46 protein-coding genes are annotated in these 57,671 nt (G+C 65.2%); 18 read left to right on the plus strand and 28 right to left on the minus strand.

The features are described from left to right. The first annotated feature begins 259 nt into the window (after positions 1-259). A complete protein-coding gene (locus J8I26_RS10855; RefSeq protein ID WP_209607023.1) occupies positions 260-916 on the plus strand; it encodes a DsbA family oxidoreductase in 657 nt (218 codons plus the stop codon). Between the two features lie 87 nt (positions 917-1,003). Here J8I26_RS10855 and J8I26_RS10860 read toward each other — a convergent pair whose 3' ends face one another. The 11 genes from J8I26_RS10860 to J8I26_RS10910 form a co-directional block, all read right to left on the minus strand. After that, a complete protein-coding gene (locus J8I26_RS10860; protein ID WP_209607025.1) occupies positions 1,004-2,296 on the minus strand; it encodes an MFS transporter in 1,293 nt (430 codons plus the stop codon). Positions 2,297-2,364: 68 nt separating this feature from the next. Beyond that, positions 2,365-2,802, minus strand: a complete 438-nt coding sequence (locus tag J8I26_RS10865) for a MarR family transcriptional regulator (protein ID WP_209607027.1) — start codon at positions 2,800-2,802, stop codon at positions 2,365-2,367. A gap of 265 nt (positions 2,803-3,067) precedes the next feature. Further along, positions 3,068-4,090, minus strand: coding sequence for a PQQ-dependent sugar dehydrogenase (locus J8I26_RS10870; protein WP_209607029.1), 1,023 nt, complete (start codon positions 4,088-4,090; stop codon positions 3,068-3,070). A gap of 94 nt (positions 4,091-4,184) precedes the next feature. Then, positions 4,185-5,726: an SEL1-like repeat protein gene (locus J8I26_RS10875; RefSeq protein WP_209607031.1), complete on the minus strand. Its 1,542-nt coding sequence runs from the start codon at positions 5,724-5,726 to the stop codon at positions 4,185-4,187. A gap of 654 nt (positions 5,727-6,380) precedes the next feature. Further along, positions 6,381-7,574 carry a porin gene (locus tag J8I26_RS10880; protein WP_209607033.1) on the minus strand — a complete coding sequence of 398 codons (1,194 nt, stop codon included), beginning with the start codon at positions 7,572-7,574 and terminating at the stop codon, positions 6,381-6,383. 324 nt (positions 7,575-7,898) lie between these two features. Next, complete coding sequence (locus J8I26_RS10885; RefSeq protein WP_209607035.1) at positions 7,899-9,233, minus strand: MFS transporter; 1,335 nt, start codon at positions 9,231-9,233, stop codon at positions 7,899-7,901. A 70-nt stretch (positions 9,234-9,303) separates the two neighbouring features. Next, on the minus strand, positions 9,304-10,248 hold the full coding sequence (locus J8I26_RS10890) for a hydroxyacid dehydrogenase (protein WP_209607037.1): 945 nt from the start codon (positions 10,246-10,248) through the stop codon (positions 9,304-9,306). Next, the gene (locus J8I26_RS10895) at positions 10,245-10,934 is read right to left on the minus strand and encodes an RraA family protein (RefSeq protein WP_209607039.1); all 690 of its coding nucleotides are present in this window, start codon (positions 10,932-10,934) and stop codon (positions 10,245-10,247) included. The genes J8I26_RS10890 and J8I26_RS10895 overlap by 4 nt, the downstream gene beginning before the upstream one ends. A gap of 45 nt (positions 10,935-10,979) precedes the next feature. Beyond that, a complete protein-coding gene (locus J8I26_RS10900; protein WP_209607041.1) occupies positions 10,980-11,900 on the minus strand; it encodes an SMP-30/gluconolactonase/LRE family protein in 921 nt (306 codons plus the stop codon). A gap of 20 nt (positions 11,901-11,920) precedes the next feature. Then, a complete protein-coding gene (locus J8I26_RS10905; RefSeq protein ID WP_209607373.1) occupies positions 11,921-13,246 on the minus strand; it encodes an MFS transporter in 1,326 nt (441 codons plus the stop codon). A 34-nt stretch (positions 13,247-13,280) separates the two neighbouring features. After that, complete coding sequence (locus J8I26_RS10910; RefSeq protein ID WP_209607043.1) at positions 13,281-14,231, minus strand: amidohydrolase family protein; 951 nt, start codon at positions 14,229-14,231, stop codon at positions 13,281-13,283. 126 nt (positions 14,232-14,357) lie between these two features. Between J8I26_RS10910 and J8I26_RS10915 the strand changes: the two genes are divergently transcribed. Continuing rightward, on the plus strand, positions 14,358-15,239 hold the full coding sequence (locus tag J8I26_RS10915; RefSeq protein ID WP_209607045.1) for a LysR family transcriptional regulator: 882 nt from the start codon (positions 14,358-14,360) through the stop codon (positions 15,237-15,239). Positions 15,240-15,279: 40 nt separating this feature from the next. Then, positions 15,280-16,191 (plus strand): LysR family transcriptional regulator, encoded by a 912-nt coding sequence (locus tag J8I26_RS10920; RefSeq protein ID WP_209607047.1) that lies wholly within the window; start codon positions 15,280-15,282, stop codon positions 16,189-16,191. Positions 16,192-16,203: 12 nt separating this feature from the next. Here J8I26_RS10920 and J8I26_RS10925 read toward each other — a convergent pair whose 3' ends face one another. Then, complete coding sequence (locus tag J8I26_RS10925) at positions 16,204-16,728, minus strand: SRPBCC domain-containing protein (protein WP_209607049.1); 525 nt, start codon at positions 16,726-16,728, stop codon at positions 16,204-16,206. A 231-nt stretch (positions 16,729-16,959) separates the two neighbouring features. Beyond that, positions 16,960-17,601 carry a helix-turn-helix domain-containing protein gene (locus J8I26_RS10930; RefSeq protein ID WP_209607052.1) on the minus strand — a complete coding sequence of 214 codons (642 nt, stop codon included), beginning with the start codon at positions 17,599-17,601 and terminating at the stop codon, positions 16,960-16,962. A gap of 156 nt (positions 17,602-17,757) precedes the next feature. Between J8I26_RS10930 and J8I26_RS10935 the strand changes: the two genes are divergently transcribed. Next, positions 17,758-18,201 (plus strand): MaoC family dehydratase, encoded by a 444-nt coding sequence (locus J8I26_RS10935; protein ID WP_209607374.1) that lies wholly within the window; start codon positions 17,758-17,760, stop codon positions 18,199-18,201. On the opposite strand, the gene maiA is transcribed toward J8I26_RS10935, so the two are convergent. The 4 genes from maiA to J8I26_RS10955 are packed head-to-tail and all read right to left on the minus strand — an operon-like array spanning position 18,202 to position 22,911. Next, positions 18,202-18,849: a maleylacetoacetate isomerase gene (maiA, locus tag J8I26_RS10940; protein ID WP_209607054.1), complete on the minus strand. Its 648-nt coding sequence runs from the start codon at positions 18,847-18,849 to the stop codon at positions 18,202-18,204. A 41-nt stretch (positions 18,850-18,890) separates the two neighbouring features. Further along, positions 18,891-20,237, minus strand: a complete 1,347-nt coding sequence (gene fahA / locus J8I26_RS10945; RefSeq protein WP_209607056.1) for a fumarylacetoacetase — start codon at positions 20,235-20,237, stop codon at positions 18,891-18,893. Then, positions 20,234-21,571 (minus strand): homogentisate 1,2-dioxygenase, encoded by a 1,338-nt coding sequence (gene hmgA, locus J8I26_RS10950; protein WP_209607058.1) that lies wholly within the window; start codon positions 21,569-21,571, stop codon positions 20,234-20,236. Before hmgA ends, fahA begins: the two co-directional genes overlap by 4 nt. After that, the gene (locus tag J8I26_RS10955) at positions 21,568-22,911 is read right to left on the minus strand and encodes an MFS transporter (protein ID WP_209607060.1); all 1,344 of its coding nucleotides are present in this window, start codon (positions 22,909-22,911) and stop codon (positions 21,568-21,570) included. Before J8I26_RS10955 ends, hmgA begins: the two co-directional genes overlap by 4 nt. A gap of 229 nt (positions 22,912-23,140) precedes the next feature. Between J8I26_RS10955 and J8I26_RS10960 the strand changes: the two genes are divergently transcribed. From J8I26_RS10960 to J8I26_RS10980, 5 genes are all read left to right on the plus strand, one after another. Then, entirely contained in the window at positions 23,141-24,049 is a 909-nt protein-coding gene (locus J8I26_RS10960; protein WP_209607061.1) for a LysR family transcriptional regulator, read from the plus strand. 31 nt (positions 24,050-24,080) lie between these two features. Then, the gene (locus J8I26_RS10965; RefSeq protein WP_209607064.1) at positions 24,081-24,914 is read left to right on the plus strand and encodes an alpha/beta hydrolase; all 834 of its coding nucleotides are present in this window, start codon (positions 24,081-24,083) and stop codon (positions 24,912-24,914) included. A gap of 246 nt (positions 24,915-25,160) precedes the next feature. Beyond that, positions 25,161-27,797 (plus strand): sulfite reductase flavoprotein subunit alpha, encoded by a 2,637-nt coding sequence (locus J8I26_RS10970; RefSeq protein ID WP_209607066.1) that lies wholly within the window; start codon positions 25,161-25,163, stop codon positions 27,795-27,797. 316 nt (positions 27,798-28,113) lie between these two features. Then, positions 28,114-29,544, plus strand: a complete 1,431-nt coding sequence (gene cls / locus J8I26_RS10975) for a cardiolipin synthase (RefSeq protein ID WP_209607068.1) — start codon at positions 28,114-28,116, stop codon at positions 29,542-29,544. 42 nt (positions 29,545-29,586) lie between these two features. Beyond that, the gene (locus J8I26_RS10980; RefSeq protein ID WP_245200266.1) at positions 29,587-30,477 is read left to right on the plus strand and encodes a hypothetical protein; all 891 of its coding nucleotides are present in this window, start codon (positions 29,587-29,589) and stop codon (positions 30,475-30,477) included. A gap of 140 nt (positions 30,478-30,617) precedes the next feature. Here the strand turns inward: J8I26_RS10980 and J8I26_RS10985 are convergent, their stop codons facing one another. Together J8I26_RS10985 and ilvD are read right to left on the minus strand one after the other, a co-directional pair. Next, positions 30,618-30,932: a c-type cytochrome gene (locus J8I26_RS10985; protein WP_209607072.1), complete on the minus strand. Its 315-nt coding sequence runs from the start codon at positions 30,930-30,932 to the stop codon at positions 30,618-30,620. Positions 30,933-31,149: 217 nt separating this feature from the next. Beyond that, a complete protein-coding gene (ilvD, locus tag J8I26_RS10990) occupies positions 31,150-32,820 on the minus strand; it encodes a dihydroxy-acid dehydratase (protein ID WP_209607074.1) in 1,671 nt (556 codons plus the stop codon). A 218-nt stretch (positions 32,821-33,038) separates the two neighbouring features. On the opposite strand from ilvD, the gene J8I26_RS10995 reads away from it, so the two are divergent. Together J8I26_RS10995 and lgt are read left to right on the plus strand one after the other, a co-directional pair. After that, positions 33,039-33,950 carry a LysR family transcriptional regulator gene (locus tag J8I26_RS10995; RefSeq protein ID WP_209607076.1) on the plus strand — a complete coding sequence of 304 codons (912 nt, stop codon included), beginning with the start codon at positions 33,039-33,041 and terminating at the stop codon, positions 33,948-33,950. Positions 33,951-34,049: 99 nt separating this feature from the next. Beyond that, positions 34,050-34,871 carry a prolipoprotein diacylglyceryl transferase gene (gene lgt, locus J8I26_RS11000; protein WP_209607079.1) on the plus strand — a complete coding sequence of 274 codons (822 nt, stop codon included), beginning with the start codon at positions 34,050-34,052 and terminating at the stop codon, positions 34,869-34,871. Positions 34,872-35,351: 480 nt separating this feature from the next. Here lgt and J8I26_RS11005 read toward each other — a convergent pair whose 3' ends face one another. After that, entirely contained in the window at positions 35,352-35,981 is a 630-nt protein-coding gene (locus tag J8I26_RS11005; protein ID WP_209607081.1) for a bifunctional 4-hydroxy-2-oxoglutarate aldolase/2-dehydro-3-deoxy-phosphogluconate aldolase, read from the minus strand. Then, positions 35,978-37,849 carry a phosphogluconate dehydratase gene (edd, locus tag J8I26_RS11010; RefSeq protein WP_209607083.1) on the minus strand — a complete coding sequence of 624 codons (1,872 nt, stop codon included), beginning with the start codon at positions 37,847-37,849 and terminating at the stop codon, positions 35,978-35,980. Before edd ends, J8I26_RS11005 begins: the two co-directional genes overlap by 4 nt. 334 nt (positions 37,850-38,183) lie before the next feature. Between edd and pgi the strand changes: the two genes are divergently transcribed. The 4 genes from pgi (at position 38,184) to tal (ending at position 43,327) form a co-directional block, all read left to right on the plus strand. Beyond that, a complete protein-coding gene (gene pgi, locus J8I26_RS11015) occupies positions 38,184-39,836 on the plus strand; it encodes a glucose-6-phosphate isomerase (protein ID WP_209607085.1) in 1,653 nt (550 codons plus the stop codon). A 72-nt stretch (positions 39,837-39,908) separates the two neighbouring features. Further along, entirely contained in the window at positions 39,909-41,375 is a 1,467-nt protein-coding gene (gene zwf, locus J8I26_RS11020; protein WP_209607087.1) for a glucose-6-phosphate dehydrogenase, read from the plus strand. 42 nt (positions 41,376-41,417) lie between these two features. Beyond that, complete coding sequence (locus J8I26_RS11025) at positions 41,418-42,272, plus strand: SIS domain-containing protein (RefSeq protein ID WP_209607375.1); 855 nt, start codon at positions 41,418-41,420, stop codon at positions 42,270-42,272. 119 nt (positions 42,273-42,391) lie between these two features. After that, positions 42,392-43,327: a transaldolase gene (gene tal, locus J8I26_RS11030; RefSeq protein WP_209607089.1), complete on the plus strand. Its 936-nt coding sequence runs from the start codon at positions 42,392-42,394 to the stop codon at positions 43,325-43,327. A 216-nt stretch (positions 43,328-43,543) separates the two neighbouring features. Here tal and J8I26_RS11035 read toward each other — a convergent pair whose 3' ends face one another. Genes J8I26_RS11035 through J8I26_RS11050 form a run of 4 tightly spaced genes read right to left on the minus strand, consistent with a single transcriptional unit; the run spans position 43,544 to position 48,423 of the window. Continuing rightward, positions 43,544-44,581: an L-idonate 5-dehydrogenase gene (locus tag J8I26_RS11035; RefSeq protein WP_209607091.1), complete on the minus strand. Its 1,038-nt coding sequence runs from the start codon at positions 44,579-44,581 to the stop codon at positions 43,544-43,546. A 58-nt stretch (positions 44,582-44,639) separates the two neighbouring features. Further along, positions 44,640-45,434, minus strand: coding sequence for an SDR family NAD(P)-dependent oxidoreductase (locus J8I26_RS11040; protein ID WP_209607093.1), 795 nt, complete (start codon positions 45,432-45,434; stop codon positions 44,640-44,642). A gap of 28 nt (positions 45,435-45,462) precedes the next feature. Beyond that, positions 45,463-47,016, minus strand: a complete 1,554-nt coding sequence (gene gntK, locus J8I26_RS11045; RefSeq protein ID WP_209607095.1) for a gluconokinase — start codon at positions 47,014-47,016, stop codon at positions 45,463-45,465. A gap of 54 nt (positions 47,017-47,070) precedes the next feature. Beyond that, entirely contained in the window at positions 47,071-48,423 is a 1,353-nt protein-coding gene (locus tag J8I26_RS11050) for a GntP family permease (protein ID WP_209607097.1), read from the minus strand. Positions 48,424-48,867: 444 nt separating this feature from the next. Here J8I26_RS11050 and J8I26_RS11055 point away from each other — a divergent pair, with 444 nt between their 5' ends. Together J8I26_RS11055 and ggt are read left to right on the plus strand one after the other, a co-directional pair. Continuing rightward, positions 48,868-49,920, plus strand: coding sequence for a LacI family DNA-binding transcriptional regulator (locus J8I26_RS11055; RefSeq protein ID WP_209607099.1), 1,053 nt, complete (start codon positions 48,868-48,870; stop codon positions 49,918-49,920). Positions 49,921-50,221: 301 nt separating this feature from the next. After that, positions 50,222-51,985, plus strand: coding sequence for a gamma-glutamyltransferase (gene ggt / locus J8I26_RS11060; protein WP_209607101.1), 1,764 nt, complete (start codon positions 50,222-50,224; stop codon positions 51,983-51,985). Positions 51,986-52,538: 553 nt separating this feature from the next. Here ggt and J8I26_RS11065 read toward each other — a convergent pair. Further along, positions 52,539-53,861: a hemolysin family protein gene (locus tag J8I26_RS11065; protein ID WP_209607103.1), complete on the minus strand. Its 1,323-nt coding sequence runs from the start codon at positions 53,859-53,861 to the stop codon at positions 52,539-52,541. Positions 53,862-53,994: 133 nt separating this feature from the next. After that, on the minus strand, positions 53,995-55,002 hold the full coding sequence (locus tag J8I26_RS11070; protein WP_209607105.1) for a zinc-binding alcohol dehydrogenase family protein: 1,008 nt from the start codon (positions 55,000-55,002) through the stop codon (positions 53,995-53,997). A 142-nt stretch (positions 55,003-55,144) separates the two neighbouring features. Here J8I26_RS11070 and J8I26_RS11075 point away from each other — a divergent pair, with 142 nt between their 5' ends. Continuing rightward, a complete protein-coding gene (locus J8I26_RS11075) occupies positions 55,145-56,077 on the plus strand; it encodes a LysR family transcriptional regulator (protein ID WP_209607107.1) in 933 nt (310 codons plus the stop codon). On the opposite strand, the gene J8I26_RS11080 is transcribed toward J8I26_RS11075, so the two are convergent. Then, complete coding sequence (locus tag J8I26_RS11080; RefSeq protein ID WP_209607109.1) at positions 56,055-57,629, minus strand: PLP-dependent aminotransferase family protein; 1,575 nt, start codon at positions 57,627-57,629, stop codon at positions 56,055-56,057. The genes J8I26_RS11075 and J8I26_RS11080 overlap by 23 nt on opposite strands. Positions 57,630-57,671: the final 42 nt, after the last annotated feature.

Genomic DNA, 57,671 nt, shown 5'->3' on the forward strand with positions numbered 1-57,671 from the left:
TCCCTGCGCTGTCCTCGCCCTGTGCGAGAACTTCTGTGTGCAGCGGGTATGGAGACACTTTAGTTTTTTGTTGATCCACCAAGTATCGGGGGGATCCTGAGAACCTCAGCCATGGGGTCGGGGGATTCCCTATTTCCACGGAGACAACATCGGCCGGGCTGCCGCCCCGGCAACCCTTGTCGCCGATTTACGCTATCCTCGCCGCTTGACCGACCACAGCGCCTGGCTACAGGCGCCCTACCAAAAGGCAAGCCCCATCATGAACAAGGCCCTGAAAATCGATTTCGTCTCCGACATCGTCTGCCCCTGGTGCGCGATCGGACTGGCGGGACTCAATACCGCGCTGGAGCGCATCGGCACCGATGCCCAGGTCGACCTCAGCTTCCACCCCTTCGAGCTGAACCCCAACCTGCCGGCCGAGGGCGCGATGCATCTCGAGTACATCACCAAAAAATACGGCATGAGCGCCGACCAGGCCCGCGCCAACGGCGAGCAGATCCGCGCCCGGGCGGCGTCGGTCGGCTTCACCATGAACCGCGACGACCAAAGCCGCGTCTACAACACCTTCGATGCCCATCGCCTGCTGGCCTGGGCCGCAGAAAAACATACGCAGGCGCCGCTCAAGGCCGCGCTGCTGAAGGCCTACTTCACCGACGGCAAGGACGTCTCCAACCATGAAGTGCTGGCCGCTCTGGCGGCGCAAGCCGGCCTGGACGGCGCCGAGGCCGGCGCGGTGCTGGCCTCGGACCGTTACGCGCAAGAGGTGAAGGAAGAGGAAGCCCTGTGGGCGCAGCGCGGCATCAGCAGCGTGCCGGCGGTGGTGGTCAACGACCGCTACCTGATTTCCGGCGGCCAGCCGCCGGAGATCTTCGAGCAGCAGCTGCGGGCGATCCTGTCCGGCGATGTGCGCGAGTGAGCGCACCCAGCGCCCTCATGAAAAAAGCCCGGCGCGCGCCGGGCTTTTTTTCTATGCCGATACATCCGGCAAATCGTTCGGGGCAACTCAGGCGGCAACCGGCAGCGGCGCCTGCTTGTTGCCCTTGATGCGCAACACCAGCACCGCGCCGACCAGGCAGGCCACGCCCATCATGATCGACGACAGCGTGTAGTTGCCCAGCGTGGCGCGCATGTAGCCGGCCACGGTGGTGGCGGTGGCGGCGCCCAACTGGTGGCCGGCGACGATCCAGCCGAACACGATCGGCGCGGCCAGGCGGCCGAACACGTCATTGGCCAGGCGCACGGTAGGCGGCACGGTGGCGATCCAGTCCAGGCCGTAGAAGATGGCGAAGATGGCCAGGCCGTAGTACTGCAGACCAAAGGCGTAAGGCAGGAAGATCAGCGCGATGCCGCGCAGACCGTAGTACCAGAACAGCAGCACGCGCGGATTGTAGCGGTCCGACAGCCAGCCCGAGAGCGTGGTGCCGACCAGATCCAGCATGCCCATCGCCGCCAGGATGGAAGCGCCGCCGACTTCGTTGATGCCGTAGTCGTTGCACATGGCGATGAACTGGGTGCCGATGTAGCCGTTGGTGGACAGGCCACAGACGAAGAAACTGGCAAACAGCAGCCAGAAGTCCGGCATGCGTACCGACGTGCGCAGCGCGCCGAAGGCGATCGCCAGCGGGTTCTTTTTGGTCGCGCCCTCATCCTTGATGTCGAGGGTTTGGCCGACCATCTTCAGGCCGACGGCGGCCGGACTTTCCGGCAGCAGCAGCCACACCAGCGGGATCGCCAGCAGCGCCACCGCCGACACCAGGAAGGCCACCGAGCGCCAGCCGTAGCTGCCGACCATGGACGCCATCAGCGGCAGGAACACCATCTGGCCGGTGGCCGCGCTGGCGGTCAGCAAACCCATGGCAAAACCGCGGCGCGCCTCGAACCAGCGACTGACGATGGTGGCGCCCAGGGTGTTGGCCGCCACGCCGGTGCCGGCGCCCACCAGCAAACCCCACGACAGCAGCATGTGCCACGGCATCTGCATCAGCGTCGACAGCGCGGTGCCGGTGGCCAGCAGCGCCAGCGCCACCAGCACCACGCGGCGAATGCCGAAGCGCTGCATGGCGGCGGCCGAGAACGGGCCGATCAAACCGTACAGCGCGATGTTGACCGAGATCACCACCGAGATGGTCGACACGCTCCAGCCGAATTCCTGCTCCAGCGGCAGGATCATCACCGACGGCGTGGCGCGGATGCCGGCCGAGCACAGCAGCACGAGGAAGATCACGCCGACCACGACCCACGCATAGTGAAAGCGCGGCGCGACGGTATTGGCGAGCGATTGGGTAAGCTTGTTCATTGCATTCCTGATGGAGAGATTTGGCGGGAGTCCGTCTTTGTATTTTTTCTTGCCGATGCCGTGCGCGGCTAGTCTTCCTGCAGCTTCGCGTAGGCATCGTTGATCATCTCGGTCAGCTCGCGCGACAACTTGGGCCCGAGCTGGCGATCGATTTCATCCTGGGCGCGACGCCAATTGGGGCGCGCCTCGTCGAGTTTCTTGCGACCGGGCTTAGACAGCTGCAGCGCGAAGGACCGCTTGTCCAGCAACGTGTCCTCCGGCAGGTCGACGGTCTCGATCCAGCCGGCCCCGATCAGCGGCTTCAATGCGCGCGACAGCGTGCTGCGGTCCATGCCCATGTCGGTGGCCAGCACGATGTTGGCGATCGGCCCGCTGCGCCCGATGCGGCTGATCAGCGAATACTGGGTGATGGTCAGTTCATTGGGCTGCAAGTGCTGGTCATAAATCACCGTCATGCGTCGCGTCAAGCGGCGCAGCGGCGAGCAGGAACAAATGTCGTTGCTCATGGCGCATTTCCCAAAAGTAGGCCCGGCAGGTGGGCGACGCTTTCTTTGCATAAATATAATTGCATATGCATCGATGTGTACGCATCTTATTTTCGCGAACGCCGGATGTCAAGCAAAGCGACGCGCCGCGCCGTTGTTGCCGCAAGACGGCGCCGGCCGGCGTCCTGTCCTGCCGCCCTGACGCATAGGCTGCTGCAGCGCGAAAAAAAGCCCGCGTTCTCGCGGGCATTTTTTCTTGCGACCTGCATTCACTTCAACGGCATGCTCAGGATGCGGTCGTCGCCTTCGCGCGCCTGGCCGCGTCCGTCGGTGTTGTTGGTGAGAATCCAGAGGTGCCATCGGGCGCCGCCACTGCGTCGCGCAGGCGGCCGTATTGCCGCACATACAGTTCGTTCGCCGTGCCGGTCGCCGACAACGGGATCTTGCGCAGACGCTGGCCGCGCAGATTGGCGATGTAGATGTTGCCGCCGACGATCGCCATGCCGCTGGGACTGGCTTCCGAGGTCGACCACTGCTGCAGGGGATCGATGAAGCGCTTGTCGCCGCCCTTGCCCTCCACCACCGGCCAGCCGTAGCTGCCGCCAGCGCGGATGAGGTTGAGTTCGTCCCAGGTGTTTTCACCGAACTCGGAGGCGTACATGATCCCGCCCGGCGCCCAGGCCATGCCTTGCACGTTGCGGTGCCCGTAGCTGTACACGAATGAACCGGAGAAGGGATTGTCCTTGGGCACGCCGCCGTCCGGCGTCATGCGCAGGATCTTGCCGGCCAATGACTTGAGGTCTTGCGAACGGCTGCGTTCGCCGGCGTCGCCGGTGCTGGCGTAGAGCATGCCGTCCGGGCCGAAGGCGATACGCCCGCCGTTGTGATAGCTGGCCGCCGGAATGCCGCCGATGATCTTCTTCGCCGGCCCCAGCTTCAGGTTCACGCCGTCACCGTCGATCTTGTAGCGCTCGATGCGATTCTCTGCGCCGGCCGTGAAGTAGGCGTAGAGGTAGCCCTCATGCACGGCGATGCCCAACAGTCCGCCTTCGCCGCGACCGTCGACGCCGGCGATGGTGGCCACCTCGGTGGCCGCGCCGTTGGCGCCCAGCGCCATGATGCGTGCGGTGCCGCGTTCGCTGACCAGCGGCGTCTTGCCGAAGAAGGCGATCGACCACGGCGTGTTCAGCCCGGTGGCGACCACCTTCGGCGCAGCCGCGACCTGCTGGGCCGGCGCCGGCGGCGCGACGGTCGCCGCCAGCGCGGCAACGGCAAGCGCGCACGCGGTGCGCGCGATCATGCTCAACATGCTCATCTCCTCCTGTTCGGGTCGCGCTTCAGGTCGATGCGACTGCCTGAATTTTAGCTCGGGGAGGAGATCGCGTGAAAAACCGGCCCGCCGATCAGGCCATCTCCGGAAACGAAGTCTTCAGGCGGTACTGGCGCTGCCGGTAGTTTCCTTCCAGCCCGCCCAGGCTGCAGTCGACGTCGCCGAACAGGCGGCAGACGCGGTTGAGCGTGGAGCGCTGCGCTTCGCTCTCGATGGAAACCAGGCGGCGCTTGCTGCGCGCGTAGACGTCGCAGATATCGACCACCAGGCAATGGCCGTAGTCGGCCTTCTTCACGTCAATCAGCAGCGCCTCCGGTTTGGACAAGCCGAAAGCCGCCGCCAGCTCAATACGCGCGCTAAGGAAAGGGTTGGTGTTGCGCAGCTTGTCGTTGAGCTGCGCCAGCGCCTCATTGGCCCAGTCGTGCTGGCTGCTGCGCACCGAGAACGGCGCCAGCGCAGCGCGCGCCGGCGCGTCGCCCTGCTCGGCCGCCTTCTGCCACCAATACAAGGCCTTGACGTCGTTGAGCGCGTCGTCGCGCCGGTTGCGCCACGAGATGTGCGCAAACTCGGACTGCGCTTCCACCAAGCCCATGTCGGCGGCGCGCTCCAGGTATTGCTGCGCCACGTCCAGGTTGCGCTGCGAATAAATGGATCGCGAATAGATGCGCGCCATTGCGTGCCAGGCCGGCGCCGAACCGCCCTCGCCCGCCAGCGTCAGCCAATGCAAGGCCTTCTTGAAATTGGCCAGGCCGTGCTCCATGAACACGCGCTCGCCGGCGCGGTCCATCTTGGCGCACAGCAGGCCGAGCTCGAAACGCGCTTCATTATTGCCGGCCAGCGCAGCCAGTTCCAGCAGACAGGCGGCCTGCGCCAGGTCGGGGTTACGCTGGCGCAGAAGCCATTGCGCAAAGCGCAGCAGCAAGCGCGCGTCGGCCGCCGATAGCGACACGCTGCAGCTGACGTCGGCATCCCGTTCGATCTGCGCCACAGCCGCCGCATTGCGCGCCGACAAGCGTTCCACCAGCGGCGCCGCATCGCGCGCGAAAGCGACATAGTCGGCCTTGTTCCATGCTTTCTCCAGCAGCGCGTACTGCGCCTGCTCGATGCCGGCCTGCGCGGCCTCCGTCAGCAGGCGCTCCTCCAGCCGTACATCGCCGTCGGAGGCCGCACCCGATTCCTGGCGGCCGTGCAATTGCATCTGCTGCGCCAACAGCCACTGCGCCTGGTGGTCATCGTGCCCCGCGAGGAAGGACAAGGCGCCGATCGCGCGCGCATGGCTGTTGCTGTCGAACTGCTCGGTGTTTTCCAGCACCAGCCGGGCGAAGGTAATCCCCGCGCCTTCGATGCCGGCGTCGAAGGCCTTCTCGTACCACACCGCCATTTCGTTGGGGGAGGACAAGTCCTTGACCTGCTCGTAGGAGAGATTGCGGCCCATCATCATCCAGGCGTCATCGACGCCCTGCTCGGCCGCCCGCCGCAACCAGTAGAAGGCGGTGCCGTTGCTGCGCGGCAGGCCGCTGCCGCCGTAGAGATAGCGGCGTCCCAACGCCAGCTGCGCCATCGATTCGCCCGCGCGGGCGGCTTTGATTACTGCCAGTTGTTCTCTTGTCGCCATGGTGTGTTCCTGTGCTGTTGCCGACGGCGATGAAGACAAGACGAGGCCAAGGCGTGGTGTCGTTGCTGCATGCGTATCGCGCAAAATCAAAAGAAAAAGGGATCCCCGCCGGCGCAAAAACTTGCGTCGGAGTTCAGGTGTCCGTGTGTTGACGAAAATGGAGTCGACTCAGGCGACTCGCTCAGATCTGTCGCGTCGCACAGCATGAGAACCATGCCGGCGACGGAATAGATGCATGAATATTCTGGCAGTTGCAGTGCGCAAAAATTCCCTTGCGAAATGGACTCTTACCAATGGCTTACCCGTGTTAAGAACCGCGCCAGTCAAGGCTCGCATTCCATGTTCAGCGACGCAAAGAAACGTTTGCAACCGCACACCATTGAGTAACAAGGCGTCCGTTTTGCTGACAACATGTCAGGTCATCAGAGGCTCGCAAAAGAATATTTTTTAAGTATTTTTCGCGCCATCGACATCCTCCGTCAGCGTTACACCTTGCAATATGGAAAGAGCATCTGACGGCTTGTCGGCGCGGCCCGACCCAGGCGACGAGCACGCGCCGGCAACGCAATCGGCAATAAAAAAAAGCGCTGCATGTCTCCATGCAGCGCTTCTTCTTTCAAGCCTGAAGACAGTCGCGCAAGCGCGACCGCATCATCAGAACTTGTGGCGGATACCCACAGCCACGGCGGTCTGGTTGCCGTCGGTGCCGGTGGAGTCGGACACGCCGGTGTTGACCATGTCGGTGGCCTTCTGATACGCCAGGAAAGCGTACAGGTCGGTGCGCTTGGACAGCCAGTAGTCGGTACCGATGTTGTACTGGGTGACCTTGCCCTTGCCGGTCACGCCGTCAAAGGTTGCACGGGTGTGCTCGATGGCGCCCAGCAGCTTCAACGACGGGGTCAGCGAGTAGGCGGTACCGATTTCGTACACATCAGCCTTGTTGGCGCGCGCCAGCAGGCGGTTGTTCACGGACGCCAGCGAACCGACGCCCACCGAGGTCAGGTTGGCCTGGGTGTTCAGGTCCTGCTTCACGCGCGACCAGTTGCCGTACACGCGTGCCGGGCCGAACTGATACGACGCCACGAGGTTCCAGCCCTTGAAGGCGGTGGTGCCGGCAGTGTTGGCCAGGGTGTTGACCGACGCCGTGGTGCTGCTCGACGGGATCAGGCTGGTGTCGGACGAGTAGGCGGTGGTGCCGTTGGCCTTGGACTGGTAGTAGTTCGCGCCCAGACCCAGGGGACCGTTGTCGTACTTCAGACCGGCGCCGAAGGATTGACCGGCGGAGGTCTGGCCGGCGGTTTCGCCGAAGCCGTAGATCAGGTTGCCGGTGAAGCCGCCCAGGTTGTTGGTGGTGTAGCTGATCGAGTTGTTGGTGCGGGTGCCTTCCAGGCGATCCAGGTTGTGGCCGACGTTACCGGTCCAGCCGCCGAAGTCCTGCACCGAGGTGTAGGAGGAGATGGTGTCGGCAAAGTCGGTTTGACGACCCACCAGCACGGTACCGAAGCCGCCGGCCAGACCGACCACCGACTTGCGGCGGAACAGGTTGGAGCCGGTTTGCGCGTCGGAGCCTTGCAGGCCGCCGGTGTCGTTGTTGAAGCCCATTTCCAGGTTGAACACCGCGTTCAGACCGCCACCCAGATCTTCAACGCCCTTGAAGCCCAGACGCGAACCCTGGATCACACCGGAGTTCAGGCCGAACTTGCTGCCCGTGCCGCCGCCGGTGGTTGCAACCTTGCTTTGGTAGACCACGCCGGTATCGACGATACCGTAGATGGTCACGGTGCTTTGCGCTTGAGCCGCACCTGCGAATGCGCCCAGAACGGCGAGTGCCAGCAGAGATTTCTTCATTTGACGTCCTTCTATAAAAATAGTCTTGAGGATCCGTACTTGAGTCGGATGTGCAGACATTAAAGCTTCTGATTCGAACCTGACTCCCCATTGGTTTATAGAAAACATTTTTTAGATGAGGCCCAAAAATTAAAATGGCATGTGTTGTATTTTTTTATCGGGAAATTTTCTCTGTCTGCGCGCGGCAACACCTGCAAAGACGCGCCGCCGGGCTCTCGCGCATCGGGATCGCTTGCTGTCAATCGCCTGACCGGAACGCGAATAAAAAAAGCCGCCCGCACAGGCGGACGGCTTCATCAAGGTTCAGCTCGCGATCTCGATGGATCAGCGTGCCGCCTCCCGCACGGCCATGCTCGCACTGCGCGACTTGCGGCTCAGGAACAGCAAGATGCTTACGCTTGCGAGCGACATCAGCACCATCGGCAGCAAGGCCATCGAATAGCTGCCGGTAGCGTCCCTGACCCATCCGTAGACATTGACCATCACGCCTCCACCGATGAGGTTGGACACGGCGTTGATGCCCGCCAGTCCCGCCGCGGCCGAACCGGTGGCCAGCCAGCTGGTGGCCATGGCCCAGAACGGCCCCTTGAAGGAATAGGCGCCGATCAGCACCAGCGACAGCAATATCACCACCGGCGCCAGCGCGTGCGAGAACGAAGCCAGCGCCATGCCCGCGCCGATCAACAGCAGCGGAATGGCGGTATGCCAGCGACGTTCGCCGGTGCGGTCCGAGTGGCGGCCCCACCACACCATCAGCACCGAGGCGATGGCGTAGGGAATCGAATTGATCAGGCCGGTCTGCATCACGCTCAGGCCGAAGGACTTCAGCAGTTGCGGTTGCCAGACATTGAGCACGGTGCCCGCCGCCGAGGCGCACGAACACACCAGCGCCATGCCCCACACCTGCGGACTGCTGAACAGCTTCCACAGCGGCACGTGCGCCTTGGCGGTGCGGGCGGCGGTTTCACGGTCCATGGTGCGGGTCAGCCAGGCGCGCTGCTGCTCGGTGAGCCAGCTTGCCTGTTCCGGACGATCGGTGAGATAGAACAGGCACACCACGCCCAGCAGCACGGTGGGCAAGCCTTCAATGATGAACAGCCAGTGCCAGCCGCGCATGCCGCCGATGCCATCCATCTGCAACAGCAGCGCCGACACCGGCGAGGCGACGAAACTGGCGGCGGGAATGGCCACCATGAACAACGCCACGATGCGTGCGCGGTACGCCGACGGCACCCAATAGGTCAGGTACAGCACCACGCCGGGAAAGAAACCGGCCTCGGCCGCGCCCAGGATGAAGCGAACGAAGTACAACGAGCCCGGCCCCTGCACGAAGGCGGTGGAGGCCGAGATCAGGCCCCAGGTGATCATGACGCGCGCCAGCCACTTGCGTGCGCCGAAACGTTGCAGCGCCAGGTTGCTCGGCACTTCGAAAATGAAATAGGCGATGAAGAACAGGCTGCCGGCGAAGCCGAACATCTTCGGCGACAGGCCGATGTCCTGGTTCATCTGCAGCGCTGCCATGCCGATGTTGCCGCGATCGATGAAGGCAAACAGATAGCACAGCATCAGGAACGGCAACAGGCGCCAGGTGACCCTGCGCACCGTTTCCTGTTCTATCTGCTGCTCCGGACGCTGCTCGTCCTTGACGGTTGTCTCCATGTGTCTCTCTCTGGAAGGTAGGCCGCCGCCGCTCTGTATGCGGCGGCTGGCCGGTTGTCATTATGATGAATCAGGCGATCGCCTGCTCGGCCTCCAGCACCGTCAGCACATTGGCGGCCGCGCCGGTGCCCATGGCAATATAGGCGTCCTCGGTGACGCCGCCGATGTGCGGGCTCAGGATGACGTTGCGCACGCCCTGCAGCGGATGCGGCGCCGCGAAGGGCTCCTTTTCGAAGCTGTCCAGGCCGGCGGCGCGCAGCTTGCCGCTGTTCAACGCGGAAATCAAGGCCTGCTCGTCGACCAGGCCGCCGCGCGCGGTATTGACCAGGATCGCGCCGTCCTTCATACGCGCGAGCGATGCGGCGTTGATCATGTGCCTGTTCTCCGCCGTCAGCGGGCAATGCAGCGACAACACGTCGGATTGCGCAAACAGCGTGTCCAGATCGGCCAGCTGCACGCCCGGCGGCGTACCCTTGGCGTACGGATCGTACGCCAGCACACGCATGCCCAGCGACACTGCCGTGGCCGCCACCCGACGGCCGATGGCGCCGAAGCCGACCAGGCCGACGGTGCGCCCCTGCAGCTCCAGGCTCTTGTGGGTGGACTTGTCCCAGTGCCCTTCACGCATGCGCGCGTCCAGGCCGACTACGTTCTTGGCGCAGGCGAACACCAGCGCCCAGGTATGCTCGGCCACCGCTGGGGCGTTGGCGCCGGCGGCCGCCTTCACCGCGATGCCGCGTTCCTGCGCCGCGCGGCTGTCGATGGTGTCGATGCCGGTGCCGTGCTTGGAAATCACGCGCAACGCCTTGTTGGCGTCCATGATGCGGCTGGTGATGCCGCCGTAGCGCACGATGATGGCCACCGGCTGATGCTGCGTCGACAGCTTCAGCAGATCGTCTTCGGTCGGCTTGGCGCCGGCGAATACCAGTTCGTAGTCGCGCAGGATATCGACGGCTTGCGGCGCCAGGTCTACGCCGGTCACCAGCACTACGCCTTTCTTGGCGGCCGCGCTCACAGCGCTTCCCCTTCCTGCAGCACGCCGGCCTTGCGCAGCGCGCCGTCCAGCCAGCCCGGGCGCAGCGGGCCGCCGGTGCGAATTTCGGTCAGGCGCTTGGTCTCGTCGGCGACCTTCTTGGCGGCCGCTTCCAGCAGCGAAGCGGCTTTCTCGCGCTCGACCACCACCACGCCGTCGGCATCGCCCACGATCAGGTCGCCCGGCTGCACGCTGGCGCCGCCTACCGACACCGGCCAGTTGACGCGGCCGGAGATGTTCTTGGTCGGGCCGTTGGGATTGGCGCCCACGGCGTACACCGGGAAGCCGATCTCGCGGATGGCTTCGGTATCGCGCACCGAGCCGTAAATGATGATGCCGGCCAGGCCGCTGGCCTTGCATTGCGACACCATGATCTCGCCCATCAGGGCGCAGGTCTCGTCACCCTTGCCGTCGATCACCAGCACGTCGCCCGGCTTGGCGATCGCCATCGCGGCGTGGATCATCAGGTTGTCGCCGGGACGCACTTCCACGGTCACCGCCGGGCCGGCGATGCGCATGCACGGCGACAGCGGCGCCACGCGGCTCGATAGCGTGCCGCGACGACCGGCGACGTCGGCCAGGATGGAGGCGGCGAACTCGCCGGCCTTGGCGACGGTGGCGGCATCGACACGTTCGATGTCGCGAATGAGGTCTGGTTTGTTGCTCATGATGGTCCTTTGCTGGAATGGTTGCAGGATGAATGGATGCCGCGCTCAGGCGTGCGAATACATGGGCAGACCGGCCACCGGCACGTCGGCGCGCAGGATCGATCCGGTCTGGGACTCGGTGATGAAGAGGCTCTTGCCGTCCGGCCCGCCGAAGGCCAGGTTGGTGGTCGAGATGCCGGCGTTGGAGCGGATGCGCAGCAGCGGCTCGGCGAATTTCGACAGGCGCCAGATCGAGCCGAAGCCGGTGTGCGCGATGTACAGGTTGCTTTGCGCATCCAGCGCCAGGCCGTCCGGCCCGGCCATGCCGCCGTGCAGGTTGGCGAACACGCCGACCTTGCCCACCACGCCGCTGTTGTGCAGCGGAATGCGCCAGATCTGCTGCGCGCGCGTCACCGCCACCAGCAGATGGTTCAGCGCCGGGTCGTAGACGATGCCGTTGGGGCTGGGGATGGTGCTGATCAGGCAGCTCAGCTGGCCGTCCGGCGTGAGGCGATACACGCGCCCGCCGGGATCCTGCAGGCCGGTCTGGCCCTGATCGGTGAAATAGATCTCGCCGCCCGGCCCGAACACCAGGTCGTTGACGCCCTTGAAGCCCTCCGAACCGACCGTCTCCAGCAGCGGCGAGACCTCGCCGGTCTCGGGATTCAACTGCACCAGCCCGCGCTTGTAGTCGGTGATGACGATGCGGCCGTCCTTGTCGATCTTCAGGCCGTTGGGCCAACCGTCGTATTCGGTGACCAGCTCCCACTCCCCTTGCGGCGAGATACGGAAGATGCGGCCGTAGGGAATGTCGGTCACATACAGCCGGCCCTGGCGGTCGAACGACGGACCTTCGAGGAAGGAGTCGATCGGCAGGCCGCCGCGGTTGGCGTCGCTCCAGGAATTCTTGCGCGGCTTGCGAAAGTGATCCGGCAGGCGGGTGAAGACGGTCGTCTCGACGACAGGTGGCGGCGCGAAGAAGCTCATGGTCTGGTTTTCCTGAAGAATTATTGGCGGCTCTTGGCGGGGTCGCCGAGCGCCAGCGTGATCACCGCGCCCAGCAGCAGCGCGCCGGCCACGAACAGCAGCGGATAGGTGAAGCCCTTGGTGGCCTCGCGGATGAAGCCGATCATCGACGGACCGACGAAGCCGCCCAGGTTGCCGATGGACACGATCAGCGCCAGGCCGCCGGCCGCGGCCCGTCCGGTCAGAAATCCCGAGGGGATGGCCCAGAAGGTGGCCTGGAAAGACAGGATGGACGCCACCGCGACGGTGATGGCGATCATCTTTTGCAAGGGATCGTGCAGGAAGGCCGACGCCGCGATCGCCGCCGCTGCCATGACGATGGCGCCGGCCACGAAGAACAGACGCTTGTCGGCATTGGCGGGCCGGTTAGCCAACCTGGACCACAGGATCATGCTGACCGCGCCGACCACGTAAGGCACGGCCGCCACCAAGCCGACCTGGTGCGACGGCAGGCCGAACTCCTTGATGATCTGCGGCAGCCACAGGCCAATGCTGAGCGAGCCGATGATGCCGCAGAAGTTGGCGCCGGCCAGCGCGAAAACGCGCCAGTTGGTGAAGGCATCGCGCAGCTTGTTGCCGTGACGCGCGGCCAGGGTGTTCTGCTCGCGGCCGAGTTCGCTCTCCAGCCATTGCTGCTCGGCCGGGCTCAGCCAGGACGCCTTGGCCGGACGATCCGGCAGCAGGAACAGGCAGGCGATGCCCAGCAGCACCGCCGGCAGCGCCTCCAGCAGCAACAGGATCTGCCAGCCCTTGTAGCCCCACAGGCCATGCAGCTCCATCAGCGCGCCGGAGATCGGCGAGCCGATGATATTGGCCACCGGAATGCCGACCAGGAAGAACGCGGTGGCCTTGCCGCGCCACTGGCCCGGGAACCACTTGGTGAAATAGAGATAGATGCCGGGCGTGAAGCCAGCCTCGGCCATACCCAGGAAGAAACGCGCCAGCGCGAAGCTCTTGGGGCCGACCACGAAGGCGGTCAGCATGGAGATCACGCCCCAGGAAATCATGATGCGCGAGATCCACATGCGCGCGCCGAAGCGATGCAGGGCCAGGTTGCTGGGGATCTCGAAGAAGAAGTAGCCGATGAAGAACAGGCCCGCGCCCAGGCCGAACTGCGACGGCGTCAGGCCCAGGTCCTTGTTCATGGTCAGCGCGGCGAAGCCGACGTTGATGCGATCGAGGTAGCTGACCACGTAGCACAGCAGGATGAAGGGAATCAGGCGACGCATCACCTTCTTCATCGTGCTTTGCTCGTCCACCGCCGCGGCGGCGCCTGTTGCGATGTCATGCTTCATGTCGCGATTCATGTCGATATCTTGTGCTTGGCTCATGTCGGTCCGATCAGAAGTGGTAGAGGCGCGCCGGGTTGTCCACCAGGATGGCGCGCAGGCGCTGCTCGGAGCCGGCCCAGGCCGCCATCAGGTCCAGCAGCAGCGCGTCGTCGGGCTTGTGCTGCTCGGTCGGGTGCGGCCAGTCGCTGCCCCACAGCACCTGGCCCGGCGCGTTGTCAATCAGCGCGCGCGCCAGCGGCGCGACGTCGGCATAGGAAGGCGCGCCGGCCTTGCTGGCCAGATACGCGCCGGACAACTTGACGCTGGCGCGCTGCTCGCGCATCAGCCCAGCGACCAGGTCGTAGACCGGATGGACCGCGCCGGCCTGCAGCGGGATGCGCGCGAAGTGATCGAACACCACCGGCGTCGGCAGGCGCGACAGCATCGCGCGGTTGGCCAGCAGCTCGTCGTTGGACATGTTGATCTGCACGTGCCAGCCCAGCGGCGCCACCCGGCGCGCCAGCGGCTCGATCATCGCCGCGGTGGTCACCGCACCCAGCGCCAGGTTGAAGCGCAGGCCCTTGACGCCGGCGCGGTCCAGCCGCGCCAGTTCCTCGTCGCTGACATTGACGTCGGCCACCGCCACGCCGCGCGCCGCAGCGCCCAGCTGCGCCAAGGCGTCCAGCGTGCAACGGTTGTCGGTGCCGTAGGCCGAGGGCGTCACCACCACATTGCGCGTGGTACCCAGGCGCTGCTGCAGCCGGCGGTACATGGCGACGGTGGCCGCCGGATGGAGCAGCTTGGCCCCGGACGCCCACGGAAAGCGCGGATCGTAGATATGCATGTGGCAGTCGCAGGCGTCGGCCGGCAAAGCGGCCGCAGCACGTGCGCTGCCCGAGGAATGGGGATAGGCGGTTTCTTGCGCCAGGGCCGGCGGCAGGTAGGCGCCAGCGCCGAGCGCGGCCGCCAATGCGCCGCTGCGGCGCAGGAATTCACGACGTGTCTGAGTTGCCGGGAACATCTTTGTCTCCATTGTTTTTCCGCGCCGACAGTGGGCGGAGCTCTTGTTTGGAGGGCAGTCTACGCGCCGGTTTTTTTAATGTATATTTGCTTTTATTTTCAATTCCATAAATCTCAGGAATGAATCATGGACGTTCGCGACCTCAAGTATTTTGAAGTCATCGCCGAGGAAGGACACGTGGGACGGGCCGCCGAGCGGCTGTTCAAGACGCAGCCGGCGCTGACCAAATGCATCGACAGGCTGGAGGAGCAACTGGGCGCGCCGCTGTTCGAACGCGTGGGGCGCGGCATCCGCCTGACTGCGGTGGGACAGGCGCTGCTGGCGCGCGCGCGCCGCATCAGCCTGATGATGGACGAAACCGTGCGCGAGATCGGCGACTACGCCAACGGCCGCGAAGGCAACATCCGGCTAGGCTGCATCCCCACGCTGGCCGAGCACATCCTGCCGTCGGTCTGCGAACAGCTGCTGGCCGAGGCCGGCAAGGTCACCATCGATCTGCGGGTCTCGATGAACGACGTGCTGCTGGAAGGCCTGAAGGCGGGTGAGCTCGACGTGGTGATGGGCCCGATGATCAAGGCCGATGACGTGTTCGTCACCGAAGAGATCATGCAAGACCAGATGGTGGTGATGGCCAGCGCCAGCCACCCCATCTTCGGCAAGAAGATCGCGCTGCGCAACCTGCTGGATTACCAATGGGTGCTGCCTGCGCAATCGGTGGCCAGCCGCCAGTGGCTGGACAACGTATTCGACCGTCATCATCTGGCCCGGCCCAGTGTGCAGATCACCCCGACCGTGCTCAACATGATCATGCCGCTGATCGAGCGCAGCAATTTGCTCGGCTTCGCCTCCAAGCTGAACCTGAAGGCCGGTCGCGGGCACCTGAAGGAAGTGGCGCTGAAGGAAACCACCATGCTGCGCCGCATGGGCCTGACCTATCGACGCGACACCTACTTGTCGCCGGCGGCGCAGCGGCTGATCGCCATCATCAAGAGAAGCTACAGCGCCTGACCTGCAGGTAGGCGCTTCGTTCACGCGACGCAAGGACAACATGAGAAAGAACGACATCCGCACCCTCGATCTCAACCTGCTCAAGGCGCTCGACGCCTTGCTGGACGAACGCCACGTCACGCGCGCGGCGGCGCGGCTGGGTGTGACGCAGCCTGCCATGAGCGGGATCCTGACGCGGTTGCGCGAGAACTTCGGCGACCCGCTGTTTTCCCGCAGCCAGCGAGGCATTGTGCCGACGCAGCGTGCGCTGGCGCTGGCGCAACCGGTCAGGCAGGTGCTGGCCGACATTGACGCCCTGATGCAGCCACCGGTGTTCGACCCGGCCAGCGCCACGCTGGATTTTTCCATCGCCGCCACCGATTACGCCTTGCGCGCCATCGCCGTGCCCCTCCTCGCCGCGCTCAAGCAACGCGCGCCGCACCTGCGCATCGCCCTGACTGCAGTGGAGGATGGGCCGCTTCAGGAACGGCTGGAACGCGGCCAGATCGACCTGGCGCTGACCACGCCCGAAACGACCCCGCCTGGCCTGCACGCGCGCCGCCTGTTCGACGAGCGCTACGTCTGCGTGGTGCGAGAAGACCATCCGCTGGTGCGCGGCAAGCGTATCGGGCTCAAGCAGTTTTGCGCCCTCGACCACGCGCTGGTGTCGTACAGCGGCGATCCCTTCGTCGGCGTTACCGACGAGATGCTCGCCCGGCAAGGACTGGCGCGGCGCGTGACGCTGTCGGTCCAGCGCTTCCTGGTCTTGCCCGACATCCTGCGCGCCAGCGACATGGTCGCGGTGGTGCCGCGCCGGCTGGTGGCCGGCATGCCGGGCCTGAAACTGCTGGAGCCGCCGCTGGACATTCCCGGCTTCACCAAGACCGCGGCCTGGCACGAACGCACGCATCGCGATCCGGCCCACCGCTGGTTGCGCGAATTATTGTTCGAGACTTGCCGCACGCCGGGCTAACGCCGCCCTCCTTCAGTCCACCGACCGCAGCGCCGCCGCGGCCAGGCCGCTGATCCATTCCTGGTGCGCATTGAGCATCGGATTGGGCAAAGCCTGCGCCAGTTCCCGCGCCGGCCGGCCGTTCTGGGTCTCCTGCGTCAGCAGCCGCACACGGCCCTCCGGCAGATCCTCGAACAGCCAGGCGTGATGGACGTCCAGCCGTTGCGCGGCGTCCCCTTCCACCCAGCCATGCCAGGCGACGCGTCCCGGCAGGCCACCAGCGGGAGGATGATATTCGACCACTTCCGCCTCGACCGCAAAACCGAAAGTCGTGAAGCGAAAACGCGCCCCCGCCCACAGAGCGGGGCCGTTGCCGTTATGAAAACGGATGTCGGAGGCGTTGCTGTAATAAGTCGACCAGAGCGACGTATCGACCAGTTGGGCCCACACCTGCGCGGCGCTCAGGCCGGCGACGATGACTTCATTGGAGACGTAGTTGTCGGTCTTGCCAGGCAGGTAGCCCTCGGGCCAGACAATTGCGGATTGAGTAGCGGACATTGCGCGGATCCCTGATGAAAGATGATGAGCGGGCAATGATGGGGTAGCGATTGATATAAATCCAATCCTGAAAATTTATTTCCAACATCATTTGATCTGATATCAGGATGATGGCGTTACGCAGGAGGAAACTCCAGAACAAGACAGCGCAGCAAAGGCGGAAACAAAAAAGACCGGCAACGCCATGCGTGCCGGCCTTTTCCTATTGCCGAGATGCGGCGACGTACGCGATCAGGCGCGCTTCGCGGCCTTGGCGGCGGGCCTGGCTTTCACCTTGGCCTTGGGCGGCGCGGCTTCAGTGATCTTGCTCACCTTCTTCGCCTTGCGCGGCTTCCCAGCGGGTTCATCGGCCTGCGCCGCCAAGCGCGCTTCGTTGGCGGCCTCGCGCAGGCGCATCATCGCGTCCATGCGCTCGCGCATGGCCTCATCGGCTTGCGGGCCGGCCACGATCACGTGGTCGCGGCCGCTGATTTCCTTGCCGGTGTTGCGGTCCACCAGGCCGAGGTCGATCTGCTTGCCGCTCTCGCGATCCACCAGCATCACGCTCGGGCCTTCCGGCGCAAAATGCTTGTTGCCCCAGGCGTTGAGCGCCACGATGATGGTGCGAAAATCGCGGCCGAGGTCGGTCAGCACGTATTCAAAGCGCGGCGGGCGCTCGCTGTATTGCCGGCGCTCAAGCATGCCGGCGTCGACTAACGTGTTGAGGCGGCGTGTGAGCATGTTGGGGGCAATGTCCAGGCTCTTCTGGAACTGGTCGAAACGGGTCAGCCCCTGCAGCGCGTCGCGCAGGATCAGGATGCTCCACCATTCGCCCACGCGCTCCAGGGTGCGCGCCACCGGGCATTGCATATTGCCGAAACTCTTGCGTTCCATATCCGCTCCTCGTCCGCCATCCGTCGCCGATGCACCCGGGCAACGCCCGCGCTTGGCCGATGGCGGCCTTTGGGTTACCATCGTTTAGTTACTATCATTTTGCAATGATGGTGTCAGTATATACCAATTACAACGGGAGACGCCGTGAAAGAACTGATGTTCCTGGAAGATTTTGAGGTCGGTCAAGTGTTCCGCCACGCAGGCGGCGAAGTCGTGACGGCGGACGCGATCAAGGCGTTTGCGGGACAGTACGACCCGCAGCCCTTTCATCTGGACGAGGCGGCCGCGCAGCAGTCCTTCTTCCGCGGCCTGGCCGCCAGCGGCTGGCATACCGCCGGGCTGACCATGCGCATGCTGGTAGACACGCTGGCCATCCATGGCGGCCTGATCGGCGCGGGCTTCGACGAATTCCGCTGGCCGCGCCCCACCCGTCCGGGCGACGTGCTGCGCCTGGAGGTGGAAGTGCTGGGCGTGAAGTTCTCGCAATCGAAGCCGCAGCAGGGCTTCCTCAACCACCGCGTGACCACCTACAACCAGCACGACGAAGCCGTGCTGGTGATGACCGGCAACCTGCTGGTGCCGCGCCGGCCGCCCGCCTGATCAGGCGGCGTCAGGCTGCTGCGACGGATGCGCCGCCTGGAAGGCCGGCAAGGCGTTACAGGCGTCCTCGATGGCGCACAGCGTGGGATAAGGCGCCATGTCCAGCTCGAAGCGACGGGCGTTGAAAATCTGCGGCACCAGGCAGCAGTCGGCCATGGTCGGCATATCGCCCACGCAGAAATGGCCGCGCGAAGTATCGGCGGCCAGCTGCTTTTCCAGCGCGGTAAAGCCAAGCTTGATCCAGTGGTGGATCCAGGCGCTCTTCTTTTCCTCATCCACGCCCAGCTCATGCTTGAGATAACGCAGCACGCGCAGGTTGTTCAGCGGATGGATCTCGCAGGCGATCGCCAGCGACAACTCCCTGATGCGCGCGCGCTGCGCGAAATCGCCCGGCAGCAGCGACGGCATGGGAAAGCGCTCTTCCAGATATTCCATCACTGCCAGCGACTGCGTCAGGTGGCGGCCTTCATGCGCCAGCACCGGCACCAGCGATTGTGGGTTGAGCTGGGCGAAGGCGGGCTGGAACTGCTCTCCGCCCTGGTTCAGCAGGTGCACCGGCACCGTGTCGTAGACCTGCCCTTTCAGGTTCAGGGCGATGCGCACACGGTACGATGCCGAGCTGCGGAAATAGCTGTAAAGGCTTGTCATCCTCTTCCTTTCTCCGGGAAATAGTGTTGCGAGATACCCGCTCAGGGCAGACTGCGCGCCGGTAGTACGGTTCCCGTCACTTCGCCGAAGCCGATGCATGGTGCGCCATCACGACGCGCCAGCGCGCGCATGACGATGGTATCGCCATCTTCGATGAAGATGCGCTTCTCGCCGTTGGCGAGAGTGATCGCCTGCTTGCCGCCGCCGCTCAGTTCCAGCAGCGATCCGGCCTCTTGCGGGCTGGGCCCCGACTGCGTACCCGAGCCGAGGAAGTCGCCCGGACGCAGGTTGCAGCCGTTCACGGTATGGTGCGCCACCAGTTGCGACACGCTCCAGTAAGAGTCGCGGAAGTTGGACAGCGACAGCCGCTGCGGCGCCTGCCCCGCTTCGCGCATGGCGCGGGTCTGGATCAGCACTTCCAGCTGCAGGTCGATGGCGCCGGTCTCGCGCAGGGTGGGCGAATCGAGATACGGCAGCGGCTGCGGGTCGCCCGCCGCGCGGGCCCAGGCGCAGCGGTACGGCGCCAGCGCCTCGAGCGTGACGATCCACGGCGAGATGGTGGAGGCGAAACTCTTGGAGAGGAACGGCCCCAGCGGCTGGTATTCCCAGGCCTGCACGTCGCGCGCCGACCAGTCGTTCAGCAGGCACAGGCCGAACACCTTGTCCTCGGCCTGCTCCATCGGCACCGCCTCGCCCAGCGCATTGCCGCCGCCGATGAAGACGCCGACTTCCAGTTCGTAGTCCAGCCGCTTGCACGGGCCGAAGGACGGCGTCTCCGCGTCCGCTGCTTTGGTCTGGCCGACGGGACGGCGGAACTGCTGGCCGGAGATGCCGATGGACGAAGCACGGCCGTGGTAGCCGATCGGCACCCACTTGTAGTTGGGCAGCAGCGGATTGTCCGGGCGAAACAGCTTGCCCACCGCGGTGGCGTGATGGATGGAGGTATAGAAATCGGTGTAGTCGCCGATGGTCGCCGGCACCGCGTGCTCGGCGTCGGTCTGCGGCACCAGGCAGGCGGCCAGCCCGGCCTCGTGAGCGGAGCCGGTGCGCAGCACGCGCGACAGCGCCAGCCGCAGCTCGGACCAGTCGGCCGCGTCCAACGCCATCAGCGCGTTCAGGGTGGCGCCTTCGGCGGCGGCGTGGGCGGCGCGGCGCGCCGGTTCGTCAAACCCGGAGAAGGCGCCGGCGGCATGCGCGGCCTGCAGGTCGAGAATCTGGTCGCCGATGGCGACGCCGGCGCGGAAGGCCTCATCGCTGCCGGCGCGGCGGAACACGCCGTAGGGCAGGTTCTGGATCGGGAACGGACAAGTATCGGCGTTGGCGCTGGCCACCCAGCTGCGCAGTTCGGGATCGTGGGTTTCGTTCAGTTTGATGCTTGGCAGGCTCATGCTCGCTCCGGATTGAAGTTCTTCTGAATGCCCAGCCAGCAGTTCTGGTAGTCGCGCTGCAGCGTCGGCGACTCCAGCGCATGGCGCGTGGGACGAATGATGTTGCGGGTCTCGAACATGAAGGCCATGGTGTGGTCGACCTTGTTCGGCTTGCTGGTATCGCTGTGGCTGGCCTTCTCGAAGGTGGCCGCATCCGGGCCGTGGCCGCTCATACAATTATGCAGGCTGCCGCCGCCGGGCACAAAACCGCCGCCCTCCTTGGCGTCGTACTGGCCGGTGATCAGGCCCATGTATTCGCTGGCCACGTTACGGTGGAACCAGGGCGGACGGAAGGTGTTCTCGGCGGCCAGCCAGCGCGGCGGGAAGATCACGAAGTCGATCGTGTCCACGCCCGGCGTATCGCTCTGCGCCTGCAGCACCAGGAAGATCGACGGGTCCGGATGATCGTAGCTGATCGAACCGATGGTGTTGAAGTGGCGCAGATCGTACTTGTAGGGCGCGTAGTTGCCGTGCCAGGCCACCACGTCCAGCGGTGAGTGGCCGATCTTCGCCTGCCACAGGTGGCCGCCGAATTTGGCGACCAGCCTGAAGTCGCCTTCGCGATCCTCGTACCACGCATTGGGCGTAAGGAAGTCGCGCGGATTGGCCAGACCGTTGGAACCCAGCGGCCCCAGGTCCGGCAAGCGCAGCAGCGCGCCGAAGTTTTCGCACACGTAACCGCGCGCCTGGCCATCCGGCAGCCGCACCTGGAAGCGCACGCCGCGCGGGATCACGGCGATCTCCTGTGGTTCGATCACGATCACGCCCATTTCGGTCAGCAACTGCAGGCGCCCCGCTTGCGGCACGATCAGCAACTCGCCGTCGGCCGAGTAAAAGAAGCGCTCGGTCATCGACTGGTTGGCCGCGTAGAGGTGGATGGCGCAGCCGGTCTGCGCCTCCGGTGAGCCGTTGCCGGCCATCGTCACCAGGCCGTCGACAAAGTCGGTCGGGACGGTGGGCATGGGCTGCGGATCCCAGCGCAGCTGGTTGGGCGGCGTCGGTACGGCATCGAAGTGGCTCAACAGCTTGCCGGCGTCGATCTGCTCGAACGGGTGATGCACGGCGGCCGGGCGGATGCGGTACAGCCAGGAGCGGCGATTGTGGCCGCGCGGCGCAGTGAAGGCGGTGCCGGAGATTTGCTCGGCGTACAAGCCGTAAGGCGCCAGCTGCGGCGAGTTGCGATGTTGCGGCAAGGCCCCCGGCAATGCCTCGGTGGCGAACTCGTTGCCGAAGCCGGACTGGTAAGTGCCGCTCGACAGGTTTGTCTTCAGATGCGGGTCGGCGATGGTGTTCATGCGTTGGCTCCTTGGGAAGTGCGATGCAGGCGCACGATGGTCAGCGCCGAGATCAATGCCGGCACGGCGGCGGCGACGAACAGCGAAGCGTTGCTCCACTGCATGGCGATCAGCTGGCCGCCGATCACCGGGCCGACTACCGAACCGATGCGGCCTATGCCCAACGCCCAGCCGATGCCGGTCGAGCGCAGCGAGGTCGGGTAGTAGGTGCCGGCCAGCGCATTGACCGCCGGCTGCCCGCCGACGATGCAAAAGCCGGCCACCACCACGGCGATCAGCAGGAAGGCCGGCATCGCCGCCACCTTGCCGATCAGCGCGATCGCGATGCAGGCGGCGACAAAGCAGCTGCCCAGCACGCGAGTGAAGCCGAAGCGGCTGATGAACCAGCCCAGCGTCAGCGTGCCGATCACGCCGCCCACCTGCAGCGAGGTGCCGATCAACACTGCCATGCTGGTGGAGTAGCCGGCGTCATGGATCAGCGTGGGCAGCCAGTTCGACAGGAAATAGAGATTGATCAGGTTCATGAAACTGATCAGCCACAGCAGCAGCGTGATGCCGCTGCGGCCATCGCGAAACAGCGCCGCCACCGGCATGCCTTCGGCCTTGGCCTCCTTGACCACCACGCGGGTGGCGACGTCGACGACCAGGGTCGGATCGAGCTTCTTCAGCCAGTGCGCGACTTTCGCCATCGGCCGCCGGCGCGGCACCAGGAACTGGATCGACTCCGGCAACCACGCCAGCATCGCAAGGCCGAGCAGCAGCGGCACCGCGCCGCCAACCCAGAACACCGAATGCCAACCGTAGGCCGGGATCAGCGCGGCGCTGACGAAGCCGCCGGCGGCGGCGCCCACGGTGAAACCGCAAGACACCAGCATCATGCGCGTGACGCGGGAAGAGGACGGGCTGTATTCGCCCACCAGCGCCATGGCGTTGGGCATGATGCTGCCCAGCCCGAAGCCGGTGATGAAGCGCAGCGCCAGCAATTGATCCAAGGATGTCACCATCGGCGTGGCCAGCATGCACAGCGCAAAGAACAGGGTGGAGATGATCAGCACCGGGCGACGGCCGTAACGGTCCCCCGCCGGCGTCAATGCCAACGAGCCCAGCAGCATGCCGAACAGGCCGGCGCCGAACACCGGCCCCAGGCTGGCCTTGCTGACGCCCCAGTCGGCGATGATGGCAGGCGCCACGTAGCCCATGGCTTGCACATCGAAGCCGTCGATGATCAGGCACAGGCCGCACAGCAACAGCAGGCCCAGCTGGAAGGCGCCGAACCTGCCCTGCTCCACTACCTGGTCGACATCGACCGTGGGCGCGACCGCACCGGCATGAATGCTCATTGTCTCGTTCTCCTCGTTATCTCTTCTGGTCGGACTTGCCTGGATCCACCGACGTGGCCGCGCACCGATTGCTTGGCGCGCGAACAACAATCGCATGGCGTTGCCGGCAGGACATCGTTGATTGTTCTTATTGCGTTGACACTGTAGTGCAATCGACTTTCTTTTACGATATAAATGCCGGAATGGACTTCATTGATTTCATGAATATCGCAGGTGCCGGAGATTTCCCATGATCGAGCCGCGCGACCTCGACCTCAACCTGCTGGTGGTGTTCCAGGAGGTATTCCAGGAACGCCGGATCTCATCCGTGGCGCGCCGGCTCGGACTGTCGCAGCCGGCAGTCAGCAATGCGCTGGCGCGGCTGCGGCGCAGCTTCGGCGACGAGCTTTTCGTGCGCACCGCGCAGGGCATGCAACCCACCCCCTTCGCCGAACACCTGGCCGAGCCGGTCGCCGCTGCGCTGCAGCAGGTGTCGCGCGCGCTGAACCTGCAGGAGGGATTTTCCGCTCAGGCCAGCCGGCGTCACTTCACCATCGCCATGACCGATGTCGGCGAGGTCTACTTCATGCCGGCGCTCATCGAGACCTGTGGCCGGCTCGCGCCGGGCGTGCGCATCAGCACCGTGCGGGCCGGCACGATTGACCTCAAGAGCGAGATGGAAGCGGGCCGCGTGGATCTGGCCATCGGCGCGTTCGACAACATCTCCGGCGCGCTCTACCAGCGCCGGCTGTTCCGCCAGAACTACGTCAGCATGTTTCGCGTCGGCCACGCGCTGGACCAGAAGGGGGACATCACGCTCAAACAGTTTCTTGCCGCCGAGCATCTGATGGTGTCGTCGCTGGAAAGCCCTTACGATCGCATCAACCAAAACCTGGAAAAGGCCGGCGTGCTGCCCGGCGTGCGCTTTCGCGTGCCGCACTTCACCGCGGTGCCGTATATCGTCAGCACCACCGAGCTGGTGGTGACCGTGCCGCGCAAGCTGGCCGAGAGCGCGGCGGCGCCGTTCGGACTGCGCTACATCAAGCCGCCGTTGCGCCTGCCTTCATTACAGACCAATATTTTCTGGCATCGCCGTTACAATCAGGATGAAGGCAACCAATGGCTGCGCGGATTCATTTCAGAACATTTCGCCGAATAAGCCGCTTGCGGCAAATCGAAAAGGACACGGCATGAAGATCTACCGCGACTACACCCGCGAAGAGCTGGACCGGCAATACAACGCCAGACTGGCCATCCCCGATTTCCAGGACTATTTCGACCGCTTTGCGCGCGAGGCGCTGGCCGTGCGCGAAGCCCATCCGCACCTGGCGGACGTGCCTTACGGCGAAGATCCGCTGCAGACCTTCGACTTCTTCCCGGCCGGCGCCAACGGCCGTCCGCTGCTGGTGTTCATCCACGGCGGCTACTGGCGCTCGCTGGACAAGCAGCAGTTCAGCCACCTGGCCAAACCCTACCTTCAGGCCAACATCAACGTGGCGCTGATCAACTATCGGCTGGCGCCGCAGGTGAAACTGGGCGACATCGCCGCCGACTGCGCCCGCGCGCTGCGCCAGCTGTACGCCAAGTCGGGCGCGCTGGGCTTTGACGCCGACGCCATCTGGCTGATGGGCCATTCGGCCGGCGGCCACCTGGCCACGCTGGTGGCGGCGCTGGGCGCGCTGCCGGTACGCGGCATCTGCGGCCTGAGCGGCCTGTACGACCTGGAGCCGATCCGCCTGTCCTACCTCAATGAAGTGCTGCACCTGTCGCCCGGCGACGCCGCGCAGGCCAGCCCGCTGCTGCTGCCGCTGCCGGACGACGCCTGCGCGCTGCTGTTCACGGGGGCGCTGGAGTCGGACGAATTCCGCCGCCAGCGCGACACCTACGCCGCCAGCCTGCGCCAGTCCGGGCACCAGGTGACGGTGGACGCCGTGCCCGGCGCGCATCACCTGAGCATCATCGACGCCGCCGCCGATCCCGCCAGTGCGGTGAGTCGTGCGATGCTGGGCTTGATCCTGGCCTGAGGCCGGCGAACGCCGAAGTTTCCCTCGGAGCAACATTGCGCTGCGGCGGCACCACGACGGGGTCGTCGTGACGCAAAATAAGCTCAAACGCCAATCATTATCATTTACTTCCGACCTATAATGGTTGGTTGCCTACGGTCGCCCATTGCTTTCATGCAAGTGCGCCGGACGGCTCACCGCGGCACACCCCAACAACAAGATGCGGCCGGGCCCAAGCCTGCCGCGCATCCACGCAGCGCCAACAGCATGTTCAAGAAGATCTGGTTCCAAATCCACTGGTTCATCGGCATCACCGCCGGCACCATCCTGATGACCATCGGCGTGTCCGGCGCCCTGCTCGCCTTCCGCGAGGAGATCATGGACGTGCTCAGCCCGGGCGTGATGCATGTCGCCGTACGCGAGCAGCAGGCGCTGACGCCGCAGCAGCTGCTGGAGAAAATCCGCAGCGCGGAACCGGAGCGCCGCGTCACCTCGATGACCATCAGCCCGCAAGCCGGCGCTTCGGCGCGCGTGGTATTCGCACCGCCGCCGGGCGTGCGTCGCGGTGAAGCGCGCTACGTTGATCCCTACACCGGCGCGGTGCTGCCGCCGCCGACCGGGATGGAGTTCTTCGAGATCACCGAACGCTTCCACCGCTGGCTGCTGCTGCCCACCGAGATCGGCAAGATCGTGCTGGGCACGCTGGGCCTGGCGCTGCTGACGCTGGCGCTGTCCGGCCTCTACCTGCGCTGGCCGCGCCGGCCGCTGTCGCTGCGCGCCTGGTTCAAGCTGGACTTCCAGCTGCAGGACCGCTCCTTCCTGTGGAACCTGCACTCCATCATCGGCACCTGGCTACTGGTGATGTACGTGATCTTCTCCATCACCGGCACCTACTGGGCGCTGGACTGGTTCAAGCAGGGCATCAACACCCTGGCCGGCGAAGCTCGCCCGGCGCAGGCGCAACGCGCCGGCGGCAACAAGCCGGCCGGCGAACACGGCCGCAAGGACAAGGACGGCGGCAAGGAAGACGCCGCGCCGCCGCTGGAGCTGACGCAAGTCTGGCAAACCTTCCTGGCGCAGGCCCCGCATTTCGAGAACGCCCAGCTGCGCCTGCCGGAGAAATCCACCCAACCGGTGCAGATCTTCTTCCTCGGCGAAAACGCGCCGCATGAACGCGCACGCAGCCGCATGGTGGTGCTGCCGCAAACCGGCGAGGTGAAGCAGCTGGAGCTGTATGAAGCCAAGAGCTTGGGCGGCAAGGCCATCGCCGCCATCTACCCGCTGCACATGGGCACCTTCTTCGGCCTGCCGGGACGCATCGTCATGGCGCTGGCCAGCCTGTTGATGCCGCTGTTCGGCATTACCGGCTGGATGCTTTACCTCGACCGCCGCCGCAAGAAGGCCGCCTTGCGCGCCGAACGCGCCGCGCTGGCGCAGGTACCAACAGCAGGCAGGGCGCAAGCGCAGGCCGCCAATGAAGCAGCGGCGCGCGGCCCCTTCCTGGTGGCCTACGCCTCGCAAGCCGGCCAGGCCGAGCGCGTGGCGCTGCACACTGCGGCGCTGCTGCGCCAGTCCGGCGCCGAGGTGACGCTGCAGTCGCTGGCGCGCATCACCCCGGAGAAACTGCGCCATCATCCGCGCATCCTGTTCATCGCCAGCACCTTCGGCGAAGGCGACGCTCCCGACAGCGCGCGCGCCTTCGAACGCCGCATGCGCATGGCGGCCGGCGAATCGCTGGCGCATGTGGAATACGCGCTGCTGGCGCTGGGCGATCGCGGCTATGTGAAGTTCTGCGGCTTCGGCCACACGCTGGATCACTGGCTGCGCAACCGCGGCGCCAAGCCGCTGTTCCCGCTGGTGGAGGTGGACCGCATGGAGCGCGCCGCCCTGCAGAAGTGGGAAAGCCTGCTGGCCGCGCACGATGTGCTCGACGCCGACGTGGTGCAGCGCCAGGCCGATGCGCCTGCAGCACCGACAGACGCCTGGCAGCACTGGGCGCTGTCCGAGCGCCTGCAGCTCAACCCGGGCAGCCAGGGCGCGCCGATCTTCCATATCGAACTGCGCCATGCCGCTGAGGCAGCCGCCAACGACGGTGCCTGGCAGCCCGGCGCGCTGGTCGAGGTATTGCCGCGCCACGCACCGGATCGCATCGCCCTGCTGCTGCAACGCCTGCGCCTGGACGGCGAGGCCATGGTGGACAAGGACGGCGCGCGCAGCACCCTGCGCGAACTGCTAGCCCGCAGCGTGCTGCCGGTAACGCATGCCGGCGCCGATGCCCAATCCCTGGCCGACACCCTGCAACCCCTGGCCGCGCGCAGCTACTCGGTGGCGTCGGTGCCGCAGGACGGCGCGGTGCACCTGCTGGTGCGCCAGGCGCGCCACGAGGATGGCCTGGGCCTGGCCTCGGGCTGGCTGACCGAATACGCCGAAGTCGGCGCCGCGCTGCAAGTGCGCCTGGTTGAAAACGCCAACTTCGCGCCGGCCGCAGGCGACGTCCCCGCCATCTTCATCGGCAACGGCTCCGGCATGGCCGGCCTGCGCGGCCATCTGCGCGCGCGTGTGCACGCCGGCCATGCGCGCAACTGGCTGCTGTTCGGCGAGCGCAACCGCCGCCACGATTTCCTGTATCAGGAAGAACTGGAGCAATGGCTTGCCAACGGCAAACTGGCGCGCCTGGACCTGGCCTTCTCGCGTGACCAGGGCGAGCGCGTCTACGTGCAGGACCGCCTGCGCGAAGCCGCCGACGAGTTGCGCAACTGGATCGCCGACGGCGCCGTGCTGTATGTCTGCGGCAGCCTCGACGGCATGGCCGCCGGCGTCGACGCAGCGCTCACCGAGGTGTTGGGCGAGCAGGCGCTGGAAGACCTGATCGAACAGAACCGCTATCGCCGCGACGTCTACTGACGCAGCAAGAGATCTGCGGATGCGTCCATCGCGGCGCATCCGCGAGCTCTGCCAAACATCTCATATCTTCTCCTGCGCCCACATTCGCGTGCGTATTTCTCTCCCGCATCTCCGTCCTTCATCGCCGCTGTCGTCCTTGCAACACCCGTCGCGCCTTCCTGTAGGCAGCTCCCGCTTTCCCCTGTAGGAATTCGCCGCTTCCGGCCGATCGCGCGTCGGGCGCGAAAATTTGCGGCATATACTCAGCCCGACAGCGCCAACAATATCGGCTCGCCCGGCACCTTCGTCGACCGACGGCGCACAACCGAGACACGTCATGAACACGTTCGCTTCAATAAAAAATACAAGCCGAACCGGCACGCATGCCGCGCTGCTTGCGCTCATCCTGCTCTGTACGCTGCTGGCGGGTTGCGGCTCGCTGCCCACCATCGTGCCCGATATGGACACGCAGTCGGCCCGCAGCATCGAGATGAAGGGCGGGCGCGGCGTGCTGTCCGAGCAGCAGACCAAGGGCATCCTCGACAAGCTGCGCCAGCAGAACGCCGACAACACCCTGCTTGACCGCCACCTGGCGGTGGAAGGCGCGGTTACCGGCTCGCCGCTGGTGACCGGCAACAAGGTCACGCTACTGATCGACGGCCCCGCCACCTACGCCTCGATGACGCAGGCGATCCAGGCGGCGCGCTATCACATCAACATGGAGACCTACATCATGGAAGACGATGAGGTCGGCCGGCAGTTCTCGGACATGCTGATCGGCATGCAAAAGAAAGGGGTGCAGGTCAACCTGATGTATGACAGCGTGGGCGCGATCAACACGCCGCGCGCCTTCTTCCAGCCGATGATTGACGCCGGCGTCAAGGTGCTCGAATACAACCCGCTCAACCCCACGCAAACGCGCAAGGACTGGGCCGTGAACCAGCGCGACCATCGCAAGCTGCTGGTGGTGGACGGCAAGATCGCCTTTGTCGGCGGCATCAACATCAGCAGCGTGTATTCCAGCGGCTCCTTCGGCAAGCGCAAACGCAAACCCGAACTGGATGCGGACGGCGACAAGATCCCCTGGCGCGATACCCAAGTGCGCATCGACGGCCCGGTCGCGCTGGAATTCCAGAAGCTGTTTATCGACACCTGGAACAAGCAGCGCGGCCCCGACCTGGGCAAGCACAATTACTTCCCCAAAGTGGCTGCGGCCGGCAGCGAGATCGTGCGCGCCATCGGCAGCTCGCCGGACGATCCCTACAGCGTGATCTACGCCACCTTCATCTCGGCCATCCACCACGCCGAATCGTCGATCTACCTGACCAACGCCTACTTCGTACCCGACCCGCAGCTGCGCGACGCCCTCAAGAGCGCAGCCAAACGCGGCGTGGACGTGCGCCTGCTGCTGCCGTCCAAGAGCGACTCATCGCTGGTGCTGTACGCCTCGCGCTCGTTCTACCAGGAACTGCTGGAGGCCGGCGTGCGCATCTACGAACGCCAGGACGCGTTGCTGCATTCCAAGACCGCCATCATCGACGGCGTGTGGTCCACCGTCGGCTCGACCAACCTCGACTGGCGCAGTTTCGTGTTCAACCAGGAAATCAATGCCGTGATCCTCAGCCCGCAGTTCGGCGTGCAGATGAAAAACATGTTCGACCGGGATCTTGGCGCGTCCAAGGAAATCACACGGGAAGAATGGGAAGCACGCCCCGTGAGCGAGCGCATGAAGGAATTCGGCGCCAGCGTGTGGGCGCGCCTCCTGTGAGTTCAGGAACGCCGGAAACGTCGGGATTTCAAGGAGATGCTGTTGCGATCGCGCTTTATTTCATTTTTCGCTTTATTGCTGGCGCTTGCCCTGCAAGCGGCGTGCGCGCAGGCTGAGCCGCTGGCCGGCCCGACCGGCCTGAAGAACCGTTATGAAGAGCTGCAAGGCGAACTGGCGAGCAACCAGTTCAAACGCCCGATCTACCTGAACTCCAGCGAGGGCTCGGGCGCGGTCAAGGGCGACATCTACGCGGTGCTGCCCTATCCGTTCGCGCAGGTGCGCGAAGCGCTGGGCACGCCGGAGAACTGGTGCGACATCCTGATCCTGCACCTCAACACCAAGTACTGCCGACTGTCCGCGCCGCAGGGCAAGACCCTGCTGCGCATGCATGTGGGCAAGAAGATAGAGCAGGATCTGTCGGACACCTATCGCGTCGACTTCAACTATCGCGGCGGCGCCAACGGCGCCGACTACCTGTCGTCGACGATGCAGGCCGACAAGGGCCCGCTGGACACCAGCGACTATCGCATCCAGATCGAGGCCATTCCCTTGCCCGAGGGGCGCTCCTTCCTGCACCTGACCTACTCCTATTCCTACGGCATGGCGAGCAAGCTGGCGCTGCGCGCCTACCTGATGACGGTGGGGCGCGACAAGGTCGGTTTCACCATCGCCAAACGCGGCGCCGGCGGCGAGCCGCAGTACGTGGACGGCACTCGCGCCACGGTGGAGCGCAACACCATGCGCTACTACATGGCCATCGACGCCTACCTGGCCGGCCTGGTCGCGCCGCCCGAGCAGCGGCTGGAAAAGCGGCTGGAAACCTGGTTCGCCGCCACCGAACAATATCCGCGCCAGCTGCACGAAGTGGATCGCGCGGCCTATCTCTCGATGAAGCGCAACGAGTATGCGCGCCAGCAAAAGCCTGCCGAGTAGCATCGGGAAAATTGCAGGGCGAAAAAAAAGAGGAAACGCCGGGCGTTTCCTCCACGTACTGCTCACCACTACCACATACTCCTCAATGACCGGCGAAGCCGGGGCTCAATCGCCCTCGCCCATCGTTGCGGATCACATCATTACTTGAGCGTCAGCACCCACTTCACCAGCTCGCGGGCTTCGGCTTCAGTGACCTGGCCCTTGTTGGCCGGCATCGGCACCGCGCCCCAGACGCCGCCGCCGCCGTTGAGGACCTTCTGGGTCAGCTTGGCTTCGGCGTCTTTCTGGCCGGCGTATTTCTTGGCCACGTCCTTGAAGGCGGGACCGACGATCTTGTTGTCCACCGAGTGGCAGGCCATGCAGTTCTTGGACTTGGCCAGTTGCGGGTTGGCCAGCGCCTCGGCGGAAATGGCCGCTCCGGCGACCAGGGTGGCGATCAACAACAGGTATTTCATGGGGGCTCCTCAGCATTCGGTGAACGGCGGAGCGCGCTGGAAACGGCGCGCGCAAGTCCGCAGGCGGTGCCTATTCTACCTGCCTTACCATCCCCGGCATTATCGGCCGATGCTTATATCTGTCATAGATCAAATCCCATGTCGATAAATCGGCTCGCGCATCAAAAAGCCCGCGGGGGCGCGGGCTTGCGTGCATTCTCCAGCAGCGTGCAGGCGTTCAGCCGGTGACTGCTCCCTTGCTGGCGGTAGAGGCCAGCACGGCGAACTTGGCCAGCACGCCGCGCGTGTATTTCGGCGCCGGCTGCTTCCAGGCCGCGCGGCGGCGGGCGATCTCTTCCTCCGGCACGTTGAGCTGGATCAGCTGCCGGTGAGCATCGATAGTGACCGAGTCGCCCTCGTTGACCAGCGCGATGGTGCCGCCGACAAACGCCTCGGGCGCCACGTGGCCCACCACCATGCCCCAGGTGCCACCGGAGAAGCGGCCGTCGGTGATCAACCCGACCGACTCGCCCAGTCCCTTGCCGATCAGCGCCGAGGTCGGCGCCAGCATCTCCGGCATGCCGGGGCCGCCCTTGGGGCCGAGGTAGCGCATCACCAGCACGTCGCCGGGCTTGATCTGGTCGGCCAGGATGGCGTCCATGGCGCTGTATTCGTCGTCGAACACGCGCGCCGGGCCGGTGATGACCGGGTTCTTCAGGCCGGTGATCTTGGCCACGCACCCCTCGGTGGCGAGGTTGCCCTTGAGGATGGCGAGGTGGCCCTGTTGATAGAGCGGCCGGTCGATCGGATGGATCACGTCCTGATCAGTGCGTAGCGCCGGGATGTCCGCCAACTCTTCGGCCAGCGTCCTGCCGGTGATGGTGAGGCAGTCGCCGTGCAGCAGGCCTGCATCGTTGAGCACCTTCAACACCGCCGGGATGCCGCCGGCCCGGTGCAGGTCGGTCGCCACGTATTTGCCGGACGGCTTCAGGTCGCAGATCACCGGCACCTTCTGGCGCATGCGCTCGAAGTCGTCGATGCTCCACTCGACCTCGGCGGCATGGGCGATGGCCAGGTAATGCAGCACCGCGTTGGTGGAGCCGCCGGTGGCCATGATCAGCACCACGGCGTTCTCGATGGACTTGCGGGTGATGATGTCGCGCGGTTTGATGTCCTTCTTCACCGCCTCCACCAGCACGCGCGCGGACTCGGCCGAGGAGCCGTCCTTCTCGTCGTCCGGATTGGCCATGGTGGAGGAATACATCAGCGCCATGCCCAGCGCCTCGAACGAGGACGACATGGTGTTGGCGGTGTACATGCCGCCGCAGGAGCCGGTGGAGGGACAGGCGTTGCGCTCGATGCCGTCGAAGTCTTCCTGCGACATGCGCCCGGCCGAAAATTCACCGACCGCCTCAAAGGCGGAGACGATGGTCAGGTCCTTTCCCTTCCACTTGCCCGGCTTGATGGTGCCGCCGTAGACGTAGATGCCCGGCACATTGCTGCGCGCCAGCGCGATCATGCCGCCCGGCATGTTCTTGTCGCAGCCGCCGATGACCACCACGCCGTCCATCCACTGGCCGTTGACCGCGGTCTCGATGCAGTCGGCAATCACCTCGCGCGAGATCAGCGAATACTTCATGCCCTCGGTGCCCATCGACATGCCGTCGGAAATGGTCGGCGTGCCGAACACCTGCGGATTGGCGCCGGCATCGCGGATCGCCGCGATCGCCACGTCGGCCAGCTTCTGCAGCCCGGCGTTGCAGGGGGTGATGGTGGAGTGACCGTTGGCCACGCCGATCATGGGATTGTCGAAGTCGCCCTTTTCATAGCCCAGGGCGTAGTACATGGAGCGGTTGGGGCTGCGCGAGACGCCCTCGGTGATGTTCCTGGAACGGCGGTTGTATGGCATGGCTGTCTCCTGGTGATGATCTCGGGTGCGGCGTGAAATCCTCCGGGTTCGGCCAGGGGCGGCGCTGGCGGAACCCTGCCCTGCCTGACTTTTTCTTGATTGCTTCTTGATTGTTATGGCGCCGGCAAGGGGTTCTGGCTCCGGCCAGCTTGCCTTGCGGGCTGCGGGGTGTCAAATATATTATTCGTTCCAGACTAATTCGCATCCGATATCAATCCATGCCTCCATCCATCTCCGAAAGCCGCCTGGAACTGCGCCAGCTGCGCTACTTCGCTGCCGTCGCCGAGGAGAAGCATTTCGGCCGCGCCGCCGTGCGACTTCACATGACGCAGCCGCCGCTGTCGCAAGCCATCGCCGCGCTGGAAGAGATGCTGGGCACGCCGCTGTTCCTGCGCACCAAGCGCAGCGTGGCGCTCACCGCCGCCGGCGTCGCGCTGCTGCCGGAGGCGCAACGCATCCTGCAGCAGGCCGCGGCCCTGCCCGACCTGGCGCGGCGCGCGGCCAGCGGCGCCTCGGGCCTGCTGTCGCTGTCCTTCATCTCGACTGCCGACTACAGCATCCTGCCGCCGCTGTTGCAGCGCTTTCGCGCGCGCTATCCGCAGGTGCAGATCGACCTGCGCGAAGCCACCACCGACATCCAGCTGGACGATCTGATGCAAGGCAAGATCGACGCCGGCCTGCTGCTGCCGCCGCTGCCGGAGAAGGCCGCGGCGGTGCTGGACTTCCGGCCGGTGCTGTCCGAGCCGCTGATCGCCGCCCTGCCCGAAGGCACCGCGCGCGGGCGCGGGCCGGTGTCGCTGAAAAGCTTGCGCGAACTGCCGCTGATCATCTTCCCGCGCCGCATCTCGCCGGCCTTCCACGACACCATCCTGTCGTGCTTTCGCGATGCGGGCGTGACGCCCCACATCGGCCAGGAGGCGATCCAGATGCAGACCATCGTCGGCCTGGTGTCGGCTGGCATGGGAATGGCGCTTGTGCCACAATCGGTGTCTAACCTGAAGCGCCCCGGCGTGGATTACCGGGCGCTGTCGGACGCCGCGCCGGAAATCCAGACCGGGCTGGCGTGGCGACGCGACAGCCAGTCCACGGTGCTGCGCGCCTTCCTTGAATTGCTGCAACCCTCTTCCTGAATTTCTGACCGTCCCGATTCCCAATCCGCCGCGCGCCGAACTTGCGCCGCGGCCGATGCTCAAACCGCCTCAGAGCCCAACAACAGAAAGATCAAACTCATGCTGATTCACCCCATGCCCAATCCGATCGCGATGCAGATCGGTCCGCTGGCCGTCCACTGGTATGGACTGATGTACCTGCTGGCCTTCGCCCAGTTCATCCTGCTGGGCCGCCAGCGCATCAAGCAGCCGCACATCGCCGCTGCCGGCTGGAAGAAGGAGGACCTGGACGACATGCTGTTCTACGGCGTGCTGGGGGTGGTGATCGGCGGCCGCCTGGGAGAGATCCTGTTCTACAACCCGGCCTACTACTTCGCCAACCCGGCCGACATGATCGCCGTGTGGAAAGGCGGCATGTCCTTCCACGGCGGCTTCCTCGGCGTGATGCTGGCGATGTGGATCTGGGGCCGCAAGCGCGGTCACCAGCTGATGGACATCATGGACTTCATCGCGCCGATGGTGCCGCTGGGCTACGCCGCCGGCCGCCTGGGCAACTTCATCAACGCCGAGCTGCCGGGCCGCCCGGCCGACCCGTCGCTGCCTTGGGCCATGATCTGGCCCAACGTGGACAACATCCCGCGCCACCCCTCGCCGATCTACCAGATGCTGGTGGACGGCATCCTGCTGTTCATCATCCTGTGGTTCTTCGCCCGCAAGCCGCGCCCGCGCATGGCGGTGGCCGGCATGTTCTCGCTGCTGTACGGCTGCGCGCGCTTCTTCACCGAATACTTCCGCACGCCCGACTACGAGGTGCATTTCGCCGGCGTCACCATCTCGGCCGGCCAGATGCTGTCGGTGCCGATGATCGTGCTGGGCATCGTGCTGCTGGTGATCGCCTACCGCAACCCGCAGCAAGCCAAACCGTCGGCGCAGGTTCAGTAGTCTTAAAGACGCAAAACGAAACGGGCGGTACCAGTTGCGGTACCGCCCGTTTTTATTTCTCCGTCGCTCCTGCGAAAGCAGGAGCCAAGTAACGTTGCGTGGGGCATTCAACGCAGGCTGAACGACGCTGGATCCCTGCTTTCGCGGGGACGACGAGTCACTCCGGTCTAACGTATGTCGCGTGGCCAGACAAAACGGGCGGTGCCATGACGGCACCGCCCGTTTTCATTTCCCGGTCGCTCCTGCGAAAGCAGGAGCCCAGTGACGTTTGCAACGCATCCGCCATCGGCTGACGACACTGGGTCCTGACCTTCGTCAGGACGACACATGGGAGGAAGCTTCAACCCTCCGCCGTTCAAGACCATCTCCAACCTGTCGTCCCGGCGAAGGCCGGGATCCAGCGGCGTTGGTCATGCCTCGACGGCAGCTCTACGACGCTGGGTCCCTGCTCTAGCAGGGACGACGAATCGCCCGACCGGCTTACGCCTTCTTCAGCGCGCTGGCGGCGCGGGCCAGCTCGGTGATCTTGTCCCAGTCGCCGGCTTCGATCGCCGCCTTCGGGGTCAGCCAGGAGCCGCCCACGCAGACCACGTTCTTGCAGGCCAGGAACTGCGGCGCAGTCTCTTGCGTGATGCCGCCGGTCGGGCAGAAGGCGACGTCGCCCAAGGGACCTGCGATGCCGTTCAACATGCCCACGCCGCCGGCCGGCACGGCCGGGAACAGCTTCAGCTGGCGGAAACCGGCTTCGCGCGCGGCCATCACCTCGGACGGCGTCATCACGCCCGGCAGCAGCGGCAGGCCGCTGCTCTTAGCGGCTTCGATCAGCGCCGCGGTCAGGCCGGGCGAGACGCCGAAGACGGCGCCAGCGTCGCGCGAGGCGGCGAACTCTTCCGGCGCGGTCAACGTGCCGACGCCGACGATGGCGTCAGGCACCGACTCGGCGATGGCGCGAATGGCCGGCAGGCCGTGCTCGGTGCGCAGCGTGATTTCCAGCACGCGGATGCCGCCTGCGACCAGCGCCTTGGCCAGGGGAACGGCGTGCTCGAACTTGTCGATCGCGATCACCGGGATGACCGGCGAGGCGCGCATGATTTCCAGTGTGGTCTTCATACTGTTGTCTTCTCTTTCTCTTTGATGGGAGGCAGGCCGAAGGTGGCGCCGCCTTCTTCCGCCGTACCGACGGTGTTACGGAACATGGCAAACAGCTCGCGACCCATGCCGTGCTGGTTGTCGAACAGGTCGCTCACGTCCTGTTCGCGCTTGTCCCATTCGTCCTGCGGCACCAGCGCTTCCAGCACGCCGGCTTCGGCGTCCAGGCGGATCATGTCGCCATCGCGCACGCGGCCCAGCGGACCGCCACCCAGCACTTCGGGCGTGACGTGGATCGCGGCCGGCACTTTACCCGATGCGCCCGACATGCGTCCATCGGTGACCAGTGCGACGTGGCGGCCCTTGTCCTGCAGGATGCCCAGCGCCGGGGTCAGCGCGTGCAGTTCCGGCATGCCGTTGGCGCGCGGGCCCTGGAAGGTGATCACGGCGACGAAGTCGCGGTCCAGCTCGCCGGCCTTGAAGGCAGCCATGAAGGCTTCCTGCGAGTGGAACACCACGGCCGGCGCCTGCACCGCACGGTGCTCGTGCTTGACGGCCGAGATCTTGATCACGGCGCGGCCGAGGTTGCCCTGCAACAGCTTCAGGCCGCCGTCGGCCGAGAACGGCTTGGCCACCGTGCCCAGCACGCCGTCGTCGCCGCTCACTGCAGGCACATCCTGCCAGGTCACCTTGCCGACCTTGCCTTCCGGCACGTCGCCGTCCAGCATCGGTTCCTTGCAATGCTGGCGCAGGCCCTGGCCGAGAATGGTGGTGACGTCGTCGTGCATCAGGCCGGCGTCGATCAGCTCGCGCAACACAAAGCCGGTGCCGCCGGCGGCGTGGAAGTGATTCACGTCGGCGGTGCCGTTGGGGTAGATCTTGGTGACCAGCGGCACCACGGCCGAGAGCTTGTCGAAGTCGTCCCAGTCGATCACGATGCCGGCCGCCTTGGCGATGGCCACCAGGTGCAGCGTGTGGTTGGTGGAGCCGCCGGTGGCGTGCAGCGCAACGATGGCGTTGACGATGGCCTTCTCGTCGATCATGCGGCCCACCGGGGTGTATTGCGAACCGAGGTCGGTGATCTTGGCGGCCTGTTTGGCGGCGGCCGCGGTCAGCGCGTCGCGCAGCGGGGTGTTGGGGGTGATGAAGGCGGCGCCCGGCAGGTGCAGGCCCATCGCTTCCATCAGCATCTGGTTGCTGTTGGCGGTGCCGTAGAAGGTGCAGGTGCCGGCGCCGTGGTAGGACTTGGACTCGGCCTCCAGCAGCTCGGCGCGGCCGATCTTGCCGGCGGTGTAGAGCTGGCGGATCTTGACCTTGTCGCTGTTGCTCATGCCGCTGGTCATCGGGCCGGCCGGCACGAACACCGCAGGCAGATGGCCGAAGTGCAGCGCGCCGATCAACAGGCCCGGCACGATCTTGTCGCACACGCCCAGGTACAGGGCGGCGTCGAACATGTTGTGCGAGAGCGCGATGGCGGCGGCCATGGCGATGGCGTCGCGCGAGAAGAGCGACATTTCCATGCCGGTCTGGCCTTGCGTGACGCCGTCGCACATGGCGGGCGTGCCGCCGGCGAACTGCGCCACGGCGCCGGCTTCACGTGCGGCGTCTTTCAGAATCTGGGGGAAGCGCTCGAACGGCTGGTGCGCCGAGAGCATGTCGTTGTAGGCCGAGACGATGGCCAGCGACGGCGCCTTGTCTTCTTTCAGCTTCAGCTTGTCGTTGGCGGGGAAGGCGGCGAAGCCGTGCGCCAGGTTGGTACAGGCCAGCGCGCCGCGCTGTGCGCCCTTGCGGCGGGCCGCTTCCAGTCGTTCGAGGTAGGCGGTCCGGTAGGGACGGCTACGTTCGGCGATGCGTCGGGTGACGCTGGCTAAGGTAGCGTTGAGAGGCATTGTCGGTTTCCTGTTAGCGTTAACAATGTAATTTTACTACACAATTTTCAACGAATGAAATCATACACTTAGATCAACGGGATGCAGCGCAGCAGTGCGTTTTTTCATTGGCACTCCAAAAACTGCGCAAAAGCCTTATCAGTCTGCATTACAAGGCTTTTCCGGCGAACGAACGGACTTGTCACGGCCGCGTCATAAACTGTAGTGAAATTACCATTCAATCCGCATTTGATGTATAGTCTGGCCGTCGCACCAAGAATATTTGCCGCGGCCGCAGGCGCAAAACCTTGCTGCCCTCAGACGCAAGCCGCGCTCGCCAACAGACTGAAGACACATGCATACCACCGCCCTGACCGACACGGCCGCCTTCAAAGCTCTGCAGCAACATCATCCCAAGGCCGTCAGCTGGCACATGCGCGATTTGTTCGCCGGCCAGCCCGACCGCTTCGAGCGCATGTCGGTGCGCGCCGCCGGCCTGCTGCTGGACTACTCCAAGAACCGCATCGAATCCGACACCCTGTCCCTGCTGATGAGCCTGGCGCGCGAACGCGGCGTCGAGGCCCTGCGCGACGCCATGTTCGGCGGCGGGAAGATCAACTTTACCGAACATCGCGCGGTCTTGCACACTGCACTGCGCACACCGGCCGGTGCCTGTACCGTGCAGGTGGATGGACAGCAGGTCGGCCCGGACGTTCAAGCGGTGCTGGCGCATATCAAGGACTTCTCCGAACGCGTGCGCAGCGGCGAGTGGCGCGGCCACACCGGGCGCGAGATCACCGACATCGTCAACATCGGCATCGGCGGCTCCTTCCTCGGCCCGCAGATGGTGTGCACCGCGCTGCGCCAGTACGCCCATGCGCGCCTGAAGACCCATTTCGTCTCCAACGTCGACGGCCATGACTTGGACGAGGTGCTGTCGCGGGTTGATCCCGAGACAACGCTGTTCATCGTCGCCTCCAAGACCTTCACTACGCAAGAAACCATGCTCAACGCCCGCTCGGCGCGCGCCTGGTTCCTGCGCTACGGCAGCGAGGCCGACCTGGCCCGCCATTTCGTGGCAGTCTCCACCAATGCAAAGGAAGTGGCCGCGTTCGGCATCGATCCTGACAACATGTTCCCGTTCTGGGACTGGGTCGGCGGCCGCTACTCGGTGTGGTCGGCGATCGGCCTGTCGATCGCGCTGCTGATCGGCTTCGACAACTTCAGCGGTTTTTTGGCCGGCGCCCACGAGATGGACCGCCACTTCCTGGAAGCACCGCTGGAATCGAACATGCCGGTGATCCAGGCGCTGATCGGCATCTGGAACCGCAACTTCTTCAACAGCGAGTCGCTGTCGGTGGCGCCCTATCACCAATGGATGCGCTACTTCCCGGCTTACCTGCAGCAGCTGGACATGGAGAGCAACGGCAAGCGCATCACCCGCGACGGCACGCCGGTGGGCGTGGCCACCTGTCCCTTCATCTGGGGCGACGTCGGCACCAATGGCCAGCACGCGTTCTTCCAGTTGCTGCACCAGGGTACGGACGTCACGCCGATCGATTTCATCGCCGTGCTCAAGCCCTCGCACGGCATCGCCGAGCACCACGATGTGCTGCTGGCCAATTGCTTTGCCCAGTCGGAAGCCTTCATGCGCGGCAAGGACGCCGCCGAGGTGCGCGCCGACCTGGAGAAGCAAGGTCTCGATCCGGCGGAACTGAACGTGCTTTTGCCGCACAAAACCTTCGACGGCAACCGTCCCAGCAACACCATCCTGCTGCCCGAGCTGACGCCGTCGGCGTTCGGCTCGCTGATCGCGCTGTATGAGCACAAGACCTTCGTGCAGGGCGCGATCTGGGGCATCAACAGTTTCGACCAATGGGGCGTGGAGCTGGGCAAGGTGCTGGCCAAGACGATCCACGGCGAGCTCAAGGCCGAGTCCGACCCGTCCCTGCATGACGCCTCGACCAACGCGCTGATTGCCCTGGCGAAACAGGCGCGTTCGCAGTAAGCGCAGCAGTGCGCGGCAAGGCAGAGAAACATTACGTCACGTAACCCAACGCATACGAACCGACTTCACATCATGGCTATTTCCGATTTCGATCTGGTTTTATTCGGCGGCACCGGCGACCTGTCGATGCGCAAGCTGCTCCCTGCCCTCTACGCGCGCGACCGCGCCAAAGACCTGCCGCCGGACGCGCGCATCGTCTGCATCGGCCGCGATGACAAGACCAAGGAAGACTTCCTGAAGGTGGTCGAGAAGGACTCCAAACCGCACATCCCCGCCGCCAACCTGGACGCGGCCGTGTGGGAGCGCTTCTGCAACCGCCTGCAATACGCCTCGGTCAACGCCAAGGAAGGCGCCAGCTTCTCGCACCTGAAGGATGCGCTGCGCGACCACGAAGGCCTGCCGCGCGTGTTCTACCTGGCCACCCCGCCCAGCCTGTTCGCCTCGATCTGCGAAAACCTGTCCAAGGCCGGCTTGGTGACGCCCGCCTCGCGCGTGGTGCTGGAAAAGCCGCTGGGCCGCGACCTCGAATCGGCGCGCGACATCAACAAACAGGTCGGCCGCTACTTCCAGGAGTCGCAGATCTTCCGTATCGACCACTACCTCGGCAAGGAAGCCGTGCAGAACCTGTTGGCGCTGCGCTTCGGCAACGTGCTGTTCGAGCCGCTGTGGCGCCGCGAGTGGATTTCCGACGTGCAGATCACCATCGCCGAGGAGCTCGGCGTGGGCGGCCGCTTCGACTACTACGACACCTCCGGCGCGCTGCGCGACATGCTGCAGAACCACCTGCTGCAGCTGCTGTGTATCGTCGCCATGGAGCCGCCGGTCTCCAACTCGGCCGACGCCGTGCGTGACGAAAAGCTGAAGGTGCTGCGCTCGCTCAAGCGCTTCACCCCGACCACCCTGGCCATGAACGTGGTGCGCGGCCAGTACCGCGCCGGCCACGTCAACGGCACCGCCGTACCGGGTTACCGCAAGGAAGCCGACGCCAATCCCGAATCGCGCACCGAGACCTTCGTCGCGGTGAAGGCCGAGATCGAGACCTGGCGTTGGGCCGGCGTGCCGTTCTACCTGCGCACCGGCAAGCGCATGGCCGATTCGCTGGCCGAGATCGTGGTGCGCTTCAAGAGCGTGCCGCACTCGATCTTCGCGCACCAGAACGACACCCCGAACTGCCTGGTGATCCGCCTGCAGCCCGACGAAGGCCTGCACATGAACCTGATGGCCAAGCAGCCCGGCGACGGCATGCGCCTGCGCCCGGTGGAGCTGGAGCTGGACTTCCGCGAGAAATTCAAGACCCCGCGCATGGACGCCTACGAGCGCCTGCTGCTGGACGTGCTGCGCGGCCACCTGACGCTGTTCATGCGCAGCGACGAGCTGGAAGCGGCCTGGGAATGGGTCGAGCCCATCCTCAACCACTGGGACCAGCAGGAAGCCGACCCGATTCCGTACAACGCCGGCACCTGGGGCCCGGCCGCCGCCAGCGCCCTGATCGGCCGCGACGGCCTGCAGTGGCGCGAAGAAGCGCTGCCCGAGGTCTGACGCTTTGACGCTCTGAAGGAAAGTCCAGGTCGCGCCATGTCCATGCTGCTTGATTCCATCCGCACCCACATCAACTCCCTCTCCAAGTCGGAGAAGAAGGTGGCTGCGACCGTGCTCGCCAATCCGCAGCTGGCGTTGGCGGAAAACCTGACGGCGCTGGCCAAGAACGCGGAGGTGTCGGAGCCGACCGTGATCCGCTTCTGCCGCGCCATCGGTTACGAGGGCTGGCATGACTTCAAGCTGAAGCTGGCGCAAAGCCTGGCGCTGGCCTTGCCCGGCGCCGACGAGACGCTGGCGCAGGACGACCTGGCGGCCGACTTGGTCAACAAGATCTGCAGCCGCTCCATCAACACCCTGCTCGACCTGCGCAACCACCTGAACCCGGACGCCATCCAGCTGGCGCTGGACGTGCTGGCGCGCGCCAACAAGATCGAGTTCTACGGCCAGGGCACCTCCGGCATCGTGGCCAACGACGCGCAGCACAAGTTCTTCCGTTCCGGCGTGCCCACCGTGGCCTACTCCGACCCGCACATCCACAGCATCGCGGCCTCGCTGCTGAAGGCCGGCGACTGCGTGGTGGCGATCTCGCAGCGCGGCGGCAACGCGGCGCTGCTGCGCTCGATCCAGCTGGCCAGGAAAGGCGGCGCCGACATCATCGTGCTGGGCCCGTCCGGCACGCCCCTGGCCGAGCTGGCCACGGTGCTGGTGCCGATCGACCTGTCCTTCAACATCGACCCCTACACGCCGATCTCGGCGCGCCTGGCGCACCTGGTGGTGATCGACATCCTGGCGGTCGGCCTGGCGCTGCGCCGCGGCCCGGAATTCCGCAAGAAGATGCAGAACGCCCAAAAGTCCCTGCAGAAGTTCGACATGCAGTTCGACTCCTTCTTCCGTTAAGACCGCATCCACTGCTGCGACGGATCAAGGATCAGTCTTTCGCCGACAGACAGCGCGCGCCGATTGCGTACAATGCCACTGTTGAGTCATCCCTCCAACTTTGCAATCAGGACAACCCCATGAGCCAGCTTGACCAGTTGAAGCAGTACACCACCATCGTGGCCGACACCGGCGACTTCCAGGCCATGAAGGCCTTCGCGCCGCAAGACGCGACCACCAATCCTTCGCTGATCCTGAAGGCGGTGCAGAAGGACGAGTACAAGCCGCTGCTGGAAAACGTGGTCAAGGCCAACGCCGGCAAGAGCACCGAGCAGATCATCGACCGCCTGCTGATCGCCTTCGGCCTGGAAATCCTGAAACTGATCCCCGGCCGCGTCTCCACCGAGACCGACGCGCGCCTGTCCTTCGACACCGAAGGCACCGTCGCCAAGGGCCGCGAGCTGATCCGCCTGTATGAGGAAGCCGGCATCAAGCGCGAGCGCGTGCTGATCAAGATCGCCTCCACCTGGGAAGGCATCCGCGCCGCCGAGATACTGGAAAAGGAAGGCATCCGCTGCAACCTGACCCTGCTGTTCTCGCTGCCCCAGGCGATCGCCTGCGCCGAGGCGCAGGTGCAGCTGATCTCGCCCTTCGTCGGCCGCATCTACGACTGGTACAAGAAGTCGACCGGCCAGGAATATGTCGGCGCCGACGATCCGGGCGTGCAGTCGGTGAAGGCTGTGTATAACTATTACCGCAAGTTCGGCTACGCCACCGAGGTGATGGGCGCGAGCTTCCGCAACACCTCGCAGATCACCGAGCTGGCCGGCTGCGACCTGCTGACCATCAGCCCCGAGCTGCTGCAAAAGCTGGCCGACGCCGACGCGCCGGTCGAACGCAAGTTGAGCCGCGACGCCGCGCAAGCCGCCGATATCGAACGCGTGTCGCTGGACGAAAAGGCCTTCCGCCTGGCCTTGAACGCCGACGCCATGGCAACCGAAAAACTGGCCGAAGGCATCCGCCTGTTCGCGGCCGATGCGGTGAAGCTGGACAAGATCGTCGAGGCATTGAAGTAAGTCGTTGTCGCCGGCGCCATGCCGGCGCGACGAACGACGCTGGATCCCGGCCTGCGCCGGGACGACACGCAAGAGAGGGACTCGAACAGCCAAGGGCTGCAGTGACTAACTGTTCGTCGTCCTGACGAAGGTCACGACCCAGCGTCGTTCACAGCGTATCCGCGAAAAAAATCCCGGCTCAAGGCCGGGATTTTTCATTGCAGGCTCAGCCGCGCATCAAGCAAAACTGATCTGCACCTTCATCATCTTCGAGCGATCGCCGGCGATCTCGAACGCCTCCACCGACTTCTCGATCGGATAAGTCGCCGAGATCAGCGGCTTCACGTCCACCAGCTTCTTGTTCATCAGCTCCACGGCCATCGCGAACTCTTCGTGGAAGCGGAAGGCGCCGCGCCAGTCGAGCTCCTTGCCCACCAGCAGGTTGGCCGGGAAATTGATGTCGCCGCCCAGGCCGACCTGCACGATGACGGCTTGCGGGCGCAGTGCTTCCAGCGCGCCGACCAGCGCGCGCTCGTTACCGCTGGCCTCGAACAGCACGTCGAAAGTGCCCTTGTCGGCGGCATAGGCCTTCAACGCATCGGGCGTCTCGGCCATGTTGATGGCGCTATCGGCGCCGACCTTCAACGCGGTTTCCAGCGGCATCTTGGCCACATCGGTGGCGACCACTTCCAGCGCGCCGGCGCGACGTGCGGCGATCACCACCAGCGCGCCGATCGGACCGCAACCGGTGACTAGCACGCGCTTGCCGACCAGCGGGCCGGCGCGGCGCACCGCGTGCAGCGCCACCGACAGCGGCTCGGCCATGGCCGCTTCGCCGTCGCTGACGTGGTCGGCCACCACATGCGCCTGGGCGCGTTCGATCACGATCTCCTGGCGGAACGCGCCCTGCACGTGCGGGGTGCGCATGGCGCTGCCGTAAAAGCGCATGTCCAGGCAGTGGTTCTGCTTGCCTTCCTGGCAGTACTTGCAGGCGCCGCACGGGCGGCTGGGCGAAATCGCGATGCGGGTGCCGGCCTTGATGTCGGTGATGGCCGAACCGACTTCGGCGATCTGGCCCGACACTTCATGGCCCAGCACCATCGGCTCCTTGATGCGCACCACGCCGAAACCGCCGTGGTGGTAGTAGTGCAGGTCCGAGCCGCAAATGCCGCCGGCCTTGACCTTGACCTTCAGCTGCTGCGGCTGCAGCTCGCCGGTGTCCAGCTCCTGGATGCGCAGGTCGTGCGGCGCATGGATGACGATGCCTTGTTGCATGGTGATCTCCTGAAATGTCCTGGGTGGTGATTGTTATGGTTATCGTTGCAGCAGTGCGTTACAGCGTGGCGGTGACGCCGCCGTCCACATACAGGATGTGGCCGTTGACGAAGCGCGAGGCGTCGCTGCCGAGGAACACCGCGGCGCCGACCAGGTCCTCGACGTCGCCCCAGCGGCGCGACGGCGTGCGGCCCACCAGCCAGTCGGTGAACTTGGCGTCGTTGACCAGCGCCATGTTCATCTCGGTCTTGAAGTAGCCGGGGCCCAGGCCGTTGACCTGGATGCCGTACTTGCCCCAGTCGATCGCCATGCCCTTGGTGAACATCTTCACCGCGCCCTTGGTCGCCGCGTAGGGCGCGATGCCGGGACGGCCCAGCTCGCTCTGCACCGAGCAGATGTTGATGATCTTGCCGCGACCGCGGCCAATCATGTGGCGCGCCACCGCCTGGGCGGCATAGAACACGCTGTTCAGGTTGGTGTTGATGATGTCGTGCCAGTCGGATTCCTTGAACTCTTCCAGCGGATTGCGGCGCTGGATGCCGGCGTTGTTGACCAGCACATCGATGGCGCCGATGTCGCTCTCGATCTGTTGCACCGCGGCCTTGACCGCCTCGTTGGAGGTGGCGTCGAAGCTGGATTCGTGGATGGTGTGGCCTTCGTCGCGCAGCTGCTGCGCCACCTTGGCCAGCTTGCCGGCGTCGCGTCCGTTGAGCACGATCGCCGCGCCTGCCTGCGCCATGCCGCGCGCCAGCGCCAGGCCGATGCCGCCGGACGATCCGGTGATCAGGGCCAGCTTGCCCTCCAGGGAAAATTTCTTCAGGCCTGCGGGCAGCGCCGTGGTTTTCACACTCATCTCGTCTCCTGTTGTCGGTGGTGGTTGCTTATTTCGGTTTGACCATCTCGCGCTGGAACGCGGCGATGGCGTGGTATTCGGTTTCCAGCTTGGCCGGAATGGCCGCGAAGATCGGTTGCAGGCGGCCGTACACCTTGACTGCCTCGGCCTCGGGCTTGTGATGGTGATTGGAGCCCACCATGCCCGAGATCGCCTCCAGCGAATCCACCAGACCCAGCGCATAGGCGCCCAGCACGGCCGCACCCAGACAGGACGATTCCACGCTCTCGGGCACCATCACCTCGCGGTTGAAGATGTCGGCCATCATCTGGCGCCACAGCGCCGAGCGGGCAAAGCCGCCGGTGGCCATCATGCGCTTGGTCGGGCCGACCAGGTCTTCCAGCGCTGGCAGGATGCTGTAGAGGTTGAAGATCACGCCCTCCAGCGCGGCGCGGATCATGTGATGCTTGCCATGATGCAGCCCCAGGCCAAAGAAGGAACCGCGCAGGTCGGCGTTCCACAAGGGCGCGCGCTCGCCGGCCAAGAAGGGATGGAACAGCAAACCCTCGGCGCCGGGTGTGACCTTCTCGGCGATGCGCGTCAGCGCCTCGTAGGGGTCGACGCCCTCCTCGCGCGCGGCCGCGGCTTCGGCCGTGGCCAGCTCGTCGCGCACCCAGCGGAAGATGTTGCCGCCGTTGTTGACCGGGCCGCCGACCACCCAGTGCTTCTCGGTCAGTGCGTAGCAGAACAGGCGGCCGTGCGGGTCGGTCAGCGGTTCGTTGATGACGGTGCGCATGGCGCCGGAGGTGCCGATGGTCACCGCCACGTGGCCGGTCTCGATGGCGTTCACGCCGAGGTTGGACAATACGCCGTCGTTGGCGCCGATGATGAAGGGCGTGGCAGTGGACAAACCCAGGCGCTGCGCCATGTCGGCCGGCAGCGCCGGCAGCCGGTAAGTGGTCGGCACCGGCGTGGGCAGCTGTGCGGCGTCGACCTTCAGCAATGCCAGCACGTCCTTGTCCCAGCCCAGCTCGCGCAGGTTGAACATGCCGGTGGCCGAGGCGATCGAGTGGTCCACCACCCACTGGCCGAACAGGCGGAACAGCACGTATTCCTTAATGCCCACAAAGCGCGCCGCCTTGCTGAAGACTTCCGGCTTCTCATGGCGCATCCACATCAGCTTGCACAGCGGCGACATCGGATGGATGGGCGTGCCGGTGCGGCGGTAGATGGCGTTGCCGTCGAATTCATTCTTGATGCGCTCGGCCCAGACCGAGGCGCGGATGTCGCCCCAGGTGATGCTGTTGGACAGCAGGCCGTTGTCGGCGTCCAGCGCGATCACGCTGTGCATCGCGGCGCTGAAGGACAGCAGCGCGATGTCCTCCGGCGCCGCCTTGGCCGCCTGCACCGCGCCGGCAATCGAGCCCAGCGCGGCTTCGTAGATCTGCAGCGGATCCTGCTCGGCCATGCCCGGCTCGGTGCACAGCACCGGGTACTCCTCCGCGTGCTGCGCGACCACCTTGCCGTCGAGCGTGAAGACCACGGTCTTGGTGCTGGTGGTGCCGATATCGACGCCGAGCATGTAGCGGGGAGGTTGGGACATGATATTTCTTTCCTTTAAGACAAAAGCCCGGCGCAAGGCCGGGCGGTAACGCGGTTACACGACCAGGTTGAGCAGCATGATGAAGATGATAGCAACAACCGAAATCAGGGTTTCCATGAGCGTCCAGGTCTTGAAGGTTTCGCCCACGCTCATGTTGAAGTATTCCTTGACCAGCCAGAAACCCGCATCGTTCACGTGCGACAGGATCAGCGAGCCGGCGCCGGTGGCCAGCACCAGCAGTTCCTTGTTGGTGCCGGGGATCAGGGCCACCAGCGGCGCCACGATGCCGGCGCCGGTGATGGTCGCCACGGTGGCCGAGCCGGTCGCCACGCGTATCACGCCGGCCACGAACCAGGCCAGCAGTAGCGGCGAAATCTCGGCATGCACGGCCAGCTGGCCGATGGCGGTGCCCACGCCGGAATTCACCAGCATCTGCTTGAAGCCGCCGCCGGCGCCGATGATCAGCACGATGGCCGCGGTCGGCGCCAGGCTCTGGTCGACGAACTTCAACACTTGCTGGCGGGTGAAGCCGCGGGCGATGCCGAAGGTCCAGATCGCCAGCAGCAGCGCCGCCAGCAGGGCCACGATGGGGTTGCCGATGAAGTCCATCAGGTCGCGCATGGCGTGGCCTTCCGGCAGGGTGACATCGACCAGGGTCTTCAACAGCATCAGGAACACCGGCGAGAGCACGGTGATCAGCGTGATGGCGAAGCCCGGCAGGTTCTTGGTCTGCGGCTCGCGCGCCAGTTGCGCCATCAGTTCTTCGGAGGGCTTGATGTCGACGTACTTGGAAATGAAGGAACCGAACATCGGGCCGGCGATGATGACCGTGGGCAGGCCCACGATCAGGCCGTAGAAGATGGTCTTGCCGATGTCGGCGCCGAAGATGCCGATGGCCAGCAGCGGGCCCGGGTGCGGCGGCACCAGCCCGTGCATCACCGACAGGCTGGCCAGCATGGGCATGCCGATCTTGAACAGCGGCACGCCCGAACGGCGCGCCACGATGAACACCAGCGGGATCAGCAGCACGAAGCCGATTTCAAAGAACAGCGGGATGCCGACCAGGAAGGCGCCCATCATCATGGCCCAGTGCACGCGCTCGCGGCCGAAGGCGCGCACCAGCGTCTGCGAAATCTGGTCGGCGCCGCCGGACTCGGCCATCAGTTTGCCCAGCATGGTGCCCAGGCCGAGCACGATGCCCACGAAGCCCAGCACGCCGCCGAAGCCGTCCTGGAAGGACTTGACGATCTTGGGCAAGGGCATGCCCGAAATCAGGCCGAGGAAACCGGACGTGATGGTCAGTGCGATGAAGGGATGGATGCGCAGGCGCGTGATCATCAGGATCAGCGCGAGGATGGCGATGACTGCGTTGAACAGCAATGTTGCTTCGTGGCTCATGCCCAGCATGGGATCTCCGTATGCCGATAGCCGACGGCGCGCAACCCGCACACGCGACCGCGCGGCGACGGCCCCGGCGTCGTGATGGCGCGGGGGCGAACGTCTCCGGCGGTCGCGTATTCATGGGCGACGCGTTCGTCTGCACTATCTGCGTAGTGTTTGTTGTGAACGCCGCCATGTGGTCAGGCAGGGCGACGTTGCTTCCTGAGTGTGGTATGCCTTCGCTCGCACCGCCGCCGTGTGCCCGGAGGTTCGGATGTTAGCGTTAACATGGGGCGCGATGATAACGCTAACATTTTGCACGGGTCAACCGCTTGTTGTGCTGCGCTGCGGCAGAAACCGGCTTCCGGCGCGATAGAACATGCAATAAAAATTAACTATCGGAAACGCCCGAACATCGCGGCGCGCGGGCCGGCGGAGTATCATGTCGCCAATCCGAAACCAGCGATCCCCATGAGCAAGCGCGCAGCACCCGCCACCAAGACATCCGCCCTCCAGAAAGGCAGCCGCGCCACCGGCCGTGTCACCATCATCGACGTCGCCGCCGAAGCCGGGGTCAGCCCGATGACGGTGTCGCGCGCGCTGAAGACGCCGGCGCTGGTGCAGGAGCAGTCGCGCGAGAAGATCTTCGCCGCCATCGACAAGCTGGGCTACGTGCCCAACCAGGCGGCCGCCACACTGGCCTCGGCGCGCTCGCAGGTGATCGCTGTGCTGGTGCCGTCGCTGACCAACGCGGTGTTCATCGAGACGCTGTCGGGCATTCGCGACTACCTGGCCCAGGCCGGCTACCAGTTTCTGATCGGAGAGACCGGCTATGCGCGCGAGAAGGAAGAACAACTGATCTCGACCTACCTGGCGCACGCGCCGGCCGGCTTCCTGCTCTCCAGCAGCGAGCAGCACGAGATCCTGCAAAGCCGCCCGGCCAGCCGCGCCATCCCCGCCGTGCGCATGTTCGACCTGGGGCGCGGCAGCGAAGATTTTTCGGTCGGCTTCTCGCAGACCAAGGCCGGCTACGCCGTGGCGCGCCACCTGGCCGAGCGCGGCTACAAGCGCCCGGCCTTCATCGCCGCCCAGCTCGATCCACGCATGATGAAGCGCCGCGAGGGCTTTCGCAAAGGCCTGCAGGACGCCGGCATCGAAGCCGCCGTCGAAGTGCTGCTGCCGATGCCCACCACGGTCGACATGGGCGCGCAGCTGCTGCGCCGTGTGCTGGAAACCAATCCGGATTGCGACTCGGTGTTCTGCTGCAACGACGACCTGGCCCTGGGTGCGCTGTTCGAATGCCAGCGCCGCGGCATCAGCGTGCCGGGCCGCATGGCCATCGCCGGCTTCAACGATCTCTCCTGGGCGGCCTGCGCCACGCCCTCCATTACCACCGTGGTGACGCCGCGCTACGACATCGGCTACAAATCGGCCGAGATGCTGATCCGCCTGCTCAAGGGCGAAGACGTTGCCCGCGGCCGGCTCGACCTCGGCTTCGAACTGGCGGTGCGCGAAAGCACCTGAGGCCGCAATCTCCCGCGCACCGTTGCGCTGGCTCCATCAAAAGCATGGCCGCTGGCCCTGCCCCGCCGTCAGGGGAAATGCTATCGTCCGCCCGCCGTGACCGGCAGGAAAGCTCATCGATAAGCGCCGCGCGTGGACGAAAACGCATCAAGTAATCCATCGCCTGTCGGACGATTCCTATAGACAGGCGCGAGCCAGACTCTACAATCGTCAGGTGCTTTCACCGGGCAAGCTCCCGCCCGGATGACGGCGCGCATAACAATACGATCCACAACAAGTCCAGATAATCAGGAGAATCCACATGCAAAAGTTCACAGGACTTTGCAAGCCCGCTGCATTGGCTTTGCTGCCCCTGTGCGGCTCGCTGGCGTTCATGCCGGCCACCGCCCAGACCACCGCCCCCGCCGCAGCGCCGGTCGTCAAATATGACCTCACCTACGACATCATCAGCCCGGTCTTTGCCAAGAACGGCATGGTAGCCACCGAGCAGGAGCTGGCCACCAAGGTCGGCGTCGACATCCTGAAGAAGGGCGGCAACGCGGTCGACGCCGGCGTGGCCGTCGGCTTCGCGCTGGCGGTGGTGCTGCCCAATGCGGGCAACATCGGCGGCGGCGGTTTCATGATGATCCACGACGCCAAGACCGGCAAGAACGTGGCCCTGGACTTCCGCGAGATGGCGCCGCAGCGCGCCACCCGCAACATGTATCTGGACGACAAGGGCAATGTGGTGCCCGGCCGTTCGCTCTATACCCACCTGGCAGTCGGCGTGCCCGGCACCGTCGCCGGCCTGACGCACGCGCTGTCCAAGTACGGCACGATGAAGCTGTCGCAGGTGATGCAGCCGGCCATCGAGCTGGCCGAAAAGGGTTATCAGGTCAGCCCCAGCCTGGCGCTGATCCTGGCCGCAGAGCGCGAGCACCTGGGCCAGTGGGACTCCTCCAAGGCGATCTTCTTCAAGGACGGCCGCCCGCTGCAGACCGGCGAAATGCTGGTGCAGAAAGACCTGGCCAAGTCGATGCGCCTGATCGCCAAGCAAGGCCCCAAGGCCTTCTATGACGGCGCCATCGCCAAGAAGATCGTGGCCGAGATGGACAAGCACGGCGGCCTCATCACCGCCGACGACCTGAAGAACTACAAGGTGGTCGAGCGTGTGCCGGTGACCGGCAACTATCGCGGCTATGAAGTGATGTCGATGCCGCCGCCGAGCTCGGGCGGCGTGCACATCATCCAGATGATGAACATCCTGGAACGCTATCCGCTGAAACAATACGGCGCCGACAGCGCGCAGACCATCCACCTGATGGCCGAGACCATGAAGCTGGCCTACGCCGACCGCTCCGAATACCTGGGCGACCCGGACTTCACCAAGGTGCCGGTCAAGGGCCTGACCTCGCGCGCCTATGCCGACGAACTGGCCAAGAAGATCAACCCGGACCGCGCCACCCCGTCCTCCGAGATCAAGCCGGGCCAGCCGCAGCCGTATGAAAGCGACCAGACCACCCACTTCTCGGTCGCCGACCGCGACGGCAACCTGGTCGCCACCACCTACACGCTGAACCTGAACTTCGGCAGCGGCATCGTGGCCACCGGTACCGGCATCACCCTGAACAACGAGATGGATGACTTCGCCGCCAAGCCGGGCGTGCCCAACGCCTTCGGCCTGGTCGGCGGCGACGCCAACGCGGTCGGCCCGTACAAGCGTCCGCTGTCGTCGATGTCGCCCACCTTCGTGCTCAAGGACGGCAAGCCCTTCCTGGTCACCGGCAGCCCGGGCGGCAGCCGCATCATCACCACCACGCTGCAGGAAATCCTGAACGTGATCGACCACGACATGAACGTGGCCGAAGCCACCATCACCCCGCGCATCCACCACCAGTGGGCGCCGGACCAGCTGCGCGTGGAAAAGGGCCTGTCGGCCGACACCATCAAGATCCTGCAGGACAAGGGCCAGAAGGTCAGCGTCCAGCCCTCGATGGGCCGCACCCAGACCATCCAGATCAAGCAGGACGGCTTCTACGGCTTCTCCGACCCGCGCAATCCGGACGGCCGCACGATCGGCTTCTGATCGCCTCTCCTGATGTGCCCGGCGGCGTCGTCCGCCGGAAAAACAAAATGCCGCGACGTTCTTCACGTCGCGGCATTTTGTTTTGCGCGGATGGCGGTCAACGACGCTGGGCTCCTGCTTTCGCAGGAGCGACGGTGGTGGTGGCAACTACTGTATTGAGTAGCATCCACCTACGTGTCGTCCCTACGAAATCAGGGACTCAGCGGCGTTGGTTATGCCTCGCCGGCGTCTGTAGTATGCGACCAACGACACTGGGCTCCCGCTTTCTCAGGAGCGACGGTGGTGGTGGCAACTACTGTATTGAGTAGCATCCACCTACGTGTCGTCCCTGCGAAAGCAGGAACCCAGCGGCGTTGGTTGCGCATAGCCGGCGTCTGCAGGCTGCAAAAACGACGCTGGATCCCGGCCCGCGCCGGGACGACAGGGCGGAGTAGCGTGAACCGTAAGCGGTTCGAGTATCCACCTGATTGTCGTCCTGACGAAGGTCAGGACCCAGCGTCGTTCGGTGGGCGTCACCGGCGACGATTGCCTCCGGCCGGCAACGCGCCGGGGCTTACTCCTGCGCTTCCTGCTGCTTCGGGTAGATCTTCACCAGCACGATCTTCGGGCCGGACATGCGCTTGATCACCACATCGAAGGCCGCGAACTCGATCTTCTGGCCCTCCTTGGGCAGATCGCCCAGCTTTTCCATCACCAGGCCGCCCACCGAGTCGATGCTGTCGTCGTACTCGATGTCGATGCCCAGCATGTTCTCCAGCGTGACGATGGGCAGGCTGCCCTTGCCCAGCAAGGTGCCGTCGTCCTGGCGGGTCCATTCGCCGGTGTTGTGGCGGAACTCGTCGCGGATCTCGCCCACCAGCAGGCTCAGCATGTTGTCCAGTGTGATGAAGCCATCCGGCGGCTGGCCCTTTTTGCCGATCAGCGCGAAGTGCGGCGAGCCGGTACGGAAGCGGCGCAGCAGGTCCAGCGCCGGCAGGGACGGCGAGATGAACTGCACCGGACGCAGGTAAGCCTTCAGGTCGGCGATGGCGCGACCGTCCTGCTGCGCCAGGAACACGTCCTTCAGGTGCACCAGGCCCAGCACCTGCTGGCGCTCGGCGTCGAAGTAGGGATAGCGCGAAAAGCGGTTGCGGTAGACGATCTCGAGGTTTTCGGCCAGAGTCTTGTCGTCGCCCAGGGCCACGATTTCGCTGGACGGGCGCATGATGTCGGCCACGTCCATCTCGGCGAAGTTCAGGCTCTGGGTCAGCACGTTCCATTCGTCGCGGGTGAACTTGCCGTTCTTGGCGCCGGTGTTGCCGGCGCGCAGGATCAGCTTGAGTTCGTCGGAAGAATAGTGCGCGTCATGGCCGTGCGAATTGCCCAGGCCGGCCACGCGCAGCAGCCAGTTGGAGCTGGCGTTGAGCACCCAGATCAGCGGATACATCATCCAGTAGAAGCCATACAGCGGCATCGCGCACCACAGGCCCAGCTTTTCCGGGCTGCGGATAGCCATCGACTTCGGCGCCAGCTCACCGGCCACAATGTGCAGGAAGGAGATGACGAAGAAGGCGAACACGAACGACACGCCGTGGATCAGCTCCTGGTTGGTCACGCCCAGCAACGAGAACAGGGGCTCGAGCACGCGCGCGAAGGCAGGCTCACCGATCCAGCCCAGGCCCAGCGAGGCCAGCGTGATGCCCAATTGGCAAGCGGAGAGATAGGCGTCCAGCTGATTGTGGACCACGGCCAGGATGCGGCCGCGTACGCCTTGTGTTTTTGCGATGGCCCGGATACGCGTTTGACGCAGTTTGACCAGGCTGAATTCTGCTGCAACGAAAAAACCGTTCAACGCGACCAGGAAGAAGGCCGCGACGATCAGTAATATGTTTTCCAACTAGGGTTCCTATAGGGGTTGTCGAGGGGCCCGGACACAATCCACCGGTCCGGACTCGGTAATTTACCATGCGCCGGGCCCGCGACCGGATTCATTGCAATACAAACAACATCCGACCTGCCCCTCATCCGCCTCAGAAACCTTCCAGCACCACCTTGCCGCGGGCGCGATGGGTCTCGATCAGCGCATGCGCGCGGCGCAGGTTTTCCGCGTTGATGCGACCGAAATTCTCGCCTGTGGTGGTGCGCAGCACGCCCTGGTCCACCAGCGCCGATACGCGCTGCAGCAGCTCGTGCTGGCGGATCATGTCGGCGGTCTGGAACAGCGAACGGGTAAACATTAGCTCCCAGTGCAGCGAGATGCTCTTGCGCTTCAGCGCCACCGCATCCAGGGTGGCCGGGTCGTCGATCAGCGCCAGCTGGCCCTGCGGCGCCAGCGCCTCGACGATCTGGGCGTAGTGCTGGTCGGTATGGGTCAGGCTGATGACGATATCCACCTGGGGCAGGCCGATCTTTTGCAATTGCTCCGCCAGCGGCTGGCTATGGTCCACCACGTGATGCGCGCCCAGCTCGCTGACCCACTGCGCGGTCTCCTTGCGCGAGGCGGTGCCGATCACGGTCAGGCGGGTCAGCTTGCGCGCCAGCTGGGTCAGGATGGAGCCGACGCCGCCGGCCGCGCCGATGATCAGCAGGCTCTTGCCCTCGCCGCCGTTCTCGGGCACGCCCACGCGGTCGAACAGCAGCTCCCAGGCGGTGATCGCAGTCAGCGGGATGGCGGCTGCATCGGCATGACCCAGGCGTTGAGGCTTGGCGCCGACGATGCGCTCGTCGACCAGCTGCAGCTCGCTGTTGGAGCCGGGGCGGTTGATCGCGCCGGCGTAGAACACTTCATCGCCGGCCTTGAACAGCGTCACCTCGGCACCCACCGCCTTCACCACGCCGGAAGCATCCCAGCCCAGCACGCGCGGCTCCGTCACCGGCGCGCCGTTGCGCACCTTGGTGTCGACCGGATTGACCGACACCGCCCTGACCTCGACCAGCAGATCGCGCGGGCCGGGCGTGGGTACGGGCAAGTCGATCTCGACCAGGGAGGCGGGGTCGGTGCTGGGCAAACCGTGCTGCGTGTAGACTATCGCTTTCATGTGATTTCCTTTTCCAGAGGTAAAGTTGAGCTGGACTGGCGCTGCGGAAGATGCCGCCGCGCCCCTTGGAAGCCATATTAAGCAAGCGAAGACGACGTAACCACCCGTCTTTCCGATCAAGACTTTCACTCCAGGTGTGAAAATGCTCCGCCTTGAAGACCTCCAGCTTTTCCTCCGCTCGGCCGCCCTCGGCAGCTTTTCCCAAGCCGCGCGCGAGGCCGACCTGCTGCCCGGCCAGGTCAGCGCGGCGATCCAGCGGCTGGAGCGCGAACTGGACATCCGCCTGTTCGCCCGCTCTACCCGCAGCCTGCGCCTGACCGAGGAAGGCGAGCGCTACCTGCCCTACGCCCAGGAGGCGCTGCAGACCCTGCGCGAGGGCCACGAAGGCCTGCGCGGCGGCGACGCCGAGCTGTCCGGCACGCTGCAGGTGGCGGCCCCCTCCGACCTCGGGCGCAACGTGCTGCTGCCGTGGCTGTCCGAATTCCGCCGCGCCAACCCGCGGCTGGACCTGCGCCTGCTGGTATCGGACCAGGTCACCGACGTCTTCCGCGACCCGGTCGACATCGCCATCCGCTACGGCCGCATGGACGACGCCAGCTTCGTCGCCCTGCCGCTGGCGCCGGACAACCGCCGCGTGCTGGTGGCCTCGCCCGACTACCTGCAGCGCCACGGCGCGCCGCACACGCCGGAAGAACTGAAACGGCGCGACTGCCTGCTCTATCAATTGCAGGGACGGGTCTACGACAAATGGATCTTCCCCGGCGACGGCGGGCAAACGATGCAGGTGAGCGGCCCGCTGGTCACCGACGACGGCGACGTGGTGCGGCGCTGGGCCATGGCGGGCGAAGGCATCGCTTACAAATCATGGCTGGACGTGGGCGCCGACGTGCGCGCGCGCCGGCTCTGCATCATCCTGCCGCAGCTGCGCGGCCAGGCCGCGCCCCTGCACATGGTATGCCCGCACCGACGCCAGTTCTCACCCGCGGTGCGCCAGCTGCAGGCGCTGTTGGCGGCACGCTGCGCGGCACTGCACGAAGACCTGGAGCGCGAGCTCAGCCTGGCAGGTTGCGCTTGATCACCGCCGCCAGCTTGTCGAAGGCGCGTGCGATCTCGTCGTTGGGCACGCTGGCGTAACCCAGCAGCAGCCCGCGCCGCGCGCCGCGCGCATGCATGTAGTAGCGCGACAGCGGCCGCACGATGATGCCGGCCTGCAGGGCCTGCTCGCAGATCAGCACGTCGTCGCACTCCGGCGGTAATCCCAATACCAGATGCAAACCGGCTTCGCCGCCGGTGATCGTCATCTTCCCGCCGAAGTGGCGATCGATGGACTGCTGCAGCAACTGCAGCCGCTCGGCATACAGCACGCGCATCTTGCGGATGTGCGAAGCGAAATGCCCCTCGGCCATGAAGTCGGCCAGCGTGGCCTGCAAGAACACCTGGCCATTGCGATACAGCTCGGCGATGCCGGTGGAGAAGGCTTGGGCCAGCGACTCCGGCACCACCAGAAAGCCGATGCGCAGGCCCGGGAACATGATCTTGCTGAAAGTGCCCATGTAGAGCACGCGGTCGTGCGTGTCCATACCCTGCAGCGAAGCCAGCGGCCGGCCGCCGTAGCGGAATTCGCTGTCGTAGTCGTCCTCGATGATCCACACCTTGTGCGCGGCCGCATACTCCAGCAGCATGCGCCGGCGCGACAGGCTCATCACCATGCCCAGCGGATACTGGTGCGACGGCGTGGTGCAGATGAAGCGCGGCGGTCGCCGCAGGTTGGCCAGGCGCATGCGCATGCCCTCCTGGTCGACCGCGATCGGCACCGACTGGATGCCCAATGAATTGAGCACGCTGCGCGTGCCCCAGTAGCAGGGATCCTCGACCCAGGCCGCATCGCCGTGCTCGCCCAGCAGCTTGACCACGATGTCGAGCGATTGATGAATGCCGGTGGTGATCAGTACCTGCGACGCATTGCAGTTGACCGAGCGCGCCACCCGCAGATACTCCGCCACCGCCTCGCGCAGCGGCGCGTAGCCGGCGCCGGGGCCATAGGTCAGCAAATCGGAATTGGAGCGTCGCCAATGCTTGTTCTGCAGTCGGCTCCACACCTTGTGCGGCACGCAAGTCACATCCGGCACGCCCGGCATGAAGGCGCCCCACTGCCGCTCGCCGACGCCGGCCTGGCGCGTGAGCGCGGCGCCGCGCGCCGACAGTTCGGACTTGCCGGAAGGATCGGTCAGCGGCTCGCTGCGCTCGACTGCATCGGGGATCTGGTCCGGCGCTGTATCGGCCACGAAGGTGCCGGCGCCGGTGCGGCTTTCCAGATAGCCCTCGGCCAGCAACTGCTCGTACGCATAGGTCACGGTATTGCGCGACATGCCCAGTTCGGCCGCCAGGTCGCGCGAGGACGGCAACTGCAAACCGGCCGGTAGCGTGTGCGCCAGGATGGCTTCGCGAATCAACTGGTAAATCTGCCGATTGACCGGCACGCGAGGGCCGCGCGCGGCTGCCTTTTCTGCGCTTTTCGCTGCGGCGCTTCCAGCCGCGGCCGGCTTGCCGGCCTTGCCTGCGGCGACTTTTAACGGGCTACGTTCGATGCGCAGCAGCAGATAATCAGAAAGCGAAGCAAGTTTCAATTGGCACCATCAAATATCCAAGATTGGCTCTATATTACAGGT

The organism is Herbaspirillum sp. LeCh32-8, assembly GCF_017814915.1.
Taxonomy (GTDB): domain Bacteria; phylum Pseudomonadota; class Gammaproteobacteria; order Burkholderiales; family Burkholderiaceae_D; genus Herbaspirillum.

Excerpts from the sequence above, each read along its gene's own strand:
- J8I26_RS10855 (WP_209607023.1), top strand. The coding sequence starts at position 260 with ATGAACAAGGCCCTGAAAATCGATTTCGTCTCCGACATCGTCTGCCCC.
- J8I26_RS10860 (WP_209607025.1), bottom strand. The coding sequence starts at position 2,296 with ATGAACAAGCTTACCCAATCGCTCGCCAATACCGTCGCGCCGCGCTTT.
- J8I26_RS10865 (WP_209607027.1), bottom strand. The coding sequence starts at position 2,802 with ATGAGCAACGACATTTGTTCCTGCTCGCCGCTGCGCCGCTTGACGCGA.
- J8I26_RS10870 (WP_209607029.1), bottom strand. The coding sequence starts at position 4,090 with ATGTTGAGCATGATCGCGCGCACCGCGTGCGCGCTTGCCGTTGCCGCG.
- J8I26_RS10875 (WP_209607031.1), bottom strand. The coding sequence starts at position 5,726 with ATGGCGACAAGAGAACAACTGGCAGTAATCAAAGCCGCCCGCGCGGGC.
- J8I26_RS10880 (WP_209607033.1), bottom strand. The coding sequence starts at position 7,574 with ATGAAGAAATCTCTGCTGGCACTCGCCGTTCTGGGCGCATTCGCAGGT.
- J8I26_RS10885 (WP_209607035.1), bottom strand. The coding sequence starts at position 9,233 with ATGGAGACAACCGTCAAGGACGAGCAGCGTCCGGAGCAGCAGATAGAA.
- J8I26_RS10895 (WP_209607039.1), bottom strand. The coding sequence starts at position 10,934 with ATGAGCAACAAACCAGACCTCATTCGCGACATCGAACGTGTCGATGCC.
- J8I26_RS10900 (WP_209607041.1), bottom strand. The coding sequence starts at position 11,900 with ATGAGCTTCTTCGCGCCGCCACCTGTCGTCGAGACGACCGTCTTCACC.
- J8I26_RS10905 (WP_209607373.1), bottom strand. The coding sequence starts at position 13,246 with ATGAATCGCGACATGAAGCATGACATCGCAACAGGCGCCGCCGCGGCG.
- J8I26_RS10910 (WP_209607043.1), bottom strand. The coding sequence starts at position 14,231 with ATGTTCCCGGCAACTCAGACACGTCGTGAATTCCTGCGCCGCAGCGGC.
- J8I26_RS10915 (WP_209607045.1), top strand. The coding sequence starts at position 14,358 with ATGGACGTTCGCGACCTCAAGTATTTTGAAGTCATCGCCGAGGAAGGA.
- J8I26_RS10920 (WP_209607047.1), top strand. The coding sequence starts at position 15,280 with ATGAGAAAGAACGACATCCGCACCCTCGATCTCAACCTGCTCAAGGCG.
- J8I26_RS10925 (WP_209607049.1), bottom strand. The coding sequence starts at position 16,728 with ATGTCCGCTACTCAATCCGCAATTGTCTGGCCCGAGGGCTACCTGCCT.
- J8I26_RS10930 (WP_209607052.1), bottom strand. The coding sequence starts at position 17,601 with ATGGAACGCAAGAGTTTCGGCAATATGCAATGCCCGGTGGCGCGCACC.
- J8I26_RS10935 (WP_209607374.1), top strand. The coding sequence starts at position 17,758 with ATGTTCCTGGAAGATTTTGAGGTCGGTCAAGTGTTCCGCCACGCAGGC.
- maiA (WP_209607054.1), bottom strand. The coding sequence starts at position 18,849 with ATGACAAGCCTTTACAGCTATTTCCGCAGCTCGGCATCGTACCGTGTG.
- fahA (WP_209607056.1), bottom strand. The coding sequence starts at position 20,237 with ATGAGCCTGCCAAGCATCAAACTGAACGAAACCCACGATCCCGAACTG.
- hmgA (WP_209607058.1), bottom strand. The coding sequence starts at position 21,571 with ATGAACACCATCGCCGACCCGCATCTGAAGACAAACCTGTCGAGCGGC.
- J8I26_RS10955 (WP_209607060.1), bottom strand. The coding sequence starts at position 22,911 with ATGAGCATTCATGCCGGTGCGGTCGCGCCCACGGTCGATGTCGACCAG.
- J8I26_RS10960 (WP_209607061.1), top strand. The coding sequence starts at position 23,141 with ATGATCGAGCCGCGCGACCTCGACCTCAACCTGCTGGTGGTGTTCCAG.
- J8I26_RS10965 (WP_209607064.1), top strand. The coding sequence starts at position 24,081 with ATGAAGATCTACCGCGACTACACCCGCGAAGAGCTGGACCGGCAATAC.
- J8I26_RS10970 (WP_209607066.1), top strand. The coding sequence starts at position 25,161 with ATGTTCAAGAAGATCTGGTTCCAAATCCACTGGTTCATCGGCATCACC.
- cls (WP_209607068.1), top strand. The coding sequence starts at position 28,114 with ATGAACACGTTCGCTTCAATAAAAAATACAAGCCGAACCGGCACGCAT.
- J8I26_RS10985 (WP_209607072.1), bottom strand. The coding sequence starts at position 30,932 with ATGAAATACCTGTTGTTGATCGCCACCCTGGTCGCCGGAGCGGCCATT.
- ilvD (WP_209607074.1), bottom strand. The coding sequence starts at position 32,820 with ATGCCATACAACCGCCGTTCCAGGAACATCACCGAGGGCGTCTCGCGC.
- J8I26_RS10995 (WP_209607076.1), top strand. The coding sequence starts at position 33,039 with ATGCCTCCATCCATCTCCGAAAGCCGCCTGGAACTGCGCCAGCTGCGC.
- lgt (WP_209607079.1), top strand. The coding sequence starts at position 34,050 with ATGCTGATTCACCCCATGCCCAATCCGATCGCGATGCAGATCGGTCCG.
- J8I26_RS11005 (WP_209607081.1), bottom strand. The coding sequence starts at position 35,981 with ATGAAGACCACACTGGAAATCATGCGCGCCTCGCCGGTCATCCCGGTG.
- edd (WP_209607083.1), bottom strand. The coding sequence starts at position 37,849 with ATGCCTCTCAACGCTACCTTAGCCAGCGTCACCCGACGCATCGCCGAA.
- pgi (WP_209607085.1), top strand. The coding sequence starts at position 38,184 with ATGCATACCACCGCCCTGACCGACACGGCCGCCTTCAAAGCTCTGCAG.
- zwf (WP_209607087.1), top strand. The coding sequence starts at position 39,909 with ATGGCTATTTCCGATTTCGATCTGGTTTTATTCGGCGGCACCGGCGAC.
- J8I26_RS11025 (WP_209607375.1), top strand. The coding sequence starts at position 41,418 with ATGCTGCTTGATTCCATCCGCACCCACATCAACTCCCTCTCCAAGTCG.
- tal (WP_209607089.1), top strand. The coding sequence starts at position 42,392 with ATGAGCCAGCTTGACCAGTTGAAGCAGTACACCACCATCGTGGCCGAC.
- J8I26_RS11035 (WP_209607091.1), bottom strand. The coding sequence starts at position 44,581 with ATGCAACAAGGCATCGTCATCCATGCGCCGCACGACCTGCGCATCCAG.
- J8I26_RS11040 (WP_209607093.1), bottom strand. The coding sequence starts at position 45,434 with ATGAGTGTGAAAACCACGGCGCTGCCCGCAGGCCTGAAGAAATTTTCC.
- gntK (WP_209607095.1), bottom strand. The coding sequence starts at position 47,016 with ATGTCCCAACCTCCCCGCTACATGCTCGGCGTCGATATCGGCACCACC.
- J8I26_RS11050 (WP_209607097.1), bottom strand. The coding sequence starts at position 48,423 with ATGCTGGGCATGAGCCACGAAGCAACATTGCTGTTCAACGCAGTCATC.
- J8I26_RS11055 (WP_209607099.1), top strand. The coding sequence starts at position 48,868 with ATGAGCAAGCGCGCAGCACCCGCCACCAAGACATCCGCCCTCCAGAAA.
- ggt (WP_209607101.1), top strand. The coding sequence starts at position 50,222 with ATGCAAAAGTTCACAGGACTTTGCAAGCCCGCTGCATTGGCTTTGCTG.
- J8I26_RS11070 (WP_209607105.1), bottom strand. The coding sequence starts at position 55,002 with ATGAAAGCGATAGTCTACACGCAGCACGGTTTGCCCAGCACCGACCCC.
- J8I26_RS11075 (WP_209607107.1), top strand. The coding sequence starts at position 55,145 with ATGCTCCGCCTTGAAGACCTCCAGCTTTTCCTCCGCTCGGCCGCCCTC.